This is a genomic window from Streptomyces sp. NPDC096012, from assembly GCF_040426375.1.
Classification (GTDB): domain Bacteria; phylum Actinomycetota; class Actinomycetes; order Streptomycetales; family Streptomycetaceae; genus Streptomyces.
The window spans coordinates 59289-115634 of record NZ_JBEOTD010000012.1 but is presented as its reverse complement, the minus strand read 5'-3'; the positions used below and the strand labels follow the sequence as shown (position 1 = coordinate 115634).

The window sequence follows — 56346 nt, the reverse complement described above, 5'->3', positions numbered from 1 at the left end:
GCCACACCGCACTGCTCGGCACGCACGCGGACGTCACGACGGTCGCCGCGGTGGGATCCGAGATCCTGGTGAAGGACATGCGGGACACGGTCCGCAAGTCGTTCACCTCCCCGGCGACCGGTCGCTGGCAGATCATCCTGGTCGAAGACGCCGAGCGGCTGAACGAGAAGTCGGCCAACGCGGTCCTCAAGGCCGTCGAGGAGCCGGCCCCGCGCACGGTGTGGCTGCTGTGCGCCCCGTCCATCGAGGACGTGCTGCCGACCATCCGCTCCCGCTGCCGCCATCTGAACCTGCGCACGCCGTCGGTCGACGCCGTCGCCGACATGCTCGTGCGCCGCGACGGAGTCGAGCCCGCGGTCGCCGCGGCCGCCGCGCGCGCCACCCAGGGCCACGTCGACCGGGCCCGCCGCCTCGCCACGGACCCGGCGGCCCGCGAGCGCCGTACGGCCGTGCTGCGGCTGCCGTTGCGCCTGGACGAGGTCGGCGCGTGCCTCAAGGCCGCCCAGGAGCTGGTCGACGCGGCCGCGGAGGACGCCAAGCAGCTCGCCGAGGAGATGGACGGCAAGGAGACCGAGGAACTGAAGGCCGCCATGGGGGCGGTGCAGGGAGGGCGGCTGCCACGCGGCACGGCCGGGGTCATGAAGGACCTCGAGGAGATGCAGAAGCGCCGCCGGACCCGCACACAGCGCGACAGCCTGGACGTCGCCCTCGGTGACCTCACCGCCTTCTACCGCGACGTCCTGGCCCTGCAGCTCGGCTCCCGCGTGGCGATCGCCAACACCGACGCCGAGGAGGCCCTGGACCGGCTGGCCAGGGGCAGCAGCCCGGAGTCCACGCTCCGCCGCATCGACGCGATCGCCGCCTGCCGCGACGCCCTGGACCGCAACGTGGCCCCGCTGCTCGCGGTGGAGGCGATGACGATGGCCCTGCGGGCGGGGTGAGCGTCGTGCGCGCAGGCCGGTGGGGGCGCGGGCGCGCCGACCGCCCGGCACCCCAGGTCTCCGCCACTCCGCTCAAGCCCCAGGTCTCCGCCGCTCGGCCCGAGCCCGGGTCTCCGCCACTCCGCTCAAGCCCCCAGGTCTCCGCCGCTCCGGCCGAGCCCCGGATCTCCGCCACTCCGCTCAAGCCCCCGGTCTCCGCCACTCCGCCCGAGCCCCCGGTGGTGTCCCCCGTACGAGCAACAATTCGCACGCATCGCGCCCGGATGATCGCACAGCGTTACGCTCGCCTGATGCACACCAGGTCAACCTCCCGCCGCCCGTCCCCGCACCGGGCCCGGCTCTCCCGCACCCGGGCGACGGCCCGCCTCCTCGCCCCGCTCCTCACGGCCGCCGCGCTGCTCGTGACCGCCTGCTCGGCCGGGGGTACGACCACGTCGAAGGGGACGGTGAACGCGGCGCTGGCCACGCTGCCGCGTCCGACGCCGTCGGCGCTTGCGCCGTACTACTCGCAGCGGCCGCACTGGCGCAGCTGCGGTGTCTCCGGCTTCCAGTGCACGACGGTCAAGGCCCCGCTGGACTACGCCGAGCCCGGCGCGGGTGACGTCCGGCTCGCCGTCGCCCGCAAGAAGGCCACCGGCCGGGGCAAGCCGCTGGGTTCGCTGCTGGTCAACCCGGGCGGCCCGGGCGGCTCGGCGATCGACTACCTCCAGCAGTACGCCGGTGTCGGCTACCCGGCGAATGTCCGTGCCCGTTACGACATGGCCGCCGTGGACCCGCGGGGCGTCGCGCGCAGCGAGCCCGTCCAATGCCTCGACGGGCGGCGGATGGACGCGTACACGCAGACGGACCTGACGCCCGACGACGGCAAGGAGCGCGACGCGCTGGTAGCGGCGGACAAGAAGTTCACGGAGAGCTGCGGGGCCCACTCGGCGCGGCTGCTCAGGCATGTCTCCACCGTCGAGGCGGCGCGGGACATGGACATCGTGCGGGCGGCGCTGGGCGACCGGAAACTGAACTACGTCGGGGCGTCCTACGGCACGTTCCTCGGGGCGACGTACGCGGGTCTGTTCCCGGAGCGGGTGGGCCGCATGGTGCTGGACGGCGCGATGGACCCCACGCTCGACGCGCGCCGGCTGAACCTGGACCAGACGGCCGGCTTCGAGGCGGCGTTCCAGGCGTTCGCGAAGGACTGCGTACGGCACGCCGACTGCCCGCTCGGCGGCAGGGGCACGACGCCCGCGCAGGTCGGCGACCACCTCAGGTCGTTCTTCCGCAAGCTGGACGCCCACCCCATCCCGGCGGGCGACGCGGACGGCCGCAAGGTCGGCGAGGCGCTCGCCACCACGGGGGTGATCGCGGCGATGTACGACGAGGGCAGCTGGGCGCAGTTGCGCGGGGCGCTGAACTCGGCGATGAAGGAGAACGACGGCGCGGGCCTGCTCACGCTCTCCGACAGCTACTACGAGCGTGACGCGAGCGGCCGCTACAGCAACCTGATGTCGGCCAACACCGCCGTCAACTGCGTGGACCTGCCTCCGGCCTTCAACCACCCGGAGCAGGTGCGGAAGGCGCTGCCGCAGTTCCGCAAGGCGTCCCCGGTCTTCGGCGAGGGCCTGGCCTGGGCCTCGCTGAACTGCGCGTACTGGCCGGTGAAGGCGACGGGCGAACCGCACCGCATCACGGCCGAGGGCGCGGCGCCGATCGTGGTGGTCGGCACCACCCGCGACCCGGCGACCCCCTACCGCTGGGCGCAGTCCCTGGCCCACCAGCTCTCCTCGGGCCGCCTGCTCACCTATGCCGGCGACGGCCACACCGCCTACGGCCGCGGCAGCGCCTGCATCGACTCGGCGATCAACACCTACCTGCTCCGCGGTACCCCTCCGGCCGGAGGAAAGCGCTGCTCATAGCCCCTGCGCCCGCCCCGCGGCCGTCGGCTCCGGGGCGGGTACGAAGCACCCTCGGAAACTGTGTAGACTTACCGACGTCGCTGATCGCACCATGGTGCCGGCGACGCGCCGCTTTAGCTCAGATGGCCAGAGCAACGCACTCGTAATGCGTAGGTCTCGGGTTCGAATCCCGAAAGCGGCTCTTTCCAAGCCCAGCTCAGACATTGTCTGAGCTGGGCTTTTGCGTTCAGCGGATGCGGCGACGACGTTGAGCGCGGGCCGCGCGACTGTCCGTGGGCTCAGTTCTGGTCTCAGTGGTGGGTTCAGGGCGCGGCATGAAGTGGTCTCCCATGCGACGCATCGCGTCCTTGGACAGGTGGGGGCGCCCCTTCACGTACCGCCGGGTCTGACTGATCTGGGTGTGCCGCAGGATCTCCATGATCGTCGGCATGTCCACCCCCAGCTCGTTCAGGATCGTGCCGGCGGTGTGGCGGCTCCCGTCGTACAGGCGCCGGTTATCGATCCCGGCTTCCTCAAGCAGCTCCTTGAACTCTGCCCAGTCCTGCCTCGGGTCGAGCGGACGACCGTCCGGCCGGGAGAAGACGACGCCGTGCTCCTGCCACAGCTCGCCGGCAGCGGTCCGCATTTCCCGCTGCTGTGCCCTGTGCTCCCGGAGGTAAGGGATGAACGGGGGCGGGATGGGGACAGCATTCCGGCTCTTCTTGGTCTTGGGCCGGGTGAAGACCAGTCCCCCACCCTTGCGGTCGGGGCAGGAGCGGGCGTGCGCGGTGCAGTTCTTCGGGCACGGCTTCGGGCAGCCCCGCTTGTATCCCTTGTGAGCTGCGCAATCCAACGTGCACCGGTCGAATCGGTGGAAGCGTTCGCCACACGTGTGCGGGTCAACGCAGCCGTGGCGCCAGGTGAGCCGCTGAAGCTGCCACTGAGGGTGGAACAGCTCGTTGTCGAGATCGACGTATGGCCAGCGCAGTCCGAGGGTTTCACCCTGCCTGAGCCCCATTCCGACGCCGATGCACCACCGCATGAAGGTGGGTCGCTTGGCTGCGGCTTCCAGGAACGCCTTCGCCTCCGCACTCGTGAACGGATTGGCTTCCGTCTCGTCCACGGTGGGCGGGTCCACGAGCGTGGCGACGTTCTCCACCACGAGCCGGCGGCGGTGAGCGATTTTCAGCGCGCGGGACAAGATCCGGTGCACCTTCAGCACGTGCGAGGGCGCATACCCGTTGTCGAGCAGCACGCGGTACATGTGCTCCAGGTGCTCCGGTTCCAGCTTGTCCAGCCGGTGCTGCCCGATGCCGGGAATGATGTGGTTCCGAGTCTTGGACCAGTAGTCGTCCAGGGAGCGCGGCCGGAGCTTCAGCGACGCGATGTCGGTGAGATAGGTGGTCATCCACTTCTCAACCGTGGGCTTGCGGCCGGCCTTCGGCGCGCGTCCCTTGTCGCGCAGCGCCTCCAACTCTCGGACCTTGCGCTTGATCTCGGCCTCGGTGCGTGCTCGGCGGTGTCGCCGGTCCGGCTTTCCGTCGGGTTGGACGCCCATGGTCACGCGGCCGTGCCACCAGCCGTCCGAGCCGAAGTAGATGGACGACTCCATGTTCTGCTTCCGGGGGCTCATGTGCTCCTCCATGCGGGAGGCGCCCCGAGCTTGATGCTCGGGGCGCCTCGGTGACGTGTTCGGGGTCAGTTGGGCAGGGGAGCGAGGTTCGCCACGTACGTCTCAAGGTCGGCCCGCCGAATCCGGCGCGTGCGGCCCAACTTGATGTACTTCAGAGAACCTTCGGCCATCAGCTCGTAGACCGTGGAGCGGCCGATCGCGAGGGCTTCGGCTGCTTCTTCGGGCTTGTAGAGGAGCCGATCAATGGGGGCGGTGAGTGCGGTGCTCATCCGGGGTGCCTCCAGGGCAGTTCGGCATTGCCAGGGGGAGTGGTGTGCGGGTCCTAGGCCGGTGTGTGTCCGAAGCTCGGATTTCTGCGTCACCGCGTCACCTGCGTCATTTAGGGTCCTGACCTGCGGTTTTCGGTGACGAGGTGGGACGGGCCTGCGTCACCCGTGCGTCATCGTCTGCGTCATCGGGTGACGCAGGTGACGCACGGGTGACGCAGAGAAGTCCGTCTGCGTCACCGCTGTTGCCGCAGGTCAGGGGCCGTTTTCCGGCCGTGGTGACGCAGGTGACGCAGCGTCTTCCTACTTAGGACAAAGAAGGGGCTGCCTGTAGTACTTGGGTGCGCCTTACAGAGCGAAGAAGGAGCCGCTGCGCGGCGCGTCCTTCGGGCGGCGTTCCGCCGAACGGCAAGAGGAGCACGTGCTCCTCTTGCCGTTCGCTTGAGCCTGCGGATCGCGGATCAGAACGCCTGCGTCTGCTCGTGCGGAGGCAGGGTCAGGGCGGCCGTGCGGGTCATTTCGAGGTAGCGGCCTGCCTTGGTGCGCCCGGAGTCGATGAGCACCCCCCGAGCCGCCAAGGTGGGCTGAAGGCGCTTGAGACGGTCCGAGAGCACCTTGCCGGTGGTCGGCCACCCCTTGGGCAGCGCCCGGCAGTCGTCGCCGCTGTAGAGGCGGCTCAGGCATGCCAGCCACTCCGTGGAGGTCATCTGCTGCGCCGCGCCGGGCTCGATGCTCTCGGCATGCAGAAGGACGGTCTGCGCGAGGAGATCACCCTCGATCACGTCGTCGTTCAGATCGTCCAGACTCGCCCGGTACGCAGGCAGAGCCCCGAGCCCGGTTGCCGCGTCGAACTGTGCGCACAGGTGGGCGAAGTCCGCCATCCGCAGATCGGTCGGTGTCTCCGCGTCCACGGCGCGGACCTTGACCGTGAGGTCCAGGAGCGAGCCGAGTACGACGGGCAGGGCTTCCGCGTAGTCGGCCCACAGTTCGGCTTCGGTGCGCCGGACCTTGGGACGCTCCAACCGCAGGGGCAGGAGCCGTTCGGCAAGGTCGGGGCGGATGACCCCCACGTCGATGCCGGTCAGGAGCAGGGGCCGGCGGTAGCCGACGCGGAACACGTCCCCGTCGGTGAACAGAGCGCGCTTGACGCTCTCGGCTCCGGTGACGATGCAGCACATGGCATCGGACAGGTCCGGCGTCATGTGGGACAGGTTGTCTAGCGCGGTGATCCATCCCGCCGCCACGGCCGCGATGAGGTTCTCCTCATCCTTTGGCGCCCGGCGCAGGTCCCCGCTCATGCCTTCGATGATCCGGGTGAGCATCCGGCCGCCGGTCGACTTGCCCGCGCCCTGCGGACCCGTGAGGAACGGCGCTGGGACCGGCACCGAGGGCCCGAGGCAGCCGATCAGCCACGCGATGGCCAGGCATTCGGTCTCGGCGTTGGCGAAGTTGCACAGGCGCATCAGCAGGTCGATGCCCTTGCCGTCAGTGTCCTTGGCCGGCAGCGGGAGTTCCCCGGTGAGCTGGGTGCGCCGCCAGCAGACCTCGCGCGGGTCCGGCGTGAGGATGTCCCATCCCGACGGATGGATGCGGACGGACTGCCCGTCATCGCGGCCCAGGTCCAACCACGTCGCCCCGTCGAACCCCGGAGCTACGCGGATGTGGACGGGCTGCACGTCCTCGGTCAGCGCGAGTGCTTCGATCAGGTCCAACGCCTCTTTGATCGCGGACCCGTTGAAGGAGCCGCGTCCGTCCCGGTACAGGCCGACCATGAGTTCCTGGCGGTGGCTGCCGGTGGTGCCCTGGGAGCGGATCGGGCGGGCGACGGGGTGGCCGTTGCGTTGCGCGTATACGGTCCCGTCGGCAGTGCGGAAGTAGCGGAAGTGTTCTTGCGCGTAGTCCGCGATGATCTGGCGGGCGGGGGTCTTGTCGTCCTCAGCCATGGGTCAGTCCCAACGTGGTCAGGGCGTTGGTCCACGCCTCGGTGCAGTGCCGGGGCGATTCGCCCTTGGCCTGCGCTGCGGTGAACAGGCGCGCGGTGTGCGTCTCGGTGAGGCAGCCGCACCGGCCGTGCGTGGACAGCACCGCGAGGAACGTGCGATAGACCGTGGCGTGCACCGCGCTGCGGGCGTCCGTGATGCGCTGCTCCGCCATGGCGATGCCACGATCCAGGTAGGTCGGCGTGCGGTGCGGGCACTGGCCGCCGCTGGCTCCCACGGGGGCGGTGACGGACACCGGCCGGACGGGGCGGGGCTCCTTCACGACCAGGGCGCGCACCACGTCTGGGAGCGCCGCCATTGTGCCGGTGCCGGGTCCGAGCCATCGGGCGTAGGCCATGGTCGACTTGATGTCCACGCCGGGCCGTACGCCGTTGGCACCCTGCATCGCTCCTCGGTAGAGCCAGTGCTCGCCACGGGTCGTGGGCACGGTCCGGGTGGCTGGCAGGTTCGCGCGGGCCCACGCGATGGCGGCCGGATTGTCGAGGTCCACGACGGTGAGGCCGGCACCGCCGGGGTGGTAGGCCACGCCCGCCGCCTCGCGCCACGCCCGTACCCAGGGAGTCGAGTTGATGATGTCGGGGTCGGTGGTGGCGGCTGCCCATCCGTGGCACGGATTCGCGCAGGTGCAGGGGCCGGGGGTCTTCATGTTCGGTCGGCCGCCACACGCGTTCTTGGCGCAAGTCGGGCAGTTCCCGAACGGCACCTTCCCCGCCCGTAACGGCAATGGCGGCACGCCGTGGGCCGCGAGGTAGAGCGCGGTGCGCAGGTGCTCGCTCATGCCGCCACCTCCAGCCGGGGGACGAGGGTGGCGAGGTAGGCGGCGCCGATCCACTCCGTGTAGGCGGGCGGCAGCGCCTCGCGCAGGCGCAGGTGATCGGTTGCCCAGTCGATGCCCTTCGCGGTGCGGATCTCCTCCACGGTGGCCTTGCCGCCGCCCTTGCCGTAGGCGGCGACGTAGGGGCCCTCGTGGTATTCGCCGTGACGCCAGCCGCGCACCCGACCCCGGTGCCGGGGGTGGACCGGTTGCGAAGCCGTCCAGCCCCCGAGTTCGAAGTAGCGGTGCATGAGCACGCCGAGGCCGAACTGTTCGCCGCACAGCCGGATGTCCTTGCGGACCTCGGAGCCGGGCACGTTCTCGATCACGTACGGGCGGCCGGTGGTTTGAAGGGCGGCGCGGGCGGGGCCGATGAGGTGGGGGTAGGTGCGGCCGATGGCGGCGTTGCGGGCCTTGTTGGTGCCCTTGGTCGGGGCGCCCTCGCCCTGGCAGGGCGGCGAGATGTGGATGAAGTCGAATTCGTGGCCGTGGGCGAGGATGAAGGCGATGGCGTCGCCCTGGTGGAAGTCGTCGCCCCGGTAGTCGGGTTGGGGCTCGATGTCCACGCCGGTGATGTGGCAGTCGGGGCCGAATGCGCGCCGGTAGCCCTCGGTGCCGCCACCGATGCAGCAGCAGGCATCCAGAACACGGAAGGGCCGTAAGACGTTCGGCGCTCGCCGGACGGGGGTGGGTTGGGTCATGCTGGGAGACCTCCAACAGGTCGTTGACGGCAGGTTGGGCAAGGGCGACCCCGGTTCTTGGCGGAATGGGGGGTCGCCCTTGGCGTAGCTAGCTGTGGAAGTGGTTGCGCTTGATCACGGCCCGGCGGATGTTGACGGTGCCGCCCTTGCCGCCGCTGATGACGCGGGCGGGGGCGCGCAGGGCGAGAATGATGACCGCGACCCATATGAGGGCGCCGCCGCTGATTCCGGCTGCGGCGCTCACGATCTCGCCAACTCCGTAGCCGACGCCGGCGGCGAGGGCGCCGCCGCCGAGGCCGGCGCCCATGAAGCGCTGGGCGATGGGGTCCAGGAGCGGCACCGGGGTGAGGTCACGCGGCTGCGTCGGCTGGACCGGGGCGGGAGCGAGGCGTTTGGGCATGGGGACCATGCGCCCGTACGCGTCGGGCACCCACACCACCGGCTGACGCTCGCCGTACGGGTCGACCGGCAGCGCCGGGCTCGGGGCGTAGAGGTCGAGAGGGTGAGGGTGATGGACGGCCACGGCACCGGTGACGGGTTCGTGGGCGAGGTGTTCGTTCACGGCCGTTCCTCTCAGGGTCAGTTGGGCAGTGCGTGGACGATTGCGGTCATGAGGTTGTTGATGGTTCCGGCGGCGCCGGTGCTGGCGACGTAGAAGCCGAACAGGGCGGCCACGAGCGCGGTGCCGTAGCTCTTGTTGGACCGCAGGATCAGCGCCAGGAAGATCCCGAAGAGCAGGACGAGCGAGATGGTGACGGCCATGGGTCAGCCCTTCTTCGCGAACGGACGGGCGGCGGGGGCGGGGGTGTCGGTCTGGCCCTCGCGGTAGATGCGCAGCCAGAGGTTGTACAGGCGGCGGCCGACGCGCAGGCGCTTGCCGTGGCCGTGGCAGCGGCGGCAGTCCTTGCCGCGTTTGGCGCGGCCCTTGCGGTCGTGCTTGATGGCGTGGCCCATGCCGTGGCAGCGCCGGCAGTCGCCGTACGGGCTCCCCGCACACACGCTGATGTAGCAGAGCGTAACTATGAGCAGGCAGGCGCTAGCAAGGAGGAAGGGGGTCATGGGGTGCCCTCCAGGGCGGTTTTCGGGGATTCCCGCAGGTGAGGTGCTAGATACGAGTTACCTGATCAGACAGGGAATGGGGTGCTAGCGGGGCTGCTAGGTCTAGCACCGGTGGGGTGCTAGACCTAGCAGCGGTCCGCGTCAGCCCTTGCCAGCCTTCCCGTCACGCTCGGTGATGGCGGCGACGATGTCGGCGCGGGCGATGCCGCGCCGGGTGGTGCCCTTCCCCTTGTCGCTGGTGGCCCATACGTCCTGCACCGTGATGCCGTGCGGGCGCAGGTTCTTCGCGACGGTCTCGGCCTTCCACCCGGCGTAGACCTCGGGGCGCAGGGCGGCGAGACGGGTGGCGACCTTCTCGTTCCACACCTTCTCTTCGTCGACCGCCACGACCTTCAGCACGTCGGCCAGCAGGTCGAAGGATGCCTCTTCGGTCTCGGGGAGCTGGCCGATGGCGTGGCCGGTGACGTTGCCGTACTCCTCGCGCATCTGCCGGGCACGGGCCACGACCTGTTCGGCGCCGACCGCGTCCACGAACGCGGAGGCGACGATGCGCGGGTCGTCTCCTTCACCGGCCATCCAGCAGATGCCGCGGTCGGTGCGGGAGAACATCGTGGCCCGGTATCCGGCCTTGTACATCGAGGTGCCCAGCACCATGTCGTTGGCCGGCTGCGCCATGACCTTCAGGCAGAACCGCAGCACCGCGTTCGCGCTGATGCCGGTGGGCAGTGACTTGGCGTCGGGTCGCTGCGTGCCGAACAGCATCGTCATGCCCAGCGCCGGACCGCGCTTGCCCAGGTCGGTGCAGATCTCCTCGATCTCCGCGCCGAACTTCTCGTGCTCGAAGGGGACCTGGCACTCATCGAACCCGGCCACGATCGGGTGCAGCCGCAGGCTCTTGTCGTTGGCCAGCTCCGGGGTCACCTTCGACTCCGGGCACCGCGAGCGCGGCAGCGACTTGATGACCTTGGCCCGCCGGCGCAGCTCCGCCCGCAGCTCTCGCAGGGCGTTGAGGACGTATTCGATGTCCTCGTCCTCGTCGCCCGCGCGGTAGCGGTGGCAGACGGGTTCGAGGGCGCCGAAGTCACCGGTGCCCTTGAAGTCGAACGCGTGCACTTCCGCGCGGGGGTCGAGGGCGGCGATGAGCAGGAACAGCCGCATCAGGAACGTCTTGCCCATGCGCGGGATGGAGCCGACGATGACCGACGCGAACATGAGCGTCACGGACACGTCGCCCATGCGCTGGTCGTTGCCGAACACGACCGGCTTGAACAGGTCGACCACACCCGACTTCAGCAGCGGCCAGGCGGGCTTGGTCGTCTCGTTCATCGGCTTGTCCCCGACCCACAGCACAAGCCGTCCCTCGTGCTCGGTCGGGTCGGCCGACGGCCACACGCAGCCGACCTTGCGCCGCAGGCCGGAGGCGAGCGACTTGCGGGCCTCCATGATGTCCTCCGGGGTGACTCCCCAGGGCAAGTCGAGGTCGGCGCGGTAGCCGGGCCCGTCGCGGGTGATCTCGGAGGTGAACCGCATCCCGTTCATGTCGCCGCCCTTCTTGATGGCGGCGGTCAGCTTCGGGTTGCCGATGTTGTCCAGGGCCCGGAGCACGATCGAGGTGGTCAGCTTCTCCAACTCGGTCTTCAAAACGGCCCGGCCGATCACGGGCTCATCGGCCTTGCCGCCCTTGAACCCGGCGACCAGCACCGCAGCGGACGCGAACAGCGTCAGCCAGCCCGGCGCGAGCACGAAGCAAGCCCCCGCCAGCGGCACCCCGATGAGCCCGGCAACCGCCATGACCAGCATCCGCAGCCGCACCCGGCGGTCACGCTGGCGGGACAGCTTCAGGTACTCGCCGGTGTTCTCGTGCTCCACCTCGTACGCCCGCAGCGGGGCCGCTTCGGCGTCCCACACCCACCGGTTGGTCTGCGAGATCAGCCGGGCCGCACCCTTGGGGGCGTCCATGGACAGGCGCAGCACGTACCAGGGGGTGCGGATGCCGTGGTAGGCGGTGGCATAGAAGGCGTTGCCGGTAGCGCGCTGCGCGGTGGAGACGAAACCGGGCTTGGACTTCAGCCAGGACGGCAGGATCGGCCTGCGCTTGTACGTCGTGATCCCGGTCCCCGGCAGGGTCGACGGGTCGGCCGGACGCGGGCGTGCCGAGTCGTCCGACTCGTCGTCGTCCGCGTCGGCCGACGCGTCGAGGGTGCGGATGGCCGACTCACCGACCGTCGAGTCGTCCGACTCGGTACCGGTGCGGTCGGGCGACCCGGCACGGGCGTTGCGGGCCTTGTCGAGGTCGACCACCTCGCCGGTGCGGTCGGCGGTCATCTCGGCTTCGAGGTGCTCGAAGAACTCGTGATTCTCGTCGGGGTGATTCACTGAACACTCCCCTTCAGGGATGGAGGGTGGCGGGCCCGGCCGGCGCTGTGAGAGGTAGGCGGTCGGGCCCGTAACTTGAGCAGCCGCCCGGTTCCCGGGCGGCAGGCCACGCAAAGTGCGTGCCTTGTTCAGGCGGCGCGCTGTTCTTCGGGGTAGGCGCAGGTCACGCACGATCCGAGCGAGGCGGGGATGACGTAGCCCGCGTCCGTGCGGCACTGCGGGCAGATGCGGCGCGCGCGGTTGGCCTTGGCCAGAGCCGCCCACCGGCCCGGCGTCATCGGCCGTACGGGCTTGGCCAGGTCGACGCGGTAGAGGTAGGCGACCAGCGGAGCCCGCCGGTAGCGGGGGCGTTCGAGCTGGGCGGCCACGTCCTGACCGCCGGGCCGAAGCCCGGCGGCACGGAGCTGGCGGCGGGTGGCGTAACCGTCCGGGGCGAGCCGCCACGGGTAGACCGGCAGCGCGCTCATGCCGCACCACGGCGGCCGGGCCGGCGCCCGGCGACCGATGCGAGCAGCCGACCGATCCGCGCCCGGCGGACGGACGACGACGACCGCTTGGCCGCGTACATCGCTTCGTCCGCGCGGCGCAGCAGGCCGGGCAGTTCCTCGCCGTGGTGGTCGGCGGCGCGGACCCACCCGAGTGACACCGTGGTGTGCACCTTGGGGGCCCCGTCGACCGGCCGGGCGAGGACGCGGGCAAGGGTGTCCAGCCGATTCGGGGCGGTGCCATCGCGGTCGATGAACACGGCCGCGAACTCATCCCCACCCAATCGGCCGACCGTGCCGCCGTGACCGATCGCGTGGGCGAGGCGGGTCGCGGTGGCGGCGAGCAGGGCGTCACCGGCGGCGTGGCCGTGGGTGTCGTTGACCCGCTTGAAGTGGTCCACATCGGCCAGCACGACCACGGCGCGCCGGTTGCGCAGCAGGCGGCGGGCGCGGCGGGTGAAGGCTTCCCGCGTCCAGAGCCCGGTCAGCGGGTCACGGCGCGCGGTCCGTAACCGGCGCACCATCCACACCGTGTGGACGCACCAGGCGGCCCCGAGCACGAGCACCGGTAACGCGGCGGTGAGCGCGCTCATGCCTCCACCTCTGCGCCCGAGGTGGTGCGCTCGGTGAGGATCGTGTCGCGCAGCAGGCGGGCGTTGGCCGGCGAGGTGCGCACGGCCCGGCGGATACCCTCGGCCGTCACCTTCGCGTCCGGCCAACCGGCGGTCACCTCACGCGCCTCGGTGAGGAGCTGCTCCGGGGTGCGGCGGACGCGGGTCGACTTAGCGGCCTGCGGAACCCGACCTGTGGCCCGGCGGGGCGGGCTCGATTCCGCCGCCACTGAGCGGCGCATGGTCGACCGTGCCGGGGTCGACTCGGCCGGGGCCGGGAGGGCAGGGATCGGCTTGAGCGGGAGGCTCGACTTTCCCGCATCGGCCGGGACCGGATCGGGCACCGGGAGCCGGGTCAGGGTGATCGTGACCGGGCTCGATTCCGGCAGGTCAGCCGTAGACCGAATCCTCTCGGTCTTGGTAGATTCCTCCGCATTCTTGCTGACAGAGACTTCCGGACCAGTCGGGTCGGCCGACGGCAGCGCCGGTGCGTCGGTGGGGGCGGTGAACATGCCCGCCAGCGCGGCGTCCGCACCGGCCGTGACACGCTCGCGCTGCACATCGAGCAGCCTCGACCCCAAGGCATGGTCGCCGGTGCCGACCCTGCGGGCCAACCGCCACGACTTGCGCTCCGACCACTTCTTGACCCACTCGCTGGGGTGGTTGGCGGCGACGGCCCGGTGATAGGCCAACTGCCGCACCACCGAGGCGGCGCGGGCTTCGGCTTCGGCGTCGTGGCCGTCGGTGTGCACCACGATCCGCCGGGCCAGGAACGCCATGCCCTCCGCCGACACGCACATGCCCATCGGCGTCACCGCGTAGATCACCGTGCGTCCGGCATCCGGGCCGGCCATCGCGGCCATGACGGACGCGGCGGCGGGCAGCGCCCAGAGACCGAGTCGGACGATCTGGGGCGAGGACTGTCCCAGCATGGTCAGGCCCAGCAGGACCAGGCCGAGGACGGCGGTCGCGCCCTCGCCGGCGGCGACCGCACCGAGCGCGGTGCCGGTGCCGTAGGCGTGGCCGATGTTGGAGAACGTGCCGTACCCGCCGATCCCGCCGACGGCCGCCATGATGGCGAACGCGGCCCCGAGCACAACCCCTTGGGGCTTCGTCAGCTCCCTGCGGTTCATGCTGCACCGCCCGGCAGGCTCGTACCAGCCGTGCTGTTGATCAGGGCGACGCGGGCGGCGAGCGCCCTACGGCGGGCCCGGCGGATGCGGCGGGAGTCCAGCTCCGTGGGTGTGCGGTCGAGGGTGGCGATGTGCGCGTCCAGCAGGTCAACGTCCGCCAGGATGACGGGCATCTCCCGCTCGATCGCGTCCAGCTCCGCGTCCGTCGGCTCCATGAAGTTGGCGAACGCGGTAACAGCGTCCTGAACAGTGACGATGTGTTCCATTGGGTCGTGTTCCTCTCGCATAGGAACGGCCCGAACAGCACCCCCGGAGTAGCCGCTCCGGGGGTGCGCGCCGTTTATGGGGTGTAGGTGGGGCAGGAAGGTATGCCTACTTCGGGGTGACCGTGATGGTGCCGGTCGGCTCGTATCCCCTGCTGCGCAAGCTGCTCTCGACCGCCTTCTTGGCGGCCTGCGGCGACGAGGCGCTCAGCGTGCCGCTCACGCTCGTGGTCTCCCCAGGCGTCAGGGTGTCGGCCAGCTCTTCGGCGGTGAAGCAGTACTTCGGCACGAGGTCCTCCCTCGGTTTCGGGTCCGGCCTGTTCCGGCTCCCCTCAGCGCTGCTCGTACGAGACGAGCAGCGGAGGCAACCGGCGCGGCCTACGCCGCGAGATTGAGGCGCAGCCAGTCGCCGCGCGGTCCGCCTTTTCGACTCGGGGAGGCGGGGCCCACCTATGCAGTTCTCAAGCAACGAGCGCTCCCGGCAGGCGCGGTAGCCCCTGAAAGAGCTCCCGTTCGCGAGGAATGGGACCTGACGGCGCGTTCTTGCAGGTCAAGCGGGTGGCTGCGATGCAGTACCTGTATTACTTGTTCTCCATGGTGGGGTGGAGAAGACGCGGCGTCAACCCCATCGGGAAGTTCAGTCGCGAGTCGCTTTGTCGTGCTGTGTCTCAGCGTGGCGTGACCAGGCGAGACATCAGACGCACGTCCCGGACGACTCCTGTACGACTGGAGTCGTCCTTGGGTAGCGTGAAGTCGTCCCAACTCGTCCCTCGCCCAATGAGGTTGAGTACATGGCCAATGAGCGACTGCGTGGGGCGATCACTGAGGCCAACCTGACGATCGAGCAGGTGGCAACACGTATCGGTGTCGACCCGAAGACCGTTGAGCGCTGGATCAACATGCCGCGCCGCAAGCCGTACCGCCGCTTTCAGTACGCCATTGCGTCGTTGCTGCAACAGGACATGTCGTACCTCTGGCCAGATGAGGCCACGTCAGAGGAGGTAGCACAGACCGGAAATGCTGAGCTGGTGAAGCTCTACCCGCACCGCTCGGTGGTACCGAATACGGCTTGGCCCAAGCTATACGCCAAGGCTACGCACCACTTCGACGTTCTCGTGTACTCGGGATTCTGGCTCACGGAGGATGCGGCGTTTCATCGCATCGTCAAGGAGAAATCCGCCGCAGGCGTCCCTGTACGGTTCCTGCTCGGCGATCCGGACTGCGAAGCCGTCGCGCAGCGTGGTGCGGACGAAGGGATCGGCTCTGCAATGGGGCTCAAGATTCGCAATGCTCTGCTCAACTATGCAGGATTCTTCGGGCTTCCGGGTGTGGAATTCAGGCTGCATTCGACGGTTCTCTACAACTCGCTGTATCGAGCCGATGATGAGATGCTGGCCAACGGTCACCTATACGGAGTCGGTGCCTACATGGCACCCGTTCTTCATCTCCAGCGGATTCCTGGGGGTGAGCTTTTCGACTCCTACGCGGAGAGCTTCGAGCGCATCTGGGAAACGGCTCGTCGCATCACATCACCCACTGACCTCAGAGGAACGATCGCATGAGCCGAACCGACTACTACAACGATCCGAACGCCCCTCAGGCGAACTCGGTGGTTCCGTCCGTCACGGCGGTCGTTGTGAATACTTCAGGTGAGTTGCTAATGATTCACCGTACCGACAACGACTTGTGGGCCATTCCTGGGGGTGGTCATGATGTCGGTGAAAGCATCGCCGACACAGTGGTCCGTGAAGTGGAAGAAGAGACCGGAATTAAGGTCGCAGTGCAGAGCATCGTAGGGCTGTATACGAACCCTCAGCACGTGATGGCGTACGACGACGGAGAGGTCCGCCAACAGTTCTCCATTTGCTTTCGAGCGCGACCCGTTGGCGGGGAACTCAGGACAAGCTCTGAATCCAAGGAAGTCCGATGGGTTCCGCCAGCCGACATCGCGATCCTCAATGTGCACCCGTCGATCCGGCTTCGAATCGAGCACGGCTTGGACGCCTCCCGAGATGAGCCATACATCGGTTAGGGACTTCCTTCCGGATTAGGCAAACTCGGAACGACGGATTTGCCCAGCCGACCTGAGCGGGGTCCGGCGCGTGCAGATGCAACGCCGAGGAAGGCGTCTGTCCGAATGGGGGTGCCCCATCCGGATTTCATCGCAACCGAGAACCTCCGTTACCATTGTCCGCTAACTAGGGGGTGTGATGCGAACCGTAAGGATGGGGCGCGAAGGCCAGTCACTCATCACGAGCAAAAGAGACTGGCCGATGAGGGAAACAGCAGATGGATTTATTGCCCATGAAAATGACCTGGATTACGTAACAGCAACGGACTTGCAGGCAGCCCTGCGGTCCTACTGCAATTACATGTGGGGAGACCCTAGCGAAGGCGAAATCGACCTCGCGGTGACGGATGTGCCTGAGGAGTATTTGGATGACGAGGCGCCACCGAACGGGATCGCGTTTTCCCTGGAAAAGGGACAGCTTCGCCTGTCTTTGACGGCTTGGCTGGATGATTACCTTGACGAGGGATATGACGACGGTGAAGCCGAAGCCTACAAAGACTCCCTAGCTCTCATGCTGGAGCGGCTAGGGTGCGAGCTTCTCCATGTGGGGGGTCACCCGAACGCCGGTGCGACGCCCCCATACTTCACCGAGATCCACGTCCGCACGCCGATGCGCGGCAAAAGCTTGGCCTATATGTACGCCATCGGAAAAGACGTACTGGCTTTCATCGATGCCCTGCAGGGAGGTGTCCTCACTAGGGAGACCGCTGTCAGCCTGCTCAGGGCAGAAAAGGGTGATCTATTGATCGGCCAGCCAGAAGGGCCATGGCTGGATGTAAAGGTCGACCATTACGACCTGTCGGAACGCTCAGGAAAAATTTCCCTCGCTCAGGCTGTTGCTAGATTCGCGAATGCCGAGCATGGTGGAGTTATCGTAGTCGGGATGAAGGCTAAGAAGGTTCCCAGCGGGGAAATCATCAAAGCCGTACAGCCGGTTCCCTTGGACGCCCGCATGCAGAGGAAATATGAGATAGCGATCGAGCAGCATCTATATCCACCTCCTGATTACTTGACCATCGAAATGGTGCCGCATGGGAAAGGCATGCTTGTCATACTGAGTCTGCCCCCGCAGCCAGAAGAGTTGAAGCCGTTCCTTGTCCACGGGGCCATCGTCGACGGGTCGGTTGAGGGGGCATTCATCAGTATCGTCCGAAGGCGCGGAGAAGCGTCAATCCCCATCACCGCCCCATCGATCCACGCGACGATGGCGGCTGGGAGGGCGCTCCTGCGGCGGGGCGAGGTGCGCGGAATACAGGATGAGGACTAGGGCCTGTCGTCCGGATCAGGCCGGCCCTGCCAACGGAGCCAGACCTCGCGACTCCGGCAAGATCCGGAAGACAGGCCCTAGGTCCAAATCGGCTCGGAAAGGCGGAGACGGCCCGGCGACCGCGTCGCCGGGCCGTTCTCGGCATCATCAGCAGCTTGTTCCGCTCTCGGCGTGTGCAAGGCGGCTCAGGACCCGGCCGGCGGCTGCGTGGATCTCGGGCGCGGCCCGCTGGATGAAGCGCCCGACGATCGTGTCCGGCCCATAGCGGTTCACGATCTCTTGCACACGGGCGTGCGAGTCGGTGGGCGTACCGTCCGGCGTGGTCGTCATATCGCAGTACACCAGGGCGTCCACCAGCTCCGGACGCTCCAATGGGAACTCGTCTTCCAGCTCCTGCCGTAGCCCCCGTTCCTCGGCTTCGAGAAGGGCGCACGAATGGTGAGCTACGAGGTTCACGACGTGGTCGGGCGCGTGCTCCTCTTGCCTGAGGAACCGCGCGCCGTCCAGCGGGTGGAACCCTGTCTTCGCAAGGGCCGGCGCGTACCCGATGTCATGGAGGATCGCAGCCGCCTCCATCACCTCCGCGTCGCCCTTTGTCAGGATCGTGCGCAGCTCGCGGGCGCGCCGCGCGACGCCCTGCACGTGAGCCCACCGGCGGGGGAGTGAGTCGGCGAGGACAGACTCGGACAGGTCGTATGCCCAGCTCGTGAGAGACATGTGCCTACCTTACGAATCGGAGCGGGGCGGCGGGAGAGCGCGAACGATGCGTGGCTTGCCCGGCTGCGACTCCAGGAGACCGCGCCCCTGAAGCTGAGCCAGGGCGTCCCGTACCGCGACGCGAGAGACGTTGAAGCGCTCGCAGAGTTTCGCTTCCGACAGGAACGGCTCACCCACGGTGGTCTCCGCGCGCATCATGTCCTCGATGCGTTCCGCAAGGGTCCGCCGGTCGGAACCCGGTACGGCTCGCCGCCAGCCGGCGCCATGTTGGGCTTCGATCAGCCCTTCCTCTTTGAGCGCGCGCAGCGCACGGCGGATGGTGCCGCGCGATACGTCGTACTGCGCGATCAATTCGTTCTCGGATGGCAGCCGCTCCGGGGCGCCATCTTCGTTCAGGGTGGTGCGCAGAGCGTCAGCGATCACCAGATAGGTACCGCGCGGGCTTGGCTCGGCCACTCTCTCCCCCTCGTCCTTCAACGCCACATTGCCAGGGTGACACACCACCCGAGTCCGCCTGCCGTACCGCGTTCTGGCAGCGTGTGGGCCATACGAGGGTCAGCGAGTCCTCAGATGAGACTGGTATGGCATCTGACCTGCCGAACTAGGTGAAAGCTCTGCGGTCTTGAGCCGTCGGGTTCCCAGCGCGGTAGGCCTTCCTCCTCTCGACGCTGTTCCCCGACTGAGGGATCACGGCACCGAGTGGCGGGTCGGCACCCCGAGTGCATGGAGCAAACGCGCCTTCGAATCAGAAGGTTGCGGGTTCGAACCCCGCCGAGTGCACACAGGTGAGAGGCCCCCGGAGAGATCCGGGGGCCTCTTGCGTCGTGCCGCACAGCAGCGAAGTACAGCAACTGTGTCAGCGGGTGCCGCGTCGCGTCGGACTGCCTGCCGATGGGAGCCCATGGGCGGAACATGAGTCGATCAGCGCGTGCGCGGACGCAAGGAAAGTGCCTCCGTCCAGGTACCGGTCAGCACTGGGATGAAGGTCTGTCAGGTTAGGCGGAACCCACCCCTTCGGGCACCCAAGCTGCCACCATGAAGCATGGAATACGGCCACTTTGACTACGCCTCAGCTCCCCATCTCTTCCTCTACAGGCGAGGGGTCGGCCCGTTGCAGATGGCATGGGATACCAACGTACTCATTGACTATTTGAACTTCGGCAACGCTTTGTGGAATGGCCATGATCTTGATATAGACGACCCGGAATATGCCAAGCAGGTACATGCAATAGGTCGCATCATGGACCCGCATTATTGTTTCTGGGATATTAGGATACACCTCTTTGATGAAATCCTAAACGACGCGAAGCGCGCACTCTGTATTGAACGGAGGAGTCGCAGAGAGCATGCCCTTGAACGCTTCGCTCGCGCTCTAATGTACGTAGAATGGGGCGAGGGTGATGAAAATGAGGAGGGGAGCCTAATGGGAGAGGGGTGGGAAAGTGAGCATGGCCAGGAACCGCTCTTTGAAATCGAACCCTCGGCGCAAACTCCTATTCCTGAATACCAGAGCCTACTTGCTGCACTACCCAATGGTCATGACCGCATCCTCGTCAAGGAAGCGGTTGATCGCGACATGCACGTGTTTTTGACTCAAGACAAGGGGATTTTAAGGGCCGCGCCCTTCGCGCGTCGACTGGGGCTGCTGATAGTCAAACCGAACGACTTTCTCCAGCTCTTCGAGGGGGCCGGGATCTCGCCAATGCAATTTCCTGCACCTGACCTCGCGCGCATTTCTAAGGTGATTCAAGCCCTACCTTAGCGGGACGATGCCTGGTGCGACAATGCGGCCAGTCCATTGTCTTTTACGGCCAGCGTCCGTAGCTCGCACCAGGTCGGCGCAAGCATCCGACCATCTCTAAACCACAAATACTGGGGGGAAAATGATTCCTGCCTTCAATTATGAACCCGAAGCTGAGATACCTCAGCAAGCAACCTTCTGGCTGCCTACAGAGGATGACATCCCCGACGATGAAGGGATTGGCGGTTTCCGAGGCGTGTGGATGATCCTCAATGAGCCGCCGGAGTTCACGCGGCGTGTCGTGCAGAAGGAGATTGAGTATATTTCGCTGGTCGATCGAGTGGCAACGACCGTCGATGAGTACGAGCTGGCCGCCACTGTCATCGAAAATGGAGAATTCGGCACTGGGGTGCCCGACCACCTTCTCTCCCGAATCAGGGATGGGGCGCCAGAGCTTCTTGAGCTGGCCGAGGATGACGAATATCCACTCCAAGGACTAGAACTCGGGGTGGCGGGCGTTTCCTACAGCCTTTCCACCATTGGGGCTGTCCCGGTGGCGAGTTGTCGGGGGCACTCGGGGGGGTGGTCCGAAATACCTGTAGTCTGTGTCGCCATTGATGAGCAGAGGTGTCGGTGGATTCAACCCCTGGTCGAGGCAGCCGGTTGCGGATTTCACATGAGTGTCGGGAGGGAAGACTTTCTGATGATCGATGCACCCTCGATCCGGCACATGAATCAGCTTGCACAAGCCGTTCTCTCTCGATTCAACGGCCGTGCCGAATTGTTCGACAGATGGCTAGACCTAGAAGTTATCGATAACCGCTACGGCTGAGCGGAGAGTGCTCAGTGGCCACTTGGGCGCAGAGGGAACGCTCCGGCCGCCGATCGTGATCGGCACGGTGTCGCTGCTGGCGGCAGTTGCGTGCATCCCCGCGGACGCGATCCCCAAACCTGACAGAGCGGTTGGGCAGACTCGTGCGGAGGTGGACAGGCGTAAGGCTGCGCGAGCGGTTGCGTTCCTCATGAGCGAGCCCGAACCCGATCACGAGGGAGGGGATCGGCTCTGTGACGGCAGCTCGCTAGCGGTCTCACTTGTGGTCTCGATTGCCAAAGGTTCCGCACTTGTCCCCTCCCATCCATCGCGGTCCCGAAAGGTAGCTGACCTGGGATTCCATACCCGTGTGGACGCTCGCGGACCAAGATCGGACAACTCGTAATGCGTAGGTCTCGGGTTCGAATCCCGAAAGCGGCTCCATGAGAAAGGCCCAGGTCAGCACCTCTGACCTGGGCCTTCTTCGGTTCCATGATCGGTATGCGGTCCAGCCCGCCGCTCCCTCAGGCGGAAAAACGGGCCGGATGGGTCCGAGACGGGTCCGAGACGGAGCCCAGTGGGACTGGTGGCCTGTCAGGCGACCCGGCGGCGCTGCCGCTTCAACGCCCTTTGGGGCGGCCGTGGAGTTCTCGGGCCGGGCCGGCTGCACCTGGTAGTTACCGTCGCCTCGGCCGGGGCGTGCCCGAGCTGCGCCGCCTGCTCGGCCTTCCGGTGGGCGGTGACGAGGTCCAGGGACGCCGGAGCCGTCGCCGCGTGCATCTCGGGCAGGACGGTCTGGTAGGTGTCGCTCGTCATCCGCAGGGAGGCGTGCCCGAGCATCGCCTGCAGGGCCTTCGGGGCGACGCCGGCGGCCAAGGCCAGGCTTGCGGCCTCGTGGCGGCCGTCGTGGAGTCGGACCGGCGGGAGCCCGGACAGCTCCACCAGCCGGTCCCACCGGTCGGTGGAGAACTGCGGGTGGTACCTGTGGATCCGAGCTGCGTTCACGCCGATGTGGGCTTGCGGGCGAGGATCTGGATCCCCGTTGACTCGTGGCCGTTCATGGTGGACACCGTGATGGTCCGGGTGTCGATGGTCTGGAAGCCGGCGAGCAGGGTGGAGAACCACTCGCGGGGGTGGTGGCGGCAGACCGCACCGTCGCCGGTTTCGAACACGCCATAGCTGCCGTAGTGATCGGCATGGCGGCCGTAACGGCTGCGGTTGCGTTCGTCGTCCTGCAGCAGAAGATCGCTGATGTAGAGGACTCCGCCGGGCTTGAGGATGCGGTTCAGCTCGGCGATCAACCGGTGCTGGGCTTCATCGCCGGGAATGCAGGTCAGCACGGCGAAGAGCAGGACTGCGTCGAAGCCTGCGTCTGGGCAGGGCGAGGCCGGTGGTGCATCGAGGGCGGCGAAACGCATGGTGGGGTGCAGGCTGCGCGCCCGACTGATCATGGCCGGTGAGGCGTCGACGCCCGTGAGGTCGCCGAAGCCGCGCTGTTCGAGCTCCTTCATGATGCGGCCGTAGCCGCATCCGTAGTCGAGGATCGCGGCGTGCCTGCTGATCCCGTCGAGCCAGGGCAGATGGAGTGGGTGGGTGAAGGTCTTGGTGGCCGCGGCGGCATCCCAGTAGGGAACCTGGCTGTCGAGGTCGGACATGGCAGATGCCTCTCTGGGTGCTTGGCTGAAGCCGGTCATGCTGCCAGGGCGGCGGGGCGTTCGACGAGCTGGCCGCGCTCGAAGTGGGCTCCGGCACGGACGAGCGACGAGGTGCGGGGCGTTCACGGCCCGCCACCGCTGCTGGGCGGACCCGACGCGCTTGAAGACCATGGCCAGGGCGGCGGTGCGGGAGCCGGCGGAACTGCTCCAGCGCGGGCACGAAGTCGCCGGAGGACAGTCCGTGCAGGTAGAGGGCTTCAGCCTCCAGCGCGGCGGCCGGCATTGTAGACGTCGCGGGCCGCCGGCTGGCCGCGGCCTTGCCGTCAGCCGGGTGGGCCGCAGTGGCTCAGCAGGGCGCGGACCGGTCCGTCGACGAGCCGGTAGCGCACGACGCGGCCGTGTTTCTGGCCCTCCACGATGCCCGCGGTGCGCAGCAGGCGCAGCGCCTGGGAGACGGCCGTGTCCCGCATGCCCGTGGCGAGGGCGAGGTCGGTGACCGCGATGGGGCCGGCCGCGTGCAGCGCGAGCAGGAGTGACAGGCGTCCGGGGTCGGAGAGCAGCGAGAAGCGGTGCGCCCAGGCCCGTACCCGCTCCGGCTCGCCGACGGCGGCGATGGCGTCACAGACCCGATGTCCGTCGATGGTGCGCTGCCCGGCACGTTCCGCGGGGACCAGATGCATGGCCGCATCTTCGCAGGATCCCGCCTCCGTGGCTGCACGGCGGCCCACATCCGCCGACTGCCGTCCTCCTCCGCCGCCGTGTGCTCAGTCGTCCTGTCCCTCCGCTGTCCGCCACCGTGTGCTCGGTCGCCGTGTCCGTCCTCCGCCGTCACCGTGTGCTCAGTCGTCCTGTCCGTCCGCCGGCCGTCACCGTGTGCTCGGTGGCCGTCACCGTGTGCTCGGTGGCCACGACCGCCCGTCTGCCGTCCCAGTCATCCGTCTGCCGTCCCGGCCGTCCGTCCGCCGTCCCCGCTCTGCCCTCCCCGCCATCCGTCTGCCGTCCCGGCCGTCCGCCTGCCGTCCCCGCTCTGCCCTCCCCGCCATCCGTCTGCGGTCCCGCTCTGTCGTCCCGCTCTGTCGTCCCGGTCTGCCGTCCCATCTGTCGAGTCGTCATATCTGCTCAGCTGTGCAGCCTTGCAGCTGTCACCGTCGCCTCCTAGGGTGATCAGGCCGTGGTGTTCGGGAAGACCGGTGACGGCCCCTCAGGGGCCCAGGCCGGAGCGGCCCTCGCCACTGTGATCGGGAAGTTCCCGCCCCCTACGGACGCCACTGGCCACACAGCCGGGAAGGCAGGGGCGGGCGCGTCGACCCGTCAGCCAGGAGACCGGCCACGGCATCACGAAGCTGATCCACGAGGTGCTGGAGCGTGACCGTATGACCGTGTCCGAAGGCGTGCCCGAAGGTGTGTCCGGAGGTGTGTCGGGAGGTGTCCCCGACGGCGGGCCGGGAGCCGGCGCCGCGGTGTCCTTCCGCTGGCGCCGTGAGGACACCGTCCGCACCGCCGGGCTCCTCGCCGTGATCGTCGCCCTGCACGTGGCCGCGTTCGGCATCCTGTTCCTGCTGGTGATACCGCAGCACTACGAGGTCGGCACCAAGGCGTTCGGCGTCGGCCTGGGTGTCACGGCGTACACGCTCGGCATGCGGCACGCCTTCGACGCGGACCACATCGCGGCGATCGACAACACCACCCGCAAGCTGATGGCCGACGGCAAGCGGCCGGTGTCGGTGGGCTTCTGGTTCGCGCTGGGGCACTCCAGCGTGGTGGTCGTCATGGCCGCGCTGGTCGCCGGCGGCGCCAAGCTGGCCGGCACCCTGATGAACGACGGATCCCGCACCCACCAGGTCCTCGGCACCGTCGGCACCACCGTCTCCGGCGGCTTCCTGTACCTCATCGCCGCCCTCAACCTCGCCGCGCTCTTCGGCATCGTGCGCGTCTTCAGGGCGATGCGCGCCGGCCGCTACGACGAGGCGGAGCTGGAGGCCCACCTCGACTCGCGCGGCTTCATGAACCGTCTGCTGGGCCGGCTCACCAGGTCCATCCGGCGCCCGGGGCAGATGTTCCCGCTGGGCTTCCTCTTCGGCATCGGCTTCGACACCACGACGGAGGTCCTGCTGCTCGCCCTGGCCGGCAACGGTGCCGCCGCCGGACTCCCGTGGTACGCCGTGCTGTGCCTGCCGCTGCTGTTCGCGGCCGGCATGAGCCTGTTCGACACCCTCGACGGCACGTTCATGAACTTCGCCTACCAGTGGGCCTTCTCCAACCCGGTGCGGAAGGTGTTCTACAACCTCACCATCACCGGCCTGTCCATCGCCGTGGCCTTCTTCGTCGGCACGATCGAACTGGTCGGCGTCCTGCACGACAAACTCGGTCTGCACGACGGCGTCACGGACTGGATCGCGGCCCTGGACCTGGACAACGTCGGCTACGTCATCGTCGGTCTGTTCGTGGTCGTCTGGGCCGTCGCCATCGCCTACTGGCGTCTCGGCAGGGTCGAGGAACGGTGGACGGCCCGCGCCGCCGACGGGAGCTGAAGGGTGCCGCCGGCCGGGCGCCACGGCCGGCACACCGGCCGTGGCCGACCTGTGTGGCACGCCGCTCCCGGCGGTTCCCGAGCCTGAGGGCCCTCGGCCATGCACAAAAGCGGAGCAAAGGTGCGGCAAAGTGAACCGGAGTCCGATGAACTCGGCGGGCTGAGGCAACATCTTGGTGAACGGCAGGCACCGCGCGGTCGAGGCGTGGTGCCGCCGCCGGCCGGACGGGGTGAGGGACGTGGTGGAGCCGAGGATCGCCGTCGCCGTGGTGACCATGGGCAACCGGCCCGCCGAGGTCGACGCCCTGCTGGAGTCCGTGGCCAAGCAGGACCTCGCCCCGGCCCGCATCGTGATCGTCGGCAACGGCTGCCGGCTGCCCGAGTTCGCGCGCCGGCTGTCCCTGCCCGGCGAGGTCACCACCGTCGACGTGGCGGAGAACCTCGGCTGCCCGGGTGGCCGTAACGTCGCCCTGTCCCGGCTGCGGGAGTTCGGGGACGTCGACGTCGTGGTGGAACTGGACGACGACGGGCTGCTCGTCGACGCCGACGTCCTGCGGCGGGTACGGGACCTGTACGCCGCCGAGCCCCGCCTCGGCATCGTCGGCTTCCGCATCGCCGACGAGCACGGCGAGACGCAGCAGCGGCACGTGCCCCGGCTGGGGAAGCCGGATCCGATGCGCGGGGGGTACGTCACCGGGTTCCTCGGCGGCGGGCACGCCCTGTGCATGGCGATGCTGGCCGAGACCGGGGACTGGCCCGCCGAGTTCTTCTTCGCGCACGAGGAGACCGACCTGGCCTGGCGGGCCGCCGACGCCGGCTGGGCCATCCGCTACGTCCCCGAGCTGCTGCTCCGGCATCCCAAGACCTCACCGGCCCGGCACGCCGTCTACTACCGGGTCAACGCCCGCAACCGCGTCTGGCTCGTGCGGCGCCGGCTGCCCCTGCCGCTTGTCCCGCTGCACCTGGGGGTGTGGACGCTGCTCACGCTGGCCCGTACCCGCTCGGCGGCCGGGCTGAGGGCGTGGTTCGGCGGGTTCCTGGAGGGGGTGCGCGAGCCGGCCGGCGAACGGCGGCCGATGCGCTGGCGCACGGTGTGGCGGCTCACCCGGCTGGGACGTCCGCCGGTGATCTGAGCGGTGCGGTGCGCGGGGCCGTCACGGCTCTGCGGCCGGACAGGAGGAACGGGACGGAGCCCCGGTCGTTCACCTCCGCCGACCGGGGCCCCTCTGTGTCCCCGGATCCAGCCTGCGGCGACACTCCCCCGAGTTACGCGACTTACGCGCGCGCCGTCGGACCGGATCCGATGAAATGATCACATCAGGACTCGCCAACGGATCGCTAACATGTGGCCAACGGTTCGTCGGCGGGTAGGAGGCCGGATGGCCGGAAGTCGCCCGGTGGCACCGGAACAGGCCGTGGGACAGGCGGTTTCGCAGCCCGAGCGGTCGACGGAAGGTGGCGGGAAACCGCTGCGACAGGGCGGGATCCCGCCAAAGAGCGACGGGCACGGGCCCGGCGTCCAAGCACGGCCGGTGACGGCCGCACAGGGAAGGCAGTGAGGCGGCGAGATGCGGCGGTACGAGCTGCGGTTCGGACTGCTGGGACCGCCGGTCCTCTACGACCGACCGCCGTACGGTATCTCGGACAACACCGTCCACGTCCCCGACGACCACCCCGACGACGGCGTCCGTTCCATCGGCAGCCCCAAGGTGCGCGCCCTGCTCGCCGCACTGCTGCTGGAACCCGGCCGCGTCGTGTCGGTCGAGTCGCTGAAGGACGCCCTGTGGGGCGGGATGCCGCCCGTCTCCGCCCAGGCCTCCCTGCACAACCACGTCACCCGGCTGCGCCGCCTGCTGGACGACCCCGACCGGCTCAGGGCCGTACCCCCGGGATATCTCCTGCGCGTCGACCACGGCGAGCTGGACGTGCACGTCTTCGACGCGCGGGTCGGCGAGGCGCGCGGGGCGCACGCCGCGCGGCAGTGGCCGGCCGTCGTACGCGCCTGTACGTCCGCGCTCGCGCTGTGGCGCGGCACCCCGCTCAGCGGACTTCCCGCCGACCTCGGCGGCTACGCCCTGGTGCAGCGCCTGGAGGAGGCGCGGCTGCTGCTGTTGGAGTGGTGCTACGACGCCGAACTCGCCCTGGGCGGCGCCCGTGTGGCCGCGCTCGTCCCCGAACTGGCCGCGCTCGTCGCCGAGTATCCGCTGCGCGAGGCCTACCACCGCCAGCTCATGCTCGCCCTGCACCGCACCGGCCGGCAGGCCGAGGCCCTGGCCGTCCACCGCGACCTGCGGGCCCGCCTGGTGGACGAACTCGGTGTCGAGCCCGGCCCGGCCGTCCGCGAAGCGCATGCCGAGGTACTGCGTGGGAGCGGCGAGGAGCGGCGGCGGAACGAGGGTGGCGGTGACCGGCGGCGCGTCACGAAGGACGCGGAACGGCCGGCGCCGGACGGCCGGTCGGGCGCGGCCGGTGCCGAGTCGCCCCCCGCCTCGCCGCGTGAAGCCGGCTCCGCCGTACGGCAGACCCCGCGCCCGGCCCAGCTGCCGGCTCCTCCGGCGCACTTCACCGGTCGCGCGGAAGTGCGCCGGGAGCTGCGCGGGGCGCTGACCGGGTCACCCCCGCCTGCCCTCACCGTCGCCGTGATCAGCGGTATGGCGGGCGTCGGCAAGAGCGCGTTGGCCCTGCATGTGGCGCATGAACTGCGGGAACGTTTCACTGACGGTCAGCTCTACGTCAATCTGCACGGCGCCACCCCCGGCATGCCCCCGCTCACCGCCGCGCAGGCACTCGCGGCACTGCTCCGAGACCTCGGGACCGAACCGCGCAACATCCCCGAACACCCGGACGCCGCCTCGGCGTTGCTGCGCTCACTGCTGGCGCCCGCGCGCCTACTGCTGGTGCTGGACGACGCGGCCAACGCGGCCCAGGTGCGGCCGCTGCTGCCGGCCGGGCCGGGCTGTGCCGTGATCGTCACCAGTCGTTCGCCGCTGACCGCCCTCGACGGCGCCCGGCGCTTCCCGCTCGGTCCACTGACCAGCGAGGACAGTGCGGCCCTGCTGCGTGCGGTGAGCGGGCGCGAGGGGTTGGGGGCCGGGCACGCCCTGGTCGAGCTGACCGGCCGGCTCCCGCTCGCGCTGCGCGTGGTCGCCGCCCGGCTCGCCGCCCGGCGCGCGCTCACCCCCGACGTACTGGCGGGCCAACTCACCGCCACCGAGGGACGTCTGCACCACCTGGAGTACGACGACCTGAGCGTCCGGCGTTCTCTGGCCGTCGCCCATGACGCGCTCGCCGCCGCGGACCGCGAGGTCGACCGGGACGCGGCCCTCGCGCTGCGGCACATCGGCGCGCTCGACCTTCCTGTCTACGGCGCCCCGCTGATCGCCCGGCTCACCGGCACCGACGAGCGCCGCGCCGAGGCCGCGCTGGACCGTCTCGTCGACGTCGCCCTGCTGGAGGAGACGGCGTTCGGCCGCTACGCCCCGCACGACCTGGTCCGCGACTTCGCCCGTGAACTGGCCGACACGGCAGCGCGGAGCACCGGCGCCCGCACCGGAGGGTCCCCGGCGGCCCCGGCCCCGGACCGCACCCCACCCGACGGCACGGCCCGCACCCACGCCCCGGACCCGAGCGAAGACTCCACCGGGGCCCCCGCCACACGCCCCGCGCCCGATACCTCTGCCCCAGGTACGCCCGTGCCCGGCACTTCTGCCTCAGCTACGCCCGCGTCCGGCAGCTCTGCCCCAGATACGCCCTCGTCCGGCAGCTCGGCCCCAGGTACGCCCGCGCCCGGCGCTTCTGCCTCAGGTGCACCTGCGCCCGGCGCACACGAGCCCGGTGCCTCTGCGTCAGGCCTGCCCACGTCCGGCGGCTCCACCCCCTGCGCCTCCGCTCCAGGTACGCCCACCTCCGGCGCCCCCGAGGCGGGCACCGGTGCCGCCGGCCCCGGCGAAACCGGCGGTACGGCCGCCGCCGATCTGGCCGCCCTCCGCTGGTACGCCGCCGTCGCCGACCGGTTGCTGGCGGCGATCGCCGAGCCGGGTTTCGACCACGACGACCGGCGCCGGCCGACCGCCGCGCAGCCGCCCGAGCACGCCGAGGACGTCGCCGCCCTGCCCTTCTTCGAGTCCGCCGAGGCGGCCCTGGCCTGGAGCGAGGCGGAGGTGGAGAACATCGTCACCCTGGTGGAGCGCAACGCGGGCACGGCCGACGTACGGCGGTCCGCCCACCTCTCCACGCTCGGGCGGCTGCTCTTCCCGTACGTGCAGCGCAGCGGACGGGTCGCCGAGATGGAGGTGCTGGGTCGGGCCGCGCTCGGGGCGGCACGGCAACTCGGAGACGCGGCGGCCGAGGCGTACGCGCTGGGGGACCTGGCGGCCCTGCACTTCCTGACCGGGCAGCAGGGCGACGCCCTCGCCCTCACCGACCAGGCCCTGGCGATCTGGCGACGGCTCGGCAGGAGCGCCGGGATCAGGCGCTGCCTGAACAACCGCGGGCTGCTGCTGGAGGGGCTCGGGCGATACGAGGAGTCGGCGCAGGCGCTGAGGCAGAGCCTGTCGTATTCGCGCCAGCTGAACGATCCGTACGGCCAGGCCGTCACCCACAGCCACCTCGGGAACCTCTACGAGCACACCGACCCGCGTGCCGCCATCGACCAGCACCGGCGCTCGCTGGCGCTGGGGAACACGATCGGCGCGGTCATCGTGCAGCACTCGGCGCACTGCAACATCGGCTACGCCCACCTCGCCCTCGGCGAAGCGGCCGCCGGCGCCCGGCACTTCGAGGAGAGTCTGCGGATCCTCGGTGTCCACGGCGACTGGCACGGCGAATCCCAGACCCGGCTCGGTCTGGTCCGGGCACTGCGGGAGCTGGGGGACGGCGAACGGGCGGCCGCCGAGTGCGCCGAGCTGCTGCGCCGGGCCGATGCCCGCGCCGACCGCTACGTCGGCGGCCTGGCCCGCCACCAGCAGGGGCTGCTGCTGCGCGAAGAGGGGCGAGACGCGGAGGCGTACGCTGCCTGGCGCTCGGCGCTCGTGGCGCTGGCCGCTACGGACGAACAGACGGTCGTGACGGAGCTACGGCAACTCCTCACCGACTGAGCGGCCCACCGACGGCGACGTGCCCTGCGCCGGAACGGCTGTGCGTCCGTGTCGTGGGGGAGTGGGCCCCGGCGGTTGCTCACGCGCCGGGCCGGGCCCGGCGTCCGACTCGGCGTGGGCACGGTGCCGTGTCCTCGCCGTGGTGACGCGGGCCGGCGGCCGCCGGCCACTGAGCGGCCCCGGCCACCGCCTACTTGGCGTCGGCATAGCACTCCACCACCGCCGTCGTGAACGGGAACCGCACCGGCGTCTCGCCGAAGGTGAGGCGCCCGGCGAGGGTGGCGCACTCGCGGATGGCCCAGGCGACGGTGTCGGCCTCCTCGGCGGGGCAGTGCACGATCACCTCGTCGTGCTGGAAGAACACCAGTTCGGCCTGGAGATCCGCGCAGGCCCGGCGCAGTGCGGCGAGCAGCAGCAGCGCCCAGTCGGCGGCGCTGCCCTGCACGACGAAGTTCCGGGCGAAGCGGCCACGCGCACGCGAGTCGACCGATGCGTAGCCCGGCAGCCACCCCTGGCGGTCGGTGTGCCCCTCCGTGCCGTCATCCCCGACCGGGATCCCGGCCTCCTCCGCCGCGTCCTCACCGGAGCCGGCCGCCGGCGGGCAGGTGCGCCCCAGCCAGGTGCGGACCAGCCGGCCCTCCTCACCCGCGCGTGCCGCGTCGTCGACGTAGGCCACGGCCTTCGGGAAGCGGCGGCGCAGCGCGGCGAGGTTCTTCAGGCCGTCGCCGGAGGTCTGGCCGTAGACCGCGCCGAGCACGGCGAGCTTGGCCTGGTTCCGGTCGCCGGAGAAGGCGCGGTCGGAGACGGACTGGTACAGGTCGCTCTCGCGGCCGGCCACCTCCATCAGGCCGGGGTCGCGGGAGATGGCGGCCAGCACGCGCGGCTCCATCTGGTCGGCGTCGGCCACCACCAGCCGCCAGCCGGGGTCGGCCACCACGGCCCGCCGGATCACCTTGGGAATCTGCAGGGCGCCCCCGCCATTGGTCACCCAGCGCCCGGTGACCGTGCCCCCGGCGAGGAACTCGGGGCGGAAGCGGCCCTCGCGCACCCAGTCCTGCAGCCAGGACCAGCCGTGTGCCACCCAGATGCGGTACAGCTTCTTGTACTCCAGCAGCGGCTCGACGGCCGGGTGGTCGACGGACCGGATCTCCCAGCGGCGGGTGGACTTCACCTTGATCCCGGCCTGCGCGAAGGCCTTGATCACGTCGGCGGGCAGGTCCGGCCGCACCCGGCGGCCGAACGCGGCGGAGACCTCGTCCGCCAGCTCGGCGAGGCGGCGCGGCTCGCCGCCGCCCGCGTACCGCTCGCCGAGCAGGTCGTGCAGCAGTTCGCGGTGGACGTCGGCGCTCCAGGGCAGACCCGAGCGGTTCATCTCGGCGGCCACCAGCATCCCGGCCGACTCCGCGGCCGTCAGCAGCCGCATCCGGTCGGGGTGGGCGGTCCGCCGGTGGCGCTGCTGCTGGTCGGCGTAGACCGCGAGGAGGTCGTCGAGGGGAAGACGCGTGCCGGCCGGCTCGAACAGCGGTGGCTGCGCGCCCGGTTCGGCGGCCCGCTGCGGTGGGTCGGGGGGCACGGGGCCGCCGCGGAGGCGGGCCAGGGCCGCGGCGGCCGAGCGTGGCTCGCCGTACCGCCCCTCGTGGCCCAGCAGGAGTGTCTCGGCGTCCTCGATGTCGTAGCACCGCTCCACTCGCACCCCCGTGGCGAGCAGACGCGGGTAGACCTCGGGGGTGGACCGCCACACCCAGCGCGTCACCTCCGGGCGGCTCCGCACCGCCTGGGCGAGATCGCTCTCCCGCCGCACCGGCCCGGCGGGCAGCCCGTCCGGGCCGAGGGGGGCGACGTCCACGCCACCGTCCTCGGCCGGTTCGAGTGCCCACCGGTCGGTCATGACAACGAGTGTGGCAGCCGGCTCTGACAATGGCCCTGACCTGGACTTTCAGTCCTCCGAGAGGACCGTGGAGCTTCGGTCCTCGCTGAGGGCCGTGGAGCTTCAGGTCCCCGGTGGGTCCGTGGAGGTTCAGCCCTCCGTGGGGTCCGTGTTCGACCCCCTCGGCCTCTGGACACCCTCGGCTTCCGGACCCCCTTGGCTTTCTGGGCCCCCCGGCCTCTCGATCCCCGGCCTTTCGAGGGCCGGAGGAGTCGCCCGCATGAGCCGGCGTCCGCATCCGGCAGAAGTTGTCCACAGGCTGTGGACAGATTGTGCCCGCTGTCGGCCGGGCGTGGCACGATCGACGGCGTGACCAGCACTGCCAGTACCGTCGAACGGGCCTTCCGGGCCGCCCTCTACGACGACACCGACACCGGCCTCGACACGGGCGCCTCCCTGCTCGCCGCCGACACCGCCGCGGACGCCGAACTCGCCCTGCGCGGCCAGGAGTTCGTGGCGGCGGCCTGGCGGCGCGGCTGGCAGCCCGCCGACGTCGTGCGGCTGGTGCGGCGCGAGCTGGACGAGGCGCACATACGCCTGGCCGCGGCCCTGATCCGGGCGCAGGCCGGGCGCGACCGCGCGCGCGGGCGCCGCTGGGCCGCCCAGCTGGAGGCGCTGCCCGCGGATCCGGTCACCGGCGCCGACCGCTTCTCGCACGCCACGGCCGTCCTGGAGCTGTACCGCCTGCTGCTGCGCCTGCCCACCCTGGAACCGCTGCAGGACGAGTCGCGGCGCGCGCCCGGCCCGGGCGCCTCCCGCATGCTCGGCCGGATCCGCGCGCTGCTCGCCAAGGCCGAGGCGACCGGCTACCCGGAGGAGGCGGAGGCGCTCAGTGCCAAGGCGCAGGAGCTGATGGCCCGGCACAGCGTCGACGAGGCCCTGCTCGCCGCCGGGGCGCCCGCCCCGGACGCCCCCGGCGCCTGCCGGATCGGGGTCGAGCCGCCGTACGAACAGGCCAAGGCGGTCCTGCTGGACGCCGTGGCCACAGCGAACCACTGCCGCGCGGTGTGGAACGAACCGCTGGGCTTCTCCACGGTCGTCGGTTTCGAGGCGGACCTGGAGGCCGTCGAACTGCTCTACACCTCGCTCCTGGTGCAGGCCACGCACGCGATGGCCAAGGCGGAGGCGGCCCAGAGAGCCGGCGGGCGGAAGCGGACCAAGACGTTCCGGCAGTCGTTCCTCGCCGCGTACGCCCATCGCGTCGGCGACCGGCTCGCGGCCGCCGCCGAGACCCAGGTCACCCAGGACCTGCTGCCGGTGCTGGCCACCCGCGCGGTGGCCGTCACCGGCCGGCTGGAGCAGTTGTTCCCGGAGACCACCACCACCCGGCTGCGCGGCGTGAGCGACGCGGCGGGCTGGACGGAGGGCATGGCGGCGGCCGACCGGGCCCAGGTCGAGAGCCGGCACCGGCTGCCCTGAGCCGCGGGCGGCCTCAGTCCCCGACCTGCTGGAAGGCGCTGACGCCGGCGTCCGGCTCGGCACCCTTGAGGGCGATGGGGCCGTAGGACCACGGGAAGCTGCGGGTGGCGGCGGAGCCCGGCAGGGTGATCTTCACCGTCTTCGCCGCCAGGCTGCTCCTGTCGGCCGCCTTGCCGCGCACGTAGGTGATGGTGAAGGAGGCCGAGTCCCCCTTGGCGAGCTTCAGCTGCTGGGCCTTGGCGCCCTTGAGGACGGGCACCTTGTGCTCGGTGCCGTCGGCGCTCACCACGGCGCCGGGGAAGCCGTCCAGGGTGCAGGGGGTGCTCTGGTTGGTGATGCTGACGGGCACCTCCCCGGTGTCGCCGGCGGCCGGGGCCACGCTCGCCGACCCGATCTGCAGCGAAACCCCGCCGATCTCGCAGGCCGAGCTGTTCTTGTTGCCGCTGCCGCCTCCGCCGTCGTCGCAGGCGGTGAGCAGCAGGGCGGCTGCGAGGGCGGTGACGGTGAGCGGAAAGGCGCGCATGTGGTCCCCATCGAGTCGTGACGGTGCCCCTGCATCATCCCGCCTGCGCACCGGACTCCGCCTCCCGCCCCTCCCGAACGATCACTCCGGCCGCCCTTCCGGACCGCCGCGCCGGGAGCCCCCGGGCCGCCGGCGGCCGCATCGGACGCCCGAGGAGGACCGCCACATCGGGTGACGCCGAGCACCGTCTCTCGGGTGACGCCGAGCACCGTCGCTCGGGTGGCGCCCGAGCACCGTCGCTCGGATGACGCAGAGGACCGCCGCATCGGGTGGCGCGGAGCACGGTCGCTCGGGTGGCGCGGAGAACCGCCGAGTCGTCGTCGCCGGACCGGCTGTGCCGGGGTGGTCCACGCACCGGTGTCCGGCGTACCGCGGTGCAGCGGCGCCAGGTGCCCCGGGGCCGGCGCGCCGGGGCGCTACGTCACCGCTGCGGCCCGGTCGGCAGCCCCGACGGCAGCTTGCCGCCTTCCGCCCTGGTGTACGTCTCCTGCCCGAGCTTGCCCGACCAGGTCACCTTCATGGTCTTGCCGTCCACCGAGTCGACCATGCCGGTGCCCCGGTCCTTGCTGCCGTCGGTGCAGGTCAGATGGATCATCCGCATGCCGGCCTCGGTGCCCGCGGTGCCACTGCACACGGTCCCGCCGGTCGCGAAGACCCCGGCCTTCTTCCCGGTCACCACCAGGGCCACGACCTTGCCGCCCGCGGTGGTGACCCAGCTGCCCTGGAGCTGTTCCGAGGAACCGGTCACGGCCGGGGAGCCGCTGGCCGACGTCGGTGCCGCCGTGGGGCTGGTCGAGGAGGAGGCGTCCTCAGAGCCGCCGCCGCTGCACGCCGTCAGCGCCAGTGCGCCCGCCAGTCCCGCGGCCAGGGCCGCGCTCCGCACTCTCGCACTCGCACAAGTCACCGGAAAGCTCCCAAGCTGTAGCGGCCGGCCGCCCACGGCCGGACGGCCCGCAGCAAGCTACCAGCAGCGGTTCCCCGCCGGACTTCCGCACGCCGGGCAGGCTCCGGGCAACGGCAACGGCAACGGCGACGGCAACGGCGACGGCAACGGCGACGGCAACGGCAACGGCGACGGCAACGGCGACGGCAGGGGCAACGGCACGGCAACGGCACGGGCAACCGCAGCCGCGGCGGCGGTGGGGGCGCGGGGCGCGGGGCGCCCACGACGGTAACCACGACCGCGACCACGACCACGACCACGACCGCGGACGACCACGACGGTGACCACGACCACGACCGCGGACGACCACGACGGTAACCACGACCACGACGGCGACCACGACCGCGGACGACCACGACGGCGACCACGACGGCAACCGGCCCCGGGCGGACGCCCCGACGGGCGGACGCCCCGACCGGCGGCTGCCGATCCGGCCAATCCCATGGACCGGACCATCCACCGGAACCCTGGAACAGGAACGGCGCGGTATGCGTCTCTTCCTAGTACGCGAGGGCTTCGATCCGGCCGTCCCGGTTCGGCGACGGCGCGGGTGATCATGAACGGGGGCCGGCTAGGACGTGTCCTTCCTGCTCCGGAGTAAAGCTGTAACCGCGGTACCACCCCCCGTGCACGTGCATCTGCTCAAGCAGCTGCACGTGAACGGGGCTATGATCCGGATCAGTTGACTACAGCATCCATGGCCACACCAGCCAGTGCACCAGCGGGGAGCGACCTGTGGACCGCGACGCTGACGGCGTTTACGGGGGGTACGACGTGTACAACGGCATGGCTGCCACGCAGCTGGACGGAGTGGCCTGGCAGAAGAGCAGACACAGCAACTCGCAGGGTTCCTGCGTGGAGTTCGCGCGGCTGCCGGGCGGTGAGGTCGCCGTACGCAACTCGCGTTTCCCGGACGGCCCCGCGCTCGTCTACACGCGCGCGGAGATCGAGGCGATGCTCCTCGGCATCAAGGACGGCGAGTTCGACCATCTCATAGCGAGCTGACCGCCGGCTCCGGGGGACGCCGTGGCAACGATGTCCATGGCGCCCGAGAGCGGGCGGTGACGCGCGTAGAAACCCCGCGTCGCTCGGAGCGGCTACGCGTCAGCCGGCCGGTGCGAGCCGGAACATGGCCCAGACGACCTTGCCGTCGAGGGTGCCCGCCAGCGGATGCCAGCCCCAGCCGTCGGCGAAGGAGTCGACCAGGAACAGGCCCCGGCCCGACTCGGCGGAGAAGTCGTCCGAGTCGCGCGGTACCGGGGTCTCGTGGCTCGGGTCGCGCACCGCGCACACCAGTCGCTCGGTCCAGCGCACCAGATGCAGCCGCACGGACCCGCTGTGCTCGCCGCAGCGGCCGCACTGATCGGCGGGCACGGCGTGCCGCAGGGCGTTGGTGACGAGTTCGGAGACGACGAGGCATATGTCGTCGAAGCGGTCGCCGACGTCCCACTTGCCGAGCGTGTCGCGGGTGAAGCGCCGGGCCTCGCCCACCGCCTCGTAACGGGCGGGCAGGGCACAGGAGGCGGCATCGGACGCGGCCGTGGGGTCCAGAGGCGGAAGGCCCTGCCGTAACGGCTTGAGCATGGTCGATCCATTCGTCCCCATGCGAGGCACTCCCGGAATTCGCGGTCGTTGCGATGCAGCGGTGGCGCGGCACCATGGTTTCGGAAGCGCAGAGCAGATGCAAGGGCAGATGCACGTGCACGTGACCGAAATAGCCCTTCCCGTACCACTTCTTGGCCATTTTTTCTGCCATCTTCGCCGCGGTTTCAGTCAGTGGTCTTGACCTTTCCCCGGTCGTGACCAGCCAGAAACGGCCGACCTCTTTCCGTTTCCGTAACCGTACGAGTACTGCTCGAAGTGTTTTAGTGGCAGACTGCGGCACCTGAAGACGGGTTGGGGAGGCTGGCGAACGTGAGCGCGGGAGAGCCCGGATCGGTGGTGCGGCGGATGCTGCTCGGCTCGCAACTCAGGCGACTGCGGGAAGCGCGCGGGATCACGCGCGAGGCCGCGGGATACTCGATCCGCGCCTCCGAGTCGAAGATCAGCCGTATGGAGCTGGGCCGGGTGAGCTTCAAGACCAGAGACGTGGAAGACCTGCTGACGCTGTACGGCATCACCGACGGGACCGAGCGCGAGTCGCTGCTCTCCCTGGCCCGTGAGGCCAACGTGGCCGGCTGGTGGCACAGTTACACCGACGTCCTGCCCAGCTGGTTCCCCACCTACGTCGGCCTGGAGGGCGCGGCCTCGCTGATCCGCGCCTACGAGGTGCAGTTCGTGCACGGCCTGCTGCAGACCGAGGAGTACGCCCGCGCGGTCGTCCGGCGCGGTATGAAGGGCGCGAGCAACGCGGACGTGGAGCGGCGGGTCGCCCTGCGCCTGGAGCGCCAGAGGTACCTGCTCGCCGACAACGCCCCGGAGTTCCACATCGTCCTGGACGAGGCGGCCCTGCGCCGCCCCTACGGCGACCGCGACGTGATGCGCGGCCAGTTCCAGCACCTGATCGACATCTCCGAGCGGCCCAACGTGCGGCTGCAGATCATGCCGTTCGGCTTCGGCGGTCACTCCGGCGAGAGCGGCGCCTTCACCATCCTCAGCTTCCCCGACGCCGATCTGTCCGACGTGGTCTACCTGGAGCAGCTGACCAGCGCCCTGTACCTGGACAAGCGCGAGGACGTCGCCCAGTACGAGCAGGCCCTCAAGGAGCTCCAGCAGGACAGCCCCGGCCCCGGCGAGAGTCGCGATCTGCTCCGGGGTCTTCTCCAACTCTCTTGATACGCAAGTACGATGACGTGTGATCAGACGTGGCGTCGATCTGGCCTCCGCTAGCGATTGAGGGATCACATGTCGTCCTACTTCACCGACCTGGCCCAGCAGTACATCGACGGCGAGTGGCGTCCGGGCAGCGGCTCCTGGGACGTGATCGACTTCAACCCCTACGACGACGAGAAGCTGGCCTCGATCACGGTGGCCACGGTCGACGAGGTGGACCAGGCCTACCGGGCCGCCGAGCGCGCCCAGAAGAAGTGGGCCGAGACCAACCCCTACACCCGGCGTGCGGTCTTCGAGCGGGCGCTGCGCCTGATAGAGGACCGCGAGCAGGAGATAGCCGACCTGATCATCGCGGAACTGGGCGGCACGCGCGTCAAGGCGGGTTTCGAGCTGCACCTGGCCAAGGAGTTCCTGCGCGAGTCGATCCACCTCGCGCTGCGCCCCGAAGGCAGGATCCTGCCCTCTCCCACCGACGGCAAGGAGAACCGCGTCTACCGGGTGCCGGTCGGCGTCGTGGGCGTGATCAGCCCCTTCAACTTCCCGTTCCTGCTGTCGCTGAAGTCGGTCGCGCCGGCGCTCGCGCTCGGCAACGCCGTGGTCCTGAAGCCGCACCAGAACACCCCGATCGCCGGCGGCACCCTGCTCGCCAGGATCTTCGAGGAGGCCGGGCTGCCCGGCGGCCTGCTCAACGTCGTCGTCACCGACATCGCCGAGATCGGCGACGCCTTCATCGAGCACCCGGTCCCGAAGGTCATCTCCTTCACCGGGTCCGACACGGTCGGCCGGCACGTCGCCACCGTGTGCGCGAAGCACTTCAAGCGCTCGGTCCTCGAACTGGGCGGCAACAGCGCGCTGGTGGTGCTGGACGACGCCGACATCGACTACGCGGTGGACGCGGCGGTCTTCAGCCGGTTCGTCCACCAGGGCCAGGTCTGCATGGCCGCCAACCGGGTCCTGGTGGACCGCTCGGTGGCCGACGAGTTCACCGAGAGGTTCGTCGCCAAGGTCCGCACGCTCAAGGTCGGCGACCCGCGCGACCCGCAGACGGTCATCGGCCCGGTGATCAACTCCGCGCAGGCGAACGCCCTTTCGAGCACGGTCGAGCAGGCGATCGCCGAGGGCGCCACGGCTCTCGTGCACGGCGCCACGACCAACAACCTGGTCGAGCCCAGCGTGCTCACCGACATCCCCGCCGGTTCCGCGCTGCTCCGGCGCGAGGTCTTCGGTCCGGTGGTCTTCCTCATCCCGTTCGACGGCGAGGAGGAGGCGGTCCGGATCGTCAACGACACCCCCTACGGCCTCAGCGGCGCCGTGCACACGCGGGACATCGAGCGGGGCGTCGCCTTCGCCAGGCGGATCGACACCGGCATGTTCCACGTGAACGACGGCACCGTCCACGACGAGCCGCTCGTGCCCTTCGGCGGCGAGAAGCACTCCGGCGTCGGCCGGCTGAACGGCGAGACGACGCTGGAGGCCTTCACCACGATCAAGTGGATCTCCGTGCAGCACGGCCGCAGCGGCTTCCCGTTCTGACCCGGCGGCCCCTCCCGGCGGCCTGCCCGATCCGTATCCCGGACGGCCTCCCCGGCCGGTCTCCCGGTGACCGGCCTGCCCGACCGGTATCCCGGAGGCCCCCGTGGCCGGTGTTCCCGGACGGCCCGCGTGGCCGGTCTCCCGGCGACCGCCCCGACCGGCCTCCCGGACCGGCGTCCACGGCAGCCTTTCCGGCGAGTGGCGCCTTGCGGACAGGATCTGACCTCAATGGCCCGTAGCGTCACCGGTGTCGGGGGGGAAACAGCCCCCGGCACCGACGCGATGAAAGGCGGCAGGCCATGGTCACTCACGTGTCCGCGGAGGCGAAGGGCGACGAGCGGGGAGCGCTCCTCGCGTTCCTCGAGGAACAGCGCGGCGGCGTCCGCAGGGCCCTGCTCGGGCTGACCGAGGAGCAGGCCCGCACCCGCCCCAGCGCCAGCACGCTCTGCCTCGGCGGCCTGCTCAAGCATGTCGCCGAGGTGGAACAGAGTTGGATCGCACGGGCCCGCCAGGAACCGCCGGCGGTGCGGCGCGACGAGTCGAACTGGCACGAGACGTTCGAACTGGTCGGCGACGAGACGGTCGCCTCGCAGCTGGCCTACTGGGAGCAGGTGGCCGCCGGCACGGAGAAGTTCATCCGCTCCGCGCCGAGTCTGGACGACACCTTCCCGCTGCCGCCGGACCCCTGGTTCCCGCCGGAGGGCCGCGTCTCGGTGCGCTGGCTGTGCCTGCACCTGATCCGCGAGACGGCCCGGCACGCCGGTCACGCCGACATCATCCGCGAGTCCCTGGACGGGAAGACCGCGTTCGAGCTGGTGGCCCTGGAGCAGGCGGGATAGCCGTACGGCAATGACCTGGACCGCATGTCGGCGATCCGTCTCCACGTGCTGGGCGCGGTCCGCCGGCACGGGCGCGCCCACGGTTACCAGGTGCGCAGCGACCTCGAGTACGGGGGCGCGCACGAATGGTCCGGCGCCGGACCGGGTTCGATCCACCCCGGGGTCCTCGCCGAGGGCCGGGAGAACCCGTACGCGACGGGGGAGCGGCACCCGGACGACCTGCACCGAGCAGGTGCGCCCGGGCCCGTCCGCCGGGGATCACCCGGCGGCCCGGGCCGTCAGTGGTGGAAGGCGGTGGCCACGCTCTTGTCGGGGACCAGCGGGTGCGGCTGCCGGCGCAGTTCCGGCAGCAGCCGGGTGAGGTCGTCCACGAACAGGTCGGCCAGGTCGTGGGAGAAGCCGTTGCGGCACACCACGCGCAGCACGGACAGGTCCTGCCGGTTCGCCGGGAAGGTGTACGCGGGCACCAGCCAGCCGGTTTCGCGCAGCCGCCGGGAGATGTCGAAGACGTCGTAGGCCGTCACGTCGTCGGCCGTGGTGAGCGCGAACACCGGCAGCTCGTCCCCGCGCGTGAGGAGCCGGAAGTCGCCGAGCGCCTCGATCCGCCCGGCGAGCGAGGTCGCCACGTCCCGCGTCGTCTGCTGAACCGCCCGAAAGCCCTGGCGGCCCAGCCGCAGGAACGTGTAGTACTGCGCCACCACCTGGGCGCCGGGCCGGGAGAAGTTGAGCGCGAACGTCGGCATGTCCCCGCCCAGGTAGTTGACCCGGAAGACCAGCTCCTCGGGCAGGGCCTCCTGGTCCCGCCACAGCGCCCAGCCGACGCCCGGGTAGACCAGCCCGTACTTGTGCCCGGAGGTGTTGATCGAGGCCACGCGCGGCAGGCGGAAGTCCCAGACCAGGTCCTGGTCCAGGAAGGGCGCCACCATCGCGCCGGACGCGCCGTCCACATGGACGGGCACGTCGTGACCGGTGCGCTCCTGCAGGGCGTCCAGGGCCGCGCACAGGTCCGCGATCGGCTCGTAGGACCCGTCGAAGGTGGAGCCGAGGATCCCGACGACGCCGATGGTGTTCTCGTCGCACAGCTCCGCGGCGGCCTGCGGGTCCAGATGGAAGCGGTCGCCCTCCATGGGGACCAGCCGGGCCTCGACCTCCCAGAAGTTGCAGAACTTCTCCCAGCACACCTGGACGTTGATCCCCATGACCAGGTTCGGCCGGGCACCCGGGTAGCGGTCGGCGTTCCGCCGGGTCCAGCGCCGTTTGAGCGCCATGCCGGCCAGCATGCACGCCTCGCTCGACCCGGTGGTCGAACAGCCGACCGCGGCCGACGGGTCCGGCACGTTCCACAGATCGGCGAGCATCGCCACACAGCGCCGCTCCAGCTCGGCCGTGCGCGGGTACTCGTCCTTGTCGATCATGTTCTTGTCCCGGCACTCCCCCATCAGCACCCCTGCCTGCGGCTCCATCCAGGTGGTGACGAAGGTGGCCAGGTTCAGCCGGGCGTTGCCGTCGAGCATCAGCTCGTCGTGCACCAGCTGGTACGCCGTGGACGGCGGCAGCGGGGCGTCCGCCAGCCGGTGCCTGGGCGGGGCTTCGGTCATGCCGCCGACGGGGTTGGCCTCACCGAAGAACGGATTGACCGACACCGTCCGTTCCTCGTGCCGCGCGGAACCTTTGTGCAGGGCCATGGACGTGCCTCCAGGAGGATGAGGGTCAGCGGACAGGGGTGCCGTCCGCCCGCAGCTGCATCTGCGGACGGCCGGTCACGAGCAGCCAGGCCGGCAGCGAGGCGATGCACAGCACCGCGATGATGGCGGGCGAGGCGACCAGGACGGCGGCGGTGAACAGGCTCACCCAGCCCTGCCGGGTGATCGCCAGCAGCATGCCCAGGACGCCCGTCGCCACCCCCAGCGAGGGATGGACGGCCGGCACCAGGGCGTGGGCGCACAGGCCCAGCGCGGCACCGACGAAGACCGCGGGGAAGATCCGGCCGCCCCGGAAACCGCAGGACGCGGCGACGACCAGCGCGGCCAGTTTCACCACTGCCATCGTGGCGAACTGTCCCGCCGACCAGCCCCCGGGATCGCGGGCCAGCTCACCGACCTCCGACAGCCCCTTGAACAGCGTCAGATGCCCGCCCGCAGCCGCCAGGGCCCCGAGGACGACCCCGCCCGCCGGAAGCATCAGCAGCGGGTGCCGCAGCCGCCGGAAGCCCGCGTGGACGTGCGGGAAGGCGTAGACGGCGCACATGCCGAGCAGGGCGGCCGCCGGGGCGACCACCAGGGCGGCCGCCACGTCCTGCCAGCGCGGGTGCCCCAGGGGTGGCAGGCCCAGGTCGAAGGTCGGATGGGCCACCAGGGTGGTCGTGATCGCCCCGCACGCGCCCGCGGTCAGCGGCGCGAAGAGGTTGTCCCACAGCCGCCCGCGCATCGGCTGTCCGGCCAGCGCCTCGGAAATGACCAGCGCCGCCGCCACCGGCGTGCCGAACAGCGCGCCGATCGTCGCCGCCTCCGCCAGCACCGGCCACAGGGTGCCCGGGGTCCGGGGCATCAGGCGCCCCCCGACCCAGACCGCGAGGGCCACGTTCACCGCGATGATCGGGTTCTCCGGGCCGAGGCTCGGGCCGCCCGCCAGCATCAGCGCGGTCGCCAGCAGCAGGCCCGGCAGCACGAGTGGCGGCAGGACCGGGGCGTTCAGGCCGAGCGTGGCCGGGTCGGGACCGGCGTGGCCGGGGACCTTCCACACCACCAGCCCGACGGCGATCCCGGTCGCGACGAGCATCGCGAACATCCACAGCACCGAGTACCGGCCCACGCCGAGGGCGTCCGGCAAGGGCCCCCACAACACGTGCTGGAGCTGCTCCGCGGCCGAGCTCACCCCGACGAAGACCAGGCTCGTGGCCACCCCCACGACGGCGGCGGGCAGGATGAACGGCAGCAGCGCCCGTGCCGGTGCCGTCGAAGCGGTCGGCGGCGCCTGCTGCTCGGTCTCCTGGGCCACGGGCTCACCATAAACGGACAAAACGCACCCAACATCCCGAACGGAATCGCGCTTGCACCTCACGTGGCGTGAGGCCTCAGCCTGGTGCTCCACCGACGACAAGGAGCGGAAAGTGAGCTACTCCGTGGGAGAGGTCGCGGGGTTCGCCGGAATCACGGTGCGCACCCTGCACCACTACGACGAGATCGGCCTGCTCGCACCGGGCGAGCGCACGTACGCCGGGCACCGGCGCTACAGCGACACCGATCTCGACCGGCTCCAGCAGATCCTCTTCTACCGGGAGCTCGGCTTCCCGCTCCACGAGGTCGCGGCCCTGCTCGACGACCAGGCGACCGGAAGAGCGGACCCGCGCACGCACCTGCGCCGCCGGCACGAACTGCTGACCGCCCGGATCGAGAAGCTGCAGCGGATGGCCGCGGCCGTGGAACACGCCTTGGAGGCACGCACGATGGGCATCGATCTCACACCCGAGGAACGGTTCGAGGTCTTCGGCGGCAACGATCCCGAGCAGTACCGCGAGGAGGCCGAGCAGCGCTGGGGGGACACGGCGGCGTACGCCGAGTCACAGCGCCGCGCGTCCCGCTACACCAAGGAGGACTGGAAGCGCCTGCGGGCCGAGGCCGACGACTGGAACGAGCGGTACGTCGCCCTGCTGGCCGCGGGGGAGCCGCCGGCCGGTGAGGCCGCCGCGGATCTCGCCGAGGAACACCGGCAGCACATCTCCAGGTGGTTCTACGAGTGCCCGTACGCCATGCACCGGTGCCTCGCCGAGATGTACGTCTCCGACGAGCGCTTCACGGCGTACTACGAGGCCATGCGCCCGGGATTCGCCGGGCACCTGCGCGACGCGATCCTCGCCAACGCGGACCGGCGCACGGCCTCCGCCTGATCCCGGCCGCCGCCGCGGTCGCCGGGGCGGGGCCCAGGGGTCACCGCTCGATCCCGGGGCCCACGGGTCACCACTCGGTCGCCGGGCCCACGGGTCACCGCTCGATCCCGGGGCCCACGGGTCACCACTCGGTCGCCGGGCCCACGGGTCACCGCTCGATCCCGGGGCCCACGGGTCACCGTTCGGTCGCCGGGGCCCACGGGTCACCGTTCGGTCGCCGGGTCCCGTGGGTCACCGTTCGGTCGCCGGGGCCCGTGGGGCACGGCTTTGTCCGGCGCCTCGCACAGGGCATCCTGAGGGCACCGGTGGAACCTGGGGCGGTCACCGCACGTTGATAGCTTTGTACGGCCCCCACAGGGAGCCGTCGCCGCCTTCACCCCTTCAGGAGCCCGGACCCGTGATGACACTCGCCCTCGGCCCGAGCTGGCTGGATCCCGACCATCTGCTCCAGACGTACGGCATCTGGGGCCTGCTGCTCGTCGTCTTCGCCGAGTCCGGGCTGCTCATCGGGTTCTTCCTGCCGGGTGACTCGCTCCTGTTCACCTGCGGTCTGCTGATCACGTCCCACCAGCTGGACTTCCCGCTGTGGGCCGCGATCGCCCTGATCTGCGCCGCCGCCGTCCTGGGCGACCAGGCGGGGTACATGTTCGGCAAGAAGGTCGGGCCGTCCCTGTTCAACCGCCCCGACTCGCGCCTGTTCAAGCAGGAGAACGTCACCAAGGCGCACGAGTTCTTCGAGAAGTACGGCCCCAAGTCCCTGATCCTGGCCCGCTTCGTCCCCGTCGTGCGGACGTTCACGCCGATCATCGCGGGCGTCAGCGGGATGAGGTACCGCTCGTTCCTGACCTTCAACGTCATCGGCGGCGTCCTGTGGGGCGCGGGCGTCACGCTGCTCGGCTCCTGGCTGGGCAACATCCCCTTCGTGAACAAGAACATCGAGGCGATCCTCATCCTGATCGTCCTCGTGTCGGTGGTCCCGATCGCGATCGAGTTCCTCCGCGCGCGCGGCAAGAGCCGGAAGGCGGCCGCGCAGCCGGCGCCCGAGGCCCCGCAGCGGCCCCGGACCCCGCAGGCCCCGCAGTACCAGCAGCCCCCGGTCATGGACGACGCCACGACCCGCCTGCGCCCCGTCGCGCCGGAGCAGCCGTACGGCCACCAGCACCAGCAGCCGTACCAGCAGCAGGAGCAGCAGTCGTACCAGCGGCGGGAGCAGCAGCCGCAGCAGCCCGACCAGTACTGGAACGAGGGCTACGACACCCCGCAGTCGCAGTACGGCCGGCAGTACCCGCAGGAGCCGTACGCCCAGCAGCCGTACCAGCAGCAGTACGACCAGGGTCAGAACCAGTACGACCAGGGTCAGAACCAGTACGGCCGGCCCGAGAACCAGTACGACCAGAACCAGTACGACCAAGGCCAGAACCAGTACGACCAGGGCCGGTACGGCCAGAACCAGTACCCGTACGACCACCGCAACCACTGACGGGGGGCGGGCCCCCGGGGCCTAGAAGCCCCTGGTGCGCTTCGCGGCCCGGCGCTTGCCGGCGGAGCCGACCCGCAGGAAGAGCCGGGAGATCTCCGATCCCAGGTTGACCCCGATGGCGATGGCCATGGCCAGTGACGCGGCCTTGGCCAGCGACACCAGCCCCTTGTCGATCTCGTTCTGGGCGATGGACAGCAGCCCGAAGTAGGTCGCGGAACCGGGCAGCAGGGGCCCGAGCGCCGCCGTGGTGTACGGCAGCGCGGAGGCGAACCGGTACCGCGACAACAGCTGCCCGTACAGGCCCACGAGCCCCGCCGCCACGGCCGTGGAGGCGACTGGCGAGATGTTCCCGGCGTAGTGCATCGCGCCGTACACCGACCACGCGACGCCCCCGTTCAGCGTCACCCACAGCACGGTGGAGCGTTCCTGCTGGAGCAGCACCGCGAAGGTCAGCGACAACAGCATCGAGGCCGCGATCTGCAGCAGCGGCCGGTTGGAGAGCCCCAGCGCCGCGTCCGGGTTCAGCTTGCCGCCGACCTTCACGCCGAAGTACAGGACGACCAGCACCCCGGCGACGATGCCGACGAAGAAGTACATGACCTCCAGCAGGCGCGCCGAGGCCGTGATGTAGAAACCCGTCAGGCCGTCCTGGACGCCCGCGACCAGTGCCCGCCCCGGCAGCAGCGCGAACAGCCCACCGGTGACCACGGCGGAGGCCTTCAGGTCCACGTGGGCCAGCGCGAACGCCACACCGATCGCCGCCGGTGGCATCGCGGCCACCATGAACTGGTAGAACTCCGGCAGCCCCCGCCCCGCGCACAGCCACGCGAGCCGGTCGCCGAGCATCGCGCCCAGCGCGGCCGCGACGAACACGATCAGGTCACCGCCGACCAGCACGGAGGCCGCACCGGCCAGCAGGCCGCCGGCCACGGTCAGCGCCCAGCCGGGGTAGGGGTGCCGGTTGCGGCGGATCTCCGCCAGCCGCCGGTAGGCCTCCTCCAGCGAGACATGGGTCTCCGGGTCGGTCAGGTCGGCCACCAGCCGGAACACGGCCGCGAGCCGCGTGTAGTCGGTGACCCGCCGCCGTACCGTCCTCGACGCCGTCACCGGGTCCTCGACCAGCGACGGCTGGTGCGAGACCGACAGCAGGGTGAAGGTGACGTTGGGCTCGCAGCGGTCCAGGCCGTAGGACCGGCACACCGCGAACATCGCGGCCTCCACGTCCTCGGCGCCCTCGCCGCCCGCCAGCAGCAGCTCCCCGATACGCAGGGTCAGGTCGAGCACGCGCGGAACGGCCGGACCCTCCTCCTCCACGCGCTGCACCTGCTCGGGGGCGGGCCGCTCGGTCACCGGCATCCGCAGCATCGCGCGCATCCGGTCCTGCCAGGGCGCGTCCTTGACCAGGCTGACCAGCGGCACCCCGGCGGCCGGGGTGAACGCCCCGGGCGCGGACCGGGCGCTGTAGGTGTGCGGCGTGCTGAACGCCGACCCCTCCGCCTCCGGACTCTGCGGCTGCGGCGTCTCCAGCCCCTCGGGCACGGCGAACTCGGAGGTCGTCTCCGGCTCACCACCCGCCCTGGGGACGTCCAGGCCCTTCGGGACGGCGAACTCGGAGGTGATCTCCGGGTCGTACCGCGCCTCGTCCGACCGGGGCTTACGGTCCTCCGCCTCCGTCACCGCCTCCGCCACCTCGCACCCTCCCTGAACTACACCTTCCGTACGCCTCAGTATGCGCATCGCACGCAAACGGGCCGCGCCACCCCACAGGGTGCCGCGGCCCGCGCACGACAAACCGGCCGGTCAGTGGCCGCCCGTGTCCTTGAAGCGCTTGTACGAGCGCTCGATCTCCACCTCGGCGTCCGTACGGCCCACCCAGTTGGCGCCCTCGACCGACTTGCCGGGCTCCAGGTCCTTGTACACCTCGAAGAAGTGCTGGATCTCCAGGCGGTCGAACTCCGACACGTGGTGGATGTCGCGCAGGTGCTCCACACGCGGGTCGGTGGCCGGGACGCACAGCAGCTTGTCGTCGCCGCCGGCCTCGTCCGTCATACGGAACATGCCGATGGCGCGGCAGCGGATGAGGCAGCCCGGGAAGGTCGGCTCGTCCAGGATGACCAGCGCGTCCAGCGGGTCGCCGTCCTCGCCGAGGGTGTTCTCGACGAAGCCGTAGTCGGTCGGGTAGGCGGTCGAGGTGAAGAGGCGACGGTCCAGGCGGATCCGACCGGTCTCGTGGTCCACCTCGTACTTGTTGCGCGAACCCTTCGGGATCTCGATCGTGACGTCGAACTCCACCGGTGGCTCCTCCATGATCAACACATAGTTCTGGTGGTTAAGTGTCCCTCACGCAGACGTGTGATCGCGAAAGGGGCTGGTGTTCGTGCCAGAGCTGAGGCCTTGGCGAGCCGCGAGACCGCAGGTGGCGCGGCTCGCGAACGCCGTACGACCGCGTCTGGCGCGCGCCGTGACGGCCGCTCGGCCGCGGCTCGCGCGGTCGGCGAACGCTCTGCGGCTCCGGTCTGCGCACCTCCCCCGATCGCGGACCGTCAGGACCTGGCGGTACACCGCGGGCGCCGTGACCGCGGGCCTGGCACTGGCCGCCGGCGTGGTGACCGTGGCAGGCCCCTGGGACGCCACGGGTCAGCGTACGGCCGAGCGGGACCGGGCGGTCGCCCTGGAGCGGTCAGGTGGCGTAGATCACGGCGGCCCGGACGGGGCGGCGGCGGCACGGCCCGCGCCGAGTGCCGCACCGGTCCTGACGGGTCTGGGCGGCACGACGAACGCCGTCGGCACCAAGAAGGCCGGTCCCGGCGGGAAAGCCGTGTCCGACGTCCTGGAGCCGCTCCTGGGCGCCTCCGCGCTGGGCGGCGGCCGCGCCGCGGCGGTCGTCGACGTGACGACCGGCGAACGCCTGTACGGCGCCGGCGCCGGCAGGGCCCTCGCCCCCGCCTCCACCACCAAGATCGCCACCGCCGTCGCCGCCCTGTCCGCCCTCGGCGCCGACCACCGCCTCACCACCCGCACCGCCCTGGAACCCGACACGGGCGAACTGGTCCTGGTCGGCGGCGGCGATCCCACCCTCACCGCCCACCGCGCGACCGGCGGCTGGGCGAGCCTGCGCGACCTCGCCGCCGACACCGCCGAGGCACTCCACGAACGCGGCATCGCCGAGATCACGCTCTCCTACGACGCGACCCTCTACTCCGGCCCCGCCCTGCACTCCATCGGCGTCAACGACAACCTCGCCGCCGTCAGCGCCCTGATCGTCGACGAGGGCCGCACGGACGGCTCCGCCAGTGGTCCGGCGGCCCGTGTGGGCGATCCGGCGGCGGACGCGGCCGCCAGGTTCGCGGCCTACCTCCGGGACGCCGGCATCACGACGACGTCCCCGGGCCCCTCCAAGGCCAGCTCCCGCGCCGAGACGCTCGCCACCGCCTCCTCGCCCCCGCTGTCCGCCCTGGTCGAGCGGATGCTGACCAACAGCGACAACGACATCGCCGAGGCACTGGCCCGCCAGACGGCTCTCGCGAGCGGCCGGCCCGCCAGCTTCGACGGCGGCGCCCGGGCGATCGTCGTCCAGCTGACCAAGCTCGGCCTGCCGATGTCCGGCGCCGTCTTCCACGACGGCAGCGGCCTCGACCGCAGCGACAGGCTGACGGCGGACCTCCTCACCGCTCTCCTGGTCAAGGCCGGCGACCCGGCCCGGCCCGGTCTCCGTCCCGTCCTCACCGGCCTGCCCGTCGCCGGCTTCACCGGCACCCTGACCCACCGCTACAGCGACGGCGCCTCCGGCGTCGTCCGCGCCAAGACGGGCACCCTCACCGGCGTGAACACCCTGGCCGGCACCGTGGTCGACACCGACGGCCACCTCCTCGCCTTCGCCTTCCTGGCCTCCGGTACGACCGACCCCCTGCAGGCCCAGTCGGCGCTGGACAAGGCGGCCACGGCGCTGGCGGCGTGCGGCTGCCGCTGAGACCGCGCCCGGCCAGGCCGCGAGCGGCAGCCGGGCGGCGCGGACCCGGCGGCGCGAAGCGGCGGCGCGGGCGGGGGAACGGCCCCCTCCGCCGGTGCGACGGCAACACCCCGGCCGGCTGCCCGAGTCCCACGCCCTGCCCCAAGTGGGAACGCTCACGTACCGTTGACGCATGACTGGCTTCGGTGGCATCACATCGCCCGGGATGGTCGACTGGAACCTCGCGGTGGCGACCGCGACACGGCTCGTGAGGCCGGGCCCCGACGTCAGCCGCGACGAGGCGCGCGCCGTCGTCGCCGAGCTGCGCCGGCACGCGAAGGCGGCGGAGGAACACGTCCGGGGCTTCACCCGGATGGGCACCGACGAGATCCACGACACCCCCGTGCTCGTCGTCGACCGCCCCGGCTGGGTCCGCGCCAACGTGGCCGGCTTCCGCGAGGTCCTCAAGCCGCTGCTGGAGAAGATGCAGGAACGGCGCGGCGGCAACCCCGGCAGCGCCGTCCTCGGCGCCGTCGGCGGCAAGGTCACCGGCGTCGAACTCGGCATGCTGCTGTCGTTCCTGTCCTCCCGCGTCCTCGGTCAGTACGAGACGTTCGCCCCGGCCACCCGCGATCTGCCCGCCGGCGCGAACGGCGGCGGCCGCCTCCTGCTCGTCGCCCCCAACATCGTCCACGTCGAGCGCGAACTGGACGTCGACCCGCACGACTTCCGGCTGTGGGTGTGCCTGCACGAGGAGACCCACCGCACCCAGTTCACGGCCGTCCCCTGGCTGCGCGACCATCTCGAGGGCGAAATCCAGTCGTTCTTGGCGGAGACCGACGTCGATCCGATGACCTTCCTCGAGCGCATCCGGGACGCCGCCCAGTCCCTCGCCGGCGGCCGTCCCGAGGGCGAGGAGGAGGACGGCGGCCGCTCCTTCGTGGAACTGGTGCAGACCCCCGCCCAGCGCGAGATCCTGGCCCGCCTCACCGCGGTGATGTCCCTGCTGGAGGGCCACGCGGACTTCGTCATGGACGGCGTCGGCCCCGGCGTCGTACCGACCGTCGCCGAGATCCGCGAGAAGTTCCAGCAGCGTCGCGCCAAGGGTGCCTCGCGCCTGGACCAGGCCCTGCGCAAGCTGCTGGGTCTGGACGCCAAACTCAGGCAGTACCGGGACGGCGAACGCTTCGTGCGGGCCGTCGTCGACGAGGTCGGCATCGACGGCTTCAACCGGGTGTGGACCTCCCCCAACACCCTGCCCACCAAGGCGGAGATCGCCAAACCGGCGGACTGGGTCGCGCGCGTGCACCGCTAGCCGGAGGCGTGAACGGTACGGGGGAGTCGTGTGAGGAATCCGGCCGACGGCAGGAGAACGCCCCTCCAATCACCCGTCCGAGGGACCGTGAGCCATGGGTAGGCGTGCAATGCTCAGGGAACGGCCCGGTTCTGTCACCATCGACACACTCTGAGTGACCGACGTCGGGCTCACCCCCCGAAAACTTCATGAAGGGAACCGGACATGGGTCCCCATCCTGCGGTCGCGGCGATACGCCTGGCGGTCCGCCGCGTCCTCCACGACATCCTGAACGACCACCAGTCCTCCGGCACGCTCCCGGACGGGCAGACCGCCGGCCGGCATCCGGACCGGGCGGCCGAGCGGCCCTCCTCCCCGCTCGTGCTCGTCGCCTGCTCCGGCGGTGCCGACTCCATGGCGCTCGCCTCCGCCGTCGCCTTCGAGGCCCCGAGGCTCGGCCTCCGCGCCGGCGGCGTGACCGTCGACCACGGCCTGCAGCCCGGTTCCGGCCTCCGCGCCGACGAGGTCGCCCTGCGCCTGCGCGCGCTGGGCCTCGACCCGGTCGAGTCCGTCGCCGTGACCGTCGGCCGCGCCGGCGGCCCCGAGGCCGCCGCCCGGGACGCCCGCTACGCCGCCCTCGACGCGACGGCCGAACGGCACGGCGCGGCCGCGGTCCTGCTCGGGCACACCCGGGACGACCAAGCCGAAACCGTCCTGCTGGGTCTCGCCCGCGGCTCGGGCACCCGCTCCCTGTCCGGAATGGCCGCGGTCTCGGGGGCCGGCGGCCGTTACCGGCGCCCCTTCCTGCACATCGACCGGCAGACCGCCCGCAAGGCCTGCATGGTCCAGTCCCTGCCCGTCTGGGACGACCCGCACAACGCCGACCCCGCCTACACCCGCTCCCGGCTCAGGCACGAAGGCCTGCCCGCCCTGGAGAAGGCACTCGGCAAGGGCGTCGTCGAAGCGCTCGCCCGCACCGCCCAGCTCTCCCGTGACGACGCCGACGCCCTCGACGCCTGGGCCGGCCAGGCCGAGGCCTCCGTACGGGACGCCGCGGGGCTGCTGGAGTGCGCCAAGCTCTACGCGCTGCCGCCCGCCGTGCGCCGCCGGATCCTGCGCCGGGCCGCCATCGAGGCCGGCGCCCCGGCCGGTTCGCTGTTCGCCCGGCACATCGAGGAAGTCGACCGTCTGATCACCGGCTGGCGCGGCCAGGGGGCCATCAACCTCCCGGGCAAAGTCAGCGCCCGGCGGCAGGGTGGCAGACTGGTGATTCGGCAAGGCTGAATCCCGACCTCCCGGAGCGACCCTCCGGCGGCCGGCCGGGCAGCCGGAGGCCGTGCATGCGGCCGTAAGTGCGGGACGACCGAAAGTGATGCGGGTGGACGCGAAAGACATGGGTGCCGATCTCCAGCGGGTGCTCATCACCAAGGAAGAGATCGACGCGAAGCTGGCCGAGCTGGCCGCGAAGATCGACGCGGAGTACGCGGGCAAGGACCTGCTCATCGTCGGCGTGCTCAAGGGCGCGGTGATGGTCATGGCGGACCTCGCCCGGGCGCTGTCCACCCCCCTCACCATGGACTGGATGGCGGTGTCCTCCTACGGCGCGGGCACCCAGTCCTCCGGTGTGGTCCGGATCCTGAAGGACCTCGACACGGACATCAAGGGCAGGCACGTCCTGATCGTCGAGGACATCATCGACTCCGGCCTGACCCTGTCGTGGCTGATCAACAACCTCGGCTCCCGCGAGCCCGCCACCCTCAAGGTGTGCACGCTGCTGCGCAAGCCGGACGCCGCGAAGGTCGCGATCGACGTCGAATGGGTCGGCTTCGACATCCCGAACGAGTTCGTCGTCGGATACGGCCTCGACTACGCCGAGAAGTACCGCAACCTGCCGTTCGTGGGTACGCTCGCGCCCCACGTCTACGGCGGCTGACGCCGGCCCCGGGCCGGCGGCTGAGCCAGTCGGCCCAAGCCCGGCGCGGTGATCGGGAACCCAGGCGGGTTCCGTGCCGTTGAAGCAGGAGAGACGGGTTTCCCGGTCGTCGAAGCGGCTTCGTGCGGCTTCGGGCATCGATGCTGGGGTACCGTCAGAAGAACTGTCTTATCAAACTCACTGTGGCAGGAGGGACGGGGCGACACCGCTCCGTATGGATGGACGTGAAGCGATACTTCCGTGGGCCGGTCATGTGGATCGTGCTGGCCGTCCTTGCCGTGGTCGTGTTGATGCAGGTCGTCGGCTCGTCCGGCGGCTACAAGACGGTGGACACCGGCCAAGTCGTGGCGGCGATCAACAACAACAAGGTCGAGTCGGCCAAGCTCACCACCGGTGACGAACAGAGCATCAAGGTCACGCTCAAGGACGGCACCAAGGTCGATGGCAGCTCGAAGATCCAGGCGAGCTACATCGGCGACCAGGGCGTGACCATCGCCGGCACGCTGCAGACCAAGTTCCAGGACAAGCAGATCCCGGACGGCTACACGGTGTCGCCGTCCAAGCAGAACCCGTTCCTCGGCGTCCTGCTCTCGCTGCTGCCCTTCGTCCTCATCGTGGTCGTCTTCCTGTTCCTGATGAATCAGATGCAGGGCGGCGGCTCCCGGGTCATGAACTTCGGCAAGTCCAAGGCCAAGCTCATCACCAAGGACACCCCGAAGACGACCTTCTCCGACGTCGCCGGCTGCGACGAGGCCGTCGAGGAACTCCAGGAGATCAAGGAGTTCCTGCAGGAGCCGGCCAAGTTCCAGGCCGTCGGCGCCAAGATCCCCAAGGGCGTGCTGCTCTACGGCCGCCCCGGTACCGGCAAGACGCTCCTCGCGCGCGCCGTCGCCGGCGAGGCGGGCGTCCCCTTCTACTCGATCTCCGGTTCCGACTTCGTCGAGATGTTCGTCGGTGTCGGTGCCTCCCGGGTCCGCGACCTGTTCGAGCAGGCCAAGGCGAACGCCCCGGCGATCGTCTTCGTCGACGAGATCGACGCGGTCGGCCGCCACCGCGGCGCCGGCCTCGGCGGTGGTCACGACGAGCGCGAGCAGACCCTGAACCAGCTGCTCGTCGAGATGGACGGCTTCGACGTGAAGGGCGGCGTCATCCTGATCGCCGCCACCAACCGCCCGGACATCCTCGACCCGGCCCTCCTGCGCCCCGGCCGCTTTGACCGGCAGATCGCGGTCGACCCGCCGGACCTGCAGGGCCGTCTGGAGATCCTCAAGGTTCACCAGAAGGGCAAGCCGGTCGCCCCGGACGTCGACCTCGCCGCCGTCGCCCGCCGCACCCCCGGCATGACCGGCGCCGACCTCGCCAACGTGCTGAACGAGGCCGCTCTGCTCACCGCCCGCGGTGACCAGAAGCTGGTCGACAACAAGGCGCTGGACGAGGCGATCGACCGTGTGGTCGCGGGCCCGCAGAAGCGGACCCGGATCATGTCGGACAAGGAGAAGAAGATCACCGCGTACCACGAGGGCGGTCACGCCCTGGTCGCGGCGGCCTCGCCGAACTCCGACCCGGTGCACAAGATCACGATCCTGTCCCGCGGCCGCGCCCTGGGCTACACCATGGTCCTGCCCGACGAGGACAAGTACTCGACCACGCGCAACGAGATGCTCGACCAGCTCGCCTACATGCTGGGCGGCCGCGCGGCCGAGGAACTGGTCTTCCACGACCCGACCACCGGTGCCGCCAACGACATCGAGAAGGCCACCAACCTGGCCCGCGCGATGGTCACGCAGTACGGCATGACCGAGCGGCTCGGCGCGATCAAGTTCGGCGGCGACAACAGCGAGCCCTTCCTCGGCCGTGAGATGGCCCATCAGCGCGACTACTCGGAAGAGGTCGCCGCGCTGGTCGACGAAGAGGTCAAGAAGCTCATCGAGACGGCGCACAACGAGGCCTGGGAGATCCTGGTCGAGAACCGCGACGTGCTCGACCAGCTCGTCCTTCACCTGCTGGAGAAGGAGACCCTGGGCAAGGAGGAGATCGCGGAGATCTTCGCCCCGATCGTCAAGCGCCCGCCTCGGCCCGCCTGGACCGGATCCTCCCGCCGCACCCCGTCCACCCGCCCGCCGGTGCTCTCCCCCAAGGAGCTGGCACTGACCAACGGCGCGAACGGCACGGCGGCCGCGATCAGCACGGCCAAGTCCACCGCCGCGGAGTCCGCCCCGGTGACGGAGCAGACCCCGGAGGACCGCCCCGAGAGCTGAGCGTCCGGCCGGCCGCCCGGAATGCACGCCGCGCCCCCCGAGGTTCTAGCCTGGGGGCGCGGCGTTTCGCATGTCCGCGGACAGCACGCGTGCCCGGCGCGTGACAGGCACAGGAACGAGGAACCAGATGACCGACCCCGTGACGCTGGACGGTGAGGGCACCATCGGTGAGTTCGACGAGAAGCGCGCCGAGAACGCCGTACGGGAACTGCTGATAGCGGTCGGTGAGGACCCGGACCGCGAGGGTCTGAAGGAGACGCCGGCCCGGGTGGCGCGGGCGTACCGGGAGATCTTCGCGGGGCTGTGGCAGCGGCCCGAGGACGTGCTCACGACCACGTTCGACGTGGGGCACGACGAGATGGTCCTGGTGAAGGACATCGAGGTGTACTCGACCTGTGAGCACCACCTGGTGCCGTTCCGGGGCGTCGCCCACGTCGGCTACATCCCGGCCGTCACCGGGAAGATCACCGGCCTGTCCAAGCTCGCCCGTCTCGTGGACGTCTACGCGCGGCGCCCGCAGGTGCAGGAACGTCTCACCACGCAGATCGCGGATTCCCTGATGGAGATCCTGGAGCCGCGGGGCGTCATCGTGGTCATCGAGTGCGAGCACATGTGCATGTCCATGCGCGGCATACGCAAGCCGGGCGCCAAGACGCTGACGTCCGCCGTGCGCGGCCAGCTGCGGGACGCGGCGACGCGGAACGAGGCCATGAGCCTGATCATGGCGCGCTGAGCGGGCGGGAGCCTTCGCCTCCGAAGCTTCGCCGCGCGGCGAGCGCGATCAGGCGGCGATCAGGCCACCGGCTCCGCGCCCGGCTTGTTCTGGTCGTCGTCCTCCGGAAGCTTGCAGACCCGCTCCAGGAACAGGGCCGCCGCTATCACGGCGAGGGCCGCCAGGACCGAGAAGCCGGCGTAGACGGCCTGGTCGCGGCGGGCCGGGATGTCGAGGAGTTCCAGCAGGAAGACGCCCGTGCCGCCGTACATGCCGGCGACGAGGGCGGCGACCAGGGCGCTGGCCTGGCCGAAGACGAGCGCACGCGCGGCCATCAGGAGATCGACGCCCTTGGCCCCGGGGCGGCGCTCGCGCTGGGCCCTGAGCCGGGCGCGCAGCGAGAGCGCGGTCGACAGCAGGACCACCGCGATGAGCGCGAGGACGACGGGGGCGGCCAGGGGGACGCTGGGGAGTGTCCCGATCGAGTTCCAGAGGCGGGCGCCCGCCCAGGACAAGATGCCGGCCACGACGAACACGCCGATCAGCACCCTGATGCGCAGTTCTCTCACGGTGTCCCTTCAGTTCCCCCGGACCGCTCCCGGATCCTGGTCGTCCTGACCTTAACGACTACTCGGGCAGTCGGAGTTCCAGGTCCCCGCGCGCCTCGACGCCGTCCCGGGTGACGGCCGAGAGGAGATCGGCCACGGGGCCGCGGCCGGGCAGCTGGGCCTGCGGGTCCACGTCGTGCCACGGGGCGAGCACGAAGGCGCGCTCGTGGGCCCGCGGATGGGGCAGGGTGAGCTGCGGGTCGTCGGAGGTGAC

At 70.4% G+C, this 56346-nt stretch carries 52 protein-coding genes, 1 tRNA gene, 2 pseudogenes and 1 riboswitch (2 of these 56 running past the window's edge); of the genes and pseudogenes, 25 read left to right on the top strand and 30 right to left on the bottom strand.

The features are described 5' to 3' along the window. The 3 genes from ABVB68_RS15010 to ABVB68_RS15000 form a co-directional block, all read left to right on the top strand. On the top strand, positions 1-941 hold the 3' portion of the coding sequence (locus ABVB68_RS15010; protein ID WP_353601490.1) for a DNA polymerase III subunit delta'. 265 nt of this gene lie to the left of the window's left edge; the window shows 941 of its 1206 coding nt (coding positions 266-1206); its start codon lies off the left edge, out of view; its stop codon occupies positions 939-941. 290 nt (positions 942-1231) lie between these two features. Then, complete coding sequence (locus ABVB68_RS15005) at positions 1232-2848, top strand: alpha/beta hydrolase (RefSeq protein ID WP_353601489.1); 1617 nt, start codon at positions 1232-1234, stop codon at positions 2846-2848. A 107-nt stretch (positions 2849-2955) separates the two neighbouring features. Next, positions 2956-3029, top strand: a tRNA-Thr gene (locus ABVB68_RS15000). Positions 3030-3074: 45 nt separating this feature from the next. Here ABVB68_RS15000 and ABVB68_RS14995 read toward each other — a convergent pair. The 14 genes from ABVB68_RS14995 to ABVB68_RS14930 form a co-directional block, all read right to left on the bottom strand. Continuing rightward, positions 3075-4460, bottom strand: a complete 1386-nt coding sequence (locus ABVB68_RS14995; RefSeq protein WP_353601488.1) for a tyrosine-type recombinase/integrase — start codon at positions 4458-4460, stop codon at positions 3075-3077. A 65-nt stretch (positions 4461-4525) separates the two neighbouring features. Then, entirely contained in the window at positions 4526-4729 is a 204-nt protein-coding gene (locus ABVB68_RS14990) for a helix-turn-helix domain-containing protein (RefSeq protein WP_353601487.1), read from the bottom strand. A 458-nt stretch (positions 4730-5187) separates the two neighbouring features. Then, on the bottom strand, positions 5188-6669 hold the full coding sequence (locus tag ABVB68_RS14985) for an AICE element replication initiation protein (protein ID WP_353601486.1): 1482 nt from the start codon (positions 6667-6669) through the stop codon (positions 5188-5190). After that, the gene (locus tag ABVB68_RS14980; protein ID WP_353601485.1) at positions 6662-7504 is read right to left on the bottom strand and encodes a bifunctional DNA primase/polymerase; all 843 of its coding nucleotides are present in this window, start codon (positions 7502-7504) and stop codon (positions 6662-6664) included. The genes ABVB68_RS14985 and ABVB68_RS14980 overlap by 8 nt, the downstream gene beginning before the upstream one ends. After that, a complete protein-coding gene (locus ABVB68_RS14975; RefSeq protein ID WP_353601484.1) occupies positions 7501-8241 on the bottom strand; it encodes a class I SAM-dependent methyltransferase in 741 nt (246 codons plus the stop codon). The genes ABVB68_RS14980 and ABVB68_RS14975 overlap by 4 nt, the downstream gene beginning before the upstream one ends. Before the next feature lie 88 nt (positions 8242-8329). Further along, positions 8330-8803, bottom strand: a complete 474-nt coding sequence (locus ABVB68_RS14970; RefSeq protein ID WP_353601483.1) for a hypothetical protein — start codon at positions 8801-8803, stop codon at positions 8330-8332. Positions 8804-8820: 17 nt separating this feature from the next. Next, on the bottom strand, positions 8821-9003 hold the full coding sequence (locus ABVB68_RS14965) for a hypothetical protein (protein ID WP_353601482.1): 183 nt from the start codon (positions 9001-9003) through the stop codon (positions 8821-8823). 3 nt (positions 9004-9006) lie between these two features. Continuing rightward, on the bottom strand, positions 9007-9240 hold the full coding sequence (locus ABVB68_RS14960; RefSeq protein WP_353601481.1) for a hypothetical protein: 234 nt from the start codon (positions 9238-9240) through the stop codon (positions 9007-9009). Positions 9241-9441: 201 nt separating this feature from the next. Continuing rightward, positions 9442-11676, bottom strand: coding sequence for a cell division protein FtsK (locus ABVB68_RS14955; RefSeq protein WP_353601480.1), 2235 nt, complete (start codon positions 11674-11676; stop codon positions 9442-9444). Between the two features lie 128 nt (positions 11677-11804). Continuing rightward, positions 11805-12143: an RRQRL motif-containing zinc-binding protein gene (locus ABVB68_RS14950; RefSeq protein WP_353601479.1), complete on the bottom strand. Its 339-nt coding sequence runs from the start codon at positions 12141-12143 to the stop codon at positions 11805-11807. Beyond that, positions 12140-12754 (bottom strand): GGDEF domain-containing protein, encoded by a 615-nt coding sequence (locus ABVB68_RS14945; RefSeq protein ID WP_353601478.1) that lies wholly within the window; start codon positions 12752-12754, stop codon positions 12140-12142. Before ABVB68_RS14945 ends, ABVB68_RS14950 begins: the two co-directional genes overlap by 4 nt. After that, complete coding sequence (locus ABVB68_RS14940; RefSeq protein ID WP_353601477.1) at positions 12751-13905, bottom strand: conjugal transfer protein; 1155 nt, start codon at positions 13903-13905, stop codon at positions 12751-12753. Before ABVB68_RS14940 ends, ABVB68_RS14945 begins: the two co-directional genes overlap by 4 nt. Then, the gene (locus tag ABVB68_RS14935; protein WP_353601475.1) at positions 13902-14171 is read right to left on the bottom strand and encodes a DUF6284 family protein; all 270 of its coding nucleotides are present in this window, start codon (positions 14169-14171) and stop codon (positions 13902-13904) included. Before ABVB68_RS14935 ends, ABVB68_RS14940 begins: the two co-directional genes overlap by 4 nt. A 106-nt stretch (positions 14172-14277) precedes the next feature. Beyond that, entirely contained in the window at positions 14278-14457 is a 180-nt protein-coding gene (locus ABVB68_RS14930) for a hypothetical protein (RefSeq protein ID WP_353601474.1), read from the bottom strand. A 502-nt stretch (positions 14458-14959) separates the two neighbouring features. Between ABVB68_RS14930 and ABVB68_RS14925 the strand changes: the two genes are divergently transcribed. The 3 genes from ABVB68_RS14925 to ABVB68_RS14915 all read left to right on the top strand — a co-directional run bounded on the left by ABVB68_RS14925 (position 14960) and on the right by ABVB68_RS14915 (position 17506). Then, entirely contained in the window at positions 14960-15730 is a 771-nt protein-coding gene (locus ABVB68_RS14925) for a helix-turn-helix domain-containing protein (RefSeq protein ID WP_353601473.1), read from the top strand. Continuing rightward, the gene (locus ABVB68_RS14920; RefSeq protein WP_353601472.1) at positions 15727-16200 is read left to right on the top strand and encodes an NUDIX hydrolase; all 474 of its coding nucleotides are present in this window, start codon (positions 15727-15729) and stop codon (positions 16198-16200) included. Before ABVB68_RS14925 ends, ABVB68_RS14920 begins: the two co-directional genes overlap by 4 nt. A 241-nt stretch (positions 16201-16441) precedes the next feature. Next, the gene (locus ABVB68_RS14915) at positions 16442-17506 is read left to right on the top strand and encodes a hypothetical protein (RefSeq protein WP_353601471.1); all 1065 of its coding nucleotides are present in this window, start codon (positions 16442-16444) and stop codon (positions 17504-17506) included. Between the two features lie 147 nt (positions 17507-17653). On the opposite strand, the gene ABVB68_RS14910 is transcribed toward ABVB68_RS14915, so the two are convergent. Next, positions 17654-18223 carry an HD domain-containing protein gene (locus ABVB68_RS14910; protein WP_353601470.1) on the bottom strand — a complete coding sequence of 190 codons (570 nt, stop codon included), beginning with the start codon at positions 18221-18223 and terminating at the stop codon, positions 17654-17656. A gap of 9 nt (positions 18224-18232) precedes the next feature. Continuing rightward, positions 18233-18706: a GntR family transcriptional regulator gene (locus tag ABVB68_RS14905; RefSeq protein ID WP_353601468.1), complete on the bottom strand. Its 474-nt coding sequence runs from the start codon at positions 18704-18706 to the stop codon at positions 18233-18235. Between the two features lie 559 nt (positions 18707-19265). Between ABVB68_RS14905 and ABVB68_RS14900 the strand changes: the two genes are divergently transcribed. Further along, positions 19266-19985 carry a hypothetical protein gene (locus ABVB68_RS14900; RefSeq protein WP_353601466.1) on the top strand — a complete coding sequence of 240 codons (720 nt, stop codon included), beginning with the start codon at positions 19266-19268 and terminating at the stop codon, positions 19983-19985. A gap of 121 nt (positions 19986-20106) precedes the next feature. Beyond that, positions 20107-20796, top strand: coding sequence for a hypothetical protein (locus tag ABVB68_RS14895; RefSeq protein ID WP_353601465.1), 690 nt, complete (start codon positions 20107-20109; stop codon positions 20794-20796). 573 nt (positions 20797-21369) lie between these two features. On the opposite strand, the gene ABVB68_RS14890 is transcribed toward ABVB68_RS14895, so the two are convergent. The 4 genes and pseudogenes from ABVB68_RS14890 to ABVB68_RS14875 all read right to left on the bottom strand — a co-directional run bounded on the left by ABVB68_RS14890 (position 21370) and on the right by ABVB68_RS14875 (position 23110). After that, positions 21370-21780, bottom strand: a complete 411-nt coding sequence (locus ABVB68_RS14890) for a tyrosine-type recombinase/integrase (RefSeq protein ID WP_353601464.1) — start codon at positions 21778-21780, stop codon at positions 21370-21372. Next, a complete protein-coding gene (locus tag ABVB68_RS14885; RefSeq protein WP_353601463.1) occupies positions 21777-22430 on the bottom strand; it encodes a class I SAM-dependent methyltransferase in 654 nt (217 codons plus the stop codon). Before ABVB68_RS14885 ends, ABVB68_RS14890 begins: the two co-directional genes overlap by 4 nt. Positions 22431-22465: 35 nt before the next feature. Next, a pseudogene (locus ABVB68_RS14880) lies at positions 22466-22625 on the bottom strand (IS256 family transposase); the annotation flags it as partial. A 128-nt stretch (positions 22626-22753) separates the two neighbouring features. Continuing rightward, a complete protein-coding gene (locus ABVB68_RS14875) occupies positions 22754-23110 on the bottom strand; it encodes an ArsR/SmtB family transcription factor (RefSeq protein ID WP_353601462.1) in 357 nt (118 codons plus the stop codon). 475 nt (positions 23111-23585) lie between these two features. After that, a riboswitch (cobalamin riboswitch) is annotated at positions 23586-23776 on the top strand. Positions 23777-23803: 27 nt separating this feature from the next. Between ABVB68_RS14875 and nicT the strand changes: the two genes are divergently transcribed. The 3 genes from nicT (at position 23804) to ABVB68_RS14860 (ending at position 30056) form a co-directional block, all read left to right on the top strand. Further along, a complete protein-coding gene (gene nicT / locus ABVB68_RS14870; RefSeq protein WP_353601461.1) occupies positions 23804-24961 on the top strand; it encodes a Nickel transporter NicT in 1158 nt (385 codons plus the stop codon). A 238-nt stretch (positions 24962-25199) separates the two neighbouring features. Next, positions 25200-26093 (top strand): glycosyltransferase family 2 protein, encoded by an 894-nt coding sequence (locus tag ABVB68_RS14865; RefSeq protein ID WP_353601537.1) that lies wholly within the window; start codon positions 25200-25202, stop codon positions 26091-26093. A 435-nt stretch (positions 26094-26528) separates the two neighbouring features. Further along, positions 26529-30056, top strand: coding sequence for an AfsR/SARP family transcriptional regulator (locus ABVB68_RS14860; RefSeq protein WP_353601460.1), 3528 nt, complete (start codon positions 26529-26531; stop codon positions 30054-30056). Between the two features lie 190 nt (positions 30057-30246). On the opposite strand, the gene ABVB68_RS14855 is transcribed toward ABVB68_RS14860, so the two are convergent. Further along, positions 30247-31944: a bifunctional 3'-5' exonuclease/DNA polymerase gene (locus tag ABVB68_RS14855; protein WP_353601459.1), complete on the bottom strand. Its 1698-nt coding sequence runs from the start codon at positions 31942-31944 to the stop codon at positions 30247-30249. Positions 31945-32292: 348 nt separating this feature from the next. Here ABVB68_RS14855 and ABVB68_RS14850 point away from each other — a divergent pair, with 348 nt between their 5' ends. Next, positions 32293-33402 (top strand): DUF2786 domain-containing protein, encoded by a 1110-nt coding sequence (locus ABVB68_RS14850; protein ID WP_353601458.1) that lies wholly within the window; start codon positions 32293-32295, stop codon positions 33400-33402. Between the two features lie 13 nt (positions 33403-33415). Here ABVB68_RS14850 and ABVB68_RS14845 read toward each other — a convergent pair whose 3' ends face one another. Next, the gene (locus tag ABVB68_RS14845) at positions 33416-33925 is read right to left on the bottom strand and encodes a DUF4232 domain-containing protein (protein WP_353601457.1); all 510 of its coding nucleotides are present in this window, start codon (positions 33923-33925) and stop codon (positions 33416-33418) included. A gap of 421 nt (positions 33926-34346) precedes the next feature. Next, complete coding sequence (locus ABVB68_RS14840) at positions 34347-34808, bottom strand: hypothetical protein (protein WP_353601456.1); 462 nt, start codon at positions 34806-34808, stop codon at positions 34347-34349. 846 nt (positions 34809-35654) lie between these two features. Here ABVB68_RS14840 and ABVB68_RS14835 point away from each other — a divergent pair. After that, entirely contained in the window at positions 35655-35873 is a 219-nt protein-coding gene (locus ABVB68_RS14835) for a DUF397 domain-containing protein (protein WP_221509208.1), read from the top strand. A 99-nt stretch (positions 35874-35972) separates the two neighbouring features. Here ABVB68_RS14835 and ABVB68_RS14830 read toward each other — a convergent pair whose 3' ends face one another. Continuing rightward, a complete protein-coding gene (locus ABVB68_RS14830; protein WP_353601455.1) occupies positions 35973-36473 on the bottom strand; it encodes an ATP-binding protein in 501 nt (166 codons plus the stop codon). 333 nt (positions 36474-36806) lie between these two features. Here ABVB68_RS14830 and ABVB68_RS14825 point away from each other — a divergent pair, with 333 nt between their 5' ends. The 4 genes and pseudogenes from ABVB68_RS14825 to ABVB68_RS14810 all read left to right on the top strand — a co-directional run. Further along, entirely contained in the window at positions 36807-37643 is an 837-nt protein-coding gene (locus ABVB68_RS14825; protein ID WP_503006128.1) for a Sco1979 family transcriptional regulator, read from the top strand. A gap of 69 nt (positions 37644-37712) precedes the next feature. Continuing rightward, positions 37713-39173, top strand: a complete 1461-nt coding sequence (locus ABVB68_RS14820) for an aldehyde dehydrogenase family protein (RefSeq protein ID WP_353601454.1) — start codon at positions 37713-37715, stop codon at positions 39171-39173. A gap of 299 nt (positions 39174-39472) precedes the next feature. After that, entirely contained in the window at positions 39473-40012 is a 540-nt protein-coding gene (locus tag ABVB68_RS14815; RefSeq protein WP_353601453.1) for a DinB family protein, read from the top strand. A gap of 24 nt (positions 40013-40036) precedes the next feature. Continuing rightward, positions 40037-40169, top strand: a pseudogene (locus ABVB68_RS14810) (PadR family transcriptional regulator); the annotation flags it as partial. Positions 40170-40290: 121 nt separating this feature from the next. Here ABVB68_RS14810 and gad read toward each other — a convergent pair. Together gad and ABVB68_RS14800 are read right to left on the bottom strand one after the other, a co-directional pair. Further along, positions 40291-41697 carry a glutamate decarboxylase gene (gad, locus tag ABVB68_RS14805; protein WP_353601452.1) on the bottom strand — a complete coding sequence of 469 codons (1407 nt, stop codon included), beginning with the start codon at positions 41695-41697 and terminating at the stop codon, positions 40291-40293. 25 nt (positions 41698-41722) lie between these two features. Further along, positions 41723-43009: an ion channel protein gene (locus ABVB68_RS14800; protein ID WP_353601451.1), complete on the bottom strand. Its 1287-nt coding sequence runs from the start codon at positions 43007-43009 to the stop codon at positions 41723-41725. Between the two features lie 112 nt (positions 43010-43121). Between ABVB68_RS14800 and ABVB68_RS14795 the strand changes: the two genes are divergently transcribed. Both ABVB68_RS14795 and ABVB68_RS14790 read left to right on the top strand, forming a co-directional pair. Continuing rightward, a complete protein-coding gene (locus ABVB68_RS14795) occupies positions 43122-43898 on the top strand; it encodes a MerR family transcriptional regulator (protein ID WP_353601450.1) in 777 nt (258 codons plus the stop codon). A gap of 397 nt (positions 43899-44295) precedes the next feature. Further along, positions 44296-45378: a DedA family protein gene (locus tag ABVB68_RS14790; protein WP_353601449.1), complete on the top strand. Its 1083-nt coding sequence runs from the start codon at positions 44296-44298 to the stop codon at positions 45376-45378. 21 nt (positions 45379-45399) lie between these two features. Here ABVB68_RS14790 and ABVB68_RS14785 read toward each other — a convergent pair whose 3' ends face one another. After that, positions 45400-47055: a threonine/serine exporter family protein gene (locus tag ABVB68_RS14785; protein WP_353601535.1), complete on the bottom strand. Its 1656-nt coding sequence runs from the start codon at positions 47053-47055 to the stop codon at positions 45400-45402. Positions 47056-47178: 123 nt separating this feature from the next. Beyond that, a complete protein-coding gene (locus tag ABVB68_RS14780) occupies positions 47179-47670 on the bottom strand; it encodes an inorganic diphosphatase (protein WP_353601534.1) in 492 nt (163 codons plus the stop codon). 79 nt (positions 47671-47749) lie between these two features. On the opposite strand from ABVB68_RS14780, the gene dacB reads away from it, so the two are divergent. The 6 genes from dacB to folE all read left to right on the top strand — a co-directional run bounded on the left by dacB (position 47750) and on the right by folE (position 55545). Next, entirely contained in the window at positions 47750-49348 is a 1599-nt protein-coding gene (gene dacB, locus ABVB68_RS14775) for a D-alanyl-D-alanine carboxypeptidase/D-alanyl-D-alanine endopeptidase (RefSeq protein WP_353601448.1), read from the top strand. A 172-nt stretch (positions 49349-49520) separates the two neighbouring features. Continuing rightward, complete coding sequence (locus tag ABVB68_RS14770) at positions 49521-50642, top strand: Rv3626c family coenzyme F420 biosynthesis-associated protein (protein WP_353601447.1); 1122 nt, start codon at positions 49521-49523, stop codon at positions 50640-50642. 204 nt (positions 50643-50846) lie between these two features. Continuing rightward, the gene (tilS, locus tag ABVB68_RS14765; protein ID WP_353601446.1) at positions 50847-51905 is read left to right on the top strand and encodes a tRNA lysidine(34) synthetase TilS; all 1059 of its coding nucleotides are present in this window, start codon (positions 50847-50849) and stop codon (positions 51903-51905) included. Positions 51906-51993: 88 nt separating this feature from the next. Continuing rightward, on the top strand, positions 51994-52554 hold the full coding sequence (hpt, locus tag ABVB68_RS14760; RefSeq protein ID WP_353601445.1) for a hypoxanthine phosphoribosyltransferase: 561 nt from the start codon (positions 51994-51996) through the stop codon (positions 52552-52554). Positions 52555-52772: 218 nt separating this feature from the next. Then, complete coding sequence (gene ftsH, locus ABVB68_RS14755; protein ID WP_353601444.1) at positions 52773-54812, top strand: ATP-dependent zinc metalloprotease FtsH; 2040 nt, start codon at positions 52773-52775, stop codon at positions 54810-54812. A 127-nt stretch (positions 54813-54939) separates the two neighbouring features. Continuing rightward, positions 54940-55545 carry a GTP cyclohydrolase I FolE gene (gene folE, locus ABVB68_RS14750; protein ID WP_353601443.1) on the top strand — a complete coding sequence of 202 codons (606 nt, stop codon included), beginning with the start codon at positions 54940-54942 and terminating at the stop codon, positions 55543-55545. A 59-nt stretch (positions 55546-55604) separates the two neighbouring features. Here folE and ABVB68_RS14745 read toward each other — a convergent pair whose 3' ends face one another. Continuing rightward, positions 55605-56093 (bottom strand): DUF3180 domain-containing protein, encoded by a 489-nt coding sequence (locus ABVB68_RS14745; RefSeq protein WP_353601442.1) that lies wholly within the window; start codon positions 56091-56093, stop codon positions 55605-55607. 58 nt (positions 56094-56151) lie between these two features. Further along, positions 56152-56346: the 3' portion of a 2-amino-4-hydroxy-6-hydroxymethyldihydropteridine diphosphokinase gene (folK, locus tag ABVB68_RS14740; RefSeq protein WP_353601441.1), read on the bottom strand. 417 nt of this gene lie beyond the right edge of the window; only the last 195 of its 612 coding nucleotides appear in the window; the start codon falls outside the window, past its right edge; its stop codon occupies positions 56152-56154.

What these genes read in the sequence shown, in the direction of transcription:
- tilS (WP_353601446.1), top strand. Translation starts at nt 50,847, where the DNA reads ATGGGTCCCCATCCTGCGGTCGCGGCGATACGCCTGGCGGTCCGCCGC.
- gad (WP_353601452.1), bottom strand. Translation starts at nt 41,697, where the DNA reads ATGGCCCTGCACAAAGGTTCCGCGCGGCACGAGGAACGGACGGTGTCG.
- ABVB68_RS14940 (WP_353601477.1), bottom strand. Translation starts at nt 13,905, where the DNA reads ATGAACCGCAGGGAGCTGACGAAGCCCCAAGGGGTTGTGCTCGGGGCC.
- ABVB68_RS14895 (WP_353601465.1), top strand. Translation starts at nt 20,107, where the DNA reads ATGATTCCTGCCTTCAATTATGAACCCGAAGCTGAGATACCTCAGCAA.
- ABVB68_RS14855 (WP_353601459.1), bottom strand. Translation starts at nt 31,944, where the DNA reads ATGACCGACCGGTGGGCACTCGAACCGGCCGAGGACGGTGGCGTGGAC.
- ABVB68_RS14900 (WP_353601466.1), top strand. Translation starts at nt 19,266, where the DNA reads ATGGAATACGGCCACTTTGACTACGCCTCAGCTCCCCATCTCTTCCTC.
- ABVB68_RS14945 (WP_353601478.1), bottom strand. Translation starts at nt 12,754, where the DNA reads ATGAGCGCGCTCACCGCCGCGTTACCGGTGCTCGTGCTCGGGGCCGCC.
- ABVB68_RS14845 (WP_353601457.1), bottom strand. Translation starts at nt 33,925, where the DNA reads ATGCGCGCCTTTCCGCTCACCGTCACCGCCCTCGCAGCCGCCCTGCTG.
- ABVB68_RS14835 (WP_221509208.1), top strand. Translation starts at nt 35,655, where the DNA reads ATGGCTGCCACGCAGCTGGACGGAGTGGCCTGGCAGAAGAGCAGACAC.
- ABVB68_RS14985 (WP_353601486.1), bottom strand. Translation starts at nt 6,669, where the DNA reads ATGGCTGAGGACGACAAGACCCCCGCCCGCCAGATCATCGCGGACTAC.
- ABVB68_RS14820 (WP_353601454.1), top strand. Translation starts at nt 37,713, where the DNA reads ATGTCGTCCTACTTCACCGACCTGGCCCAGCAGTACATCGACGGCGAG.
- ABVB68_RS14770 (WP_353601447.1), top strand. Translation starts at nt 49,521, where the DNA reads ATGACTGGCTTCGGTGGCATCACATCGCCCGGGATGGTCGACTGGAAC.
- ABVB68_RS14910 (WP_353601470.1), bottom strand. Translation starts at nt 18,223, where the DNA reads ATGTCTCTCACGAGCTGGGCATACGACCTGTCCGAGTCTGTCCTCGCC.
- ABVB68_RS14950 (WP_353601479.1), bottom strand. Translation starts at nt 12,143, where the DNA reads ATGAGCGCGCTGCCGGTCTACCCGTGGCGGCTCGCCCCGGACGGTTAC.
- ABVB68_RS15005 (WP_353601489.1), top strand. Translation starts at nt 1,232, where the DNA reads ATGCACACCAGGTCAACCTCCCGCCGCCCGTCCCCGCACCGGGCCCGG.
- ABVB68_RS14860 (WP_353601460.1), top strand. Translation starts at nt 26,529, where the DNA reads ATGCGGCGGTACGAGCTGCGGTTCGGACTGCTGGGACCGCCGGTCCTC.
- ABVB68_RS14990 (WP_353601487.1), bottom strand. Translation starts at nt 4,729, where the DNA reads ATGAGCACCGCACTCACCGCCCCCATTGATCGGCTCCTCTACAAGCCC.
- ftsH (WP_353601444.1), top strand. Translation starts at nt 52,773, where the DNA reads ATGGACGTGAAGCGATACTTCCGTGGGCCGGTCATGTGGATCGTGCTG.
- ABVB68_RS14935 (WP_353601475.1), bottom strand. Translation starts at nt 14,171, where the DNA reads ATGGAACACATCGTCACTGTTCAGGACGCTGTTACCGCGTTCGCCAAC.
- ABVB68_RS14815 (WP_353601453.1), top strand. Translation starts at nt 39,473, where the DNA reads ATGGTCACTCACGTGTCCGCGGAGGCGAAGGGCGACGAGCGGGGAGCG.
- ABVB68_RS14885 (WP_353601463.1), bottom strand. Translation starts at nt 22,430, where the DNA reads ATGTCCGACCTCGACAGCCAGGTTCCCTACTGGGATGCCGCCGCGGCC.
- hpt (WP_353601445.1), top strand. Translation starts at nt 51,994, where the DNA reads ATGCGGGTGGACGCGAAAGACATGGGTGCCGATCTCCAGCGGGTGCTC.
- ABVB68_RS14995 (WP_353601488.1), bottom strand. Translation starts at nt 4,460, where the DNA reads ATGAGCCCCCGGAAGCAGAACATGGAGTCGTCCATCTACTTCGGCTCG.
- ABVB68_RS14980 (WP_353601485.1), bottom strand. Translation starts at nt 7,504, where the DNA reads ATGAGCGAGCACCTGCGCACCGCGCTCTACCTCGCGGCCCACGGCGTG.
- ABVB68_RS14975 (WP_353601484.1), bottom strand. Translation starts at nt 8,241, where the DNA reads ATGACCCAACCCACCCCCGTCCGGCGAGCGCCGAACGTCTTACGGCCC.
- ABVB68_RS14875 (WP_353601462.1), bottom strand. Translation starts at nt 23,110, where the DNA reads ATGCATCTGGTCCCCGCGGAACGTGCCGGGCAGCGCACCATCGACGGA.
- ABVB68_RS14925 (WP_353601473.1), top strand. Translation starts at nt 14,960, where the DNA reads ATGGCCAATGAGCGACTGCGTGGGGCGATCACTGAGGCCAACCTGACG.
- ABVB68_RS14920 (WP_353601472.1), top strand. Translation starts at nt 15,727, where the DNA reads ATGAGCCGAACCGACTACTACAACGATCCGAACGCCCCTCAGGCGAAC.
- nicT (WP_353601461.1), top strand. Translation starts at nt 23,804, where the DNA reads ATGACCGTGTCCGAAGGCGTGCCCGAAGGTGTGTCCGGAGGTGTGTCG.
- folE (WP_353601443.1), top strand. Translation starts at nt 54,940, where the DNA reads ATGACCGACCCCGTGACGCTGGACGGTGAGGGCACCATCGGTGAGTTC.
- ABVB68_RS14965 (WP_353601482.1), bottom strand. Translation starts at nt 9,003, where the DNA reads ATGGCCGTCACCATCTCGCTCGTCCTGCTCTTCGGGATCTTCCTGGCG.
- ABVB68_RS14915 (WP_353601471.1), top strand. Translation starts at nt 16,442, where the DNA reads ATGAGGGAAACAGCAGATGGATTTATTGCCCATGAAAATGACCTGGAT.
- ABVB68_RS14830 (WP_353601455.1), bottom strand. Translation starts at nt 36,473, where the DNA reads ATGGGGACGAATGGATCGACCATGCTCAAGCCGTTACGGCAGGGCCTT.